27 protein-coding genes are annotated in these 47,203 nt (G+C 60.1%); 14 read left to right on the plus strand and 13 right to left on the minus strand.

Going from position 1 to position 47,203, the window contains the following annotated elements; translation table 11 throughout:
- The 3 genes from JNN07_15410 to JNN07_15420 form a co-directional block, all read right to left on the minus strand.
- On the minus strand, positions 1-267 hold a 267-nt coding region (locus JNN07_15410; GenBank protein MBL9169127.1), incomplete at its 3' end, for a hypothetical protein.
- A 212-nt stretch (positions 268-479) separates the two neighbouring features.
- Complete coding sequence (locus JNN07_15415; GenBank protein ID MBL9169128.1) at positions 480-4,070, minus strand: CotH kinase family protein; 3,591 nt, start codon at positions 4,068-4,070, stop codon at positions 480-482.
- Positions 4,057-5,265: a phosphodiester glycosidase family protein gene (locus JNN07_15420; protein ID MBL9169129.1), complete on the minus strand. Its 1,209-nt coding sequence runs from the start codon at positions 5,263-5,265 to the stop codon at positions 4,057-4,059. The genes JNN07_15415 and JNN07_15420 overlap by 14 nt, the downstream gene beginning before the upstream one ends.
- A 413-nt stretch (positions 5,266-5,678) precedes the next feature.
- On the opposite strand from JNN07_15420, the gene JNN07_15425 reads away from it, so the two are divergent.
- On the plus strand, positions 5,679-6,527 hold the full coding sequence (locus JNN07_15425; GenBank protein ID MBL9169130.1) for a tetratricopeptide repeat protein: 849 nt from the start codon (positions 5,679-5,681) through the stop codon (positions 6,525-6,527).
- A gap of 116 nt (positions 6,528-6,643) precedes the next feature.
- Here the strand turns inward: JNN07_15425 and JNN07_15430 are convergent, their stop codons facing one another.
- Complete coding sequence (locus tag JNN07_15430) at positions 6,644-6,952, minus strand: hypothetical protein (GenBank protein ID MBL9169131.1); 309 nt, start codon at positions 6,950-6,952, stop codon at positions 6,644-6,646.
- Positions 6,953-7,236: 284 nt separating this feature from the next.
- On the opposite strand from JNN07_15430, the gene JNN07_15435 reads away from it, so the two are divergent.
- Entirely contained in the window at positions 7,237-8,571 is a 1,335-nt protein-coding gene (locus tag JNN07_15435) for a hypothetical protein (GenBank protein ID MBL9169132.1), read from the plus strand.
- A gap of 623 nt (positions 8,572-9,194) precedes the next feature.
- Here JNN07_15435 and JNN07_15440 read toward each other — a convergent pair.
- The 3 genes from JNN07_15440 to JNN07_15450 all read right to left on the minus strand — a co-directional run bounded on the left by JNN07_15440 (position 9,195) and on the right by JNN07_15450 (position 14,979).
- Positions 9,195-10,874: an SUMF1/EgtB/PvdO family nonheme iron enzyme gene (locus JNN07_15440; GenBank protein MBL9169133.1), complete on the minus strand. Its 1,680-nt coding sequence runs from the start codon at positions 10,872-10,874 to the stop codon at positions 9,195-9,197.
- A 147-nt stretch (positions 10,875-11,021) separates the two neighbouring features.
- Positions 11,022-13,910, minus strand: coding sequence for a family 78 glycoside hydrolase catalytic domain (locus JNN07_15445; GenBank protein MBL9169134.1), 2,889 nt, complete (start codon positions 13,908-13,910; stop codon positions 11,022-11,024).
- 58 nt (positions 13,911-13,968) lie between these two features.
- Positions 13,969-14,979: a substrate-binding domain-containing protein gene (locus JNN07_15450; protein MBL9169135.1), complete on the minus strand. Its 1,011-nt coding sequence runs from the start codon at positions 14,977-14,979 to the stop codon at positions 13,969-13,971.
- 530 nt (positions 14,980-15,509) lie between these two features.
- On the opposite strand from JNN07_15450, the gene JNN07_15455 reads away from it, so the two are divergent.
- Genes JNN07_15455 through JNN07_15465 form a run of 3 tightly spaced genes read left to right on the plus strand, consistent with a single transcriptional unit; the run spans position 15,510 to position 21,702 of the window.
- Positions 15,510-20,405, plus strand: coding sequence for a hypothetical protein (locus tag JNN07_15455; GenBank protein ID MBL9169136.1), 4,896 nt, complete (start codon positions 15,510-15,512; stop codon positions 20,403-20,405).
- Between the two features lie 51 nt (positions 20,406-20,456).
- A complete protein-coding gene (locus JNN07_15460; GenBank protein MBL9169137.1) occupies positions 20,457-21,401 on the plus strand; it encodes a prolyl oligopeptidase family serine peptidase in 945 nt (314 codons plus the stop codon).
- Between the two features lies 1 nt (position 21,402).
- A complete protein-coding gene (locus tag JNN07_15465; GenBank protein MBL9169138.1) occupies positions 21,403-21,702 on the plus strand; it encodes a YhbY family RNA-binding protein in 300 nt (99 codons plus the stop codon).
- A gap of 294 nt (positions 21,703-21,996) precedes the next feature.
- On the opposite strand, the gene JNN07_15470 is transcribed toward JNN07_15465, so the two are convergent.
- The 4 genes from JNN07_15470 to ccsA all read right to left on the minus strand — a co-directional run bounded on the left by JNN07_15470 (position 21,997) and on the right by ccsA (position 26,202).
- Positions 21,997-22,830 carry a methyltransferase domain-containing protein gene (locus tag JNN07_15470; protein ID MBL9169139.1) on the minus strand — a complete coding sequence of 278 codons (834 nt, stop codon included), beginning with the start codon at positions 22,828-22,830 and terminating at the stop codon, positions 21,997-21,999.
- Positions 22,831-23,263: 433 nt separating this feature from the next.
- A complete protein-coding gene (hemC, locus tag JNN07_15475) occupies positions 23,264-24,250 on the minus strand; it encodes a hydroxymethylbilane synthase (GenBank protein ID MBL9169140.1) in 987 nt (328 codons plus the stop codon).
- Between the two features lie 34 nt (positions 24,251-24,284).
- Positions 24,285-25,343, minus strand: coding sequence for a glutamyl-tRNA reductase (locus JNN07_15480; GenBank protein ID MBL9169141.1), 1,059 nt, complete (start codon positions 25,341-25,343; stop codon positions 24,285-24,287).
- Positions 25,344-25,350: 7 nt separating this feature from the next.
- Entirely contained in the window at positions 25,351-26,202 is an 852-nt protein-coding gene (gene ccsA, locus JNN07_15485) for a cytochrome c biogenesis protein CcsA (protein ID MBL9169142.1), read from the minus strand.
- A 223-nt stretch (positions 26,203-26,425) separates the two neighbouring features.
- On the opposite strand from ccsA, the gene JNN07_15490 reads away from it, so the two are divergent.
- The 6 genes from JNN07_15490 to JNN07_15515 all read left to right on the plus strand — a co-directional run bounded on the left by JNN07_15490 (position 26,426) and on the right by JNN07_15515 (position 36,109).
- The gene (locus JNN07_15490; GenBank protein MBL9169143.1) at positions 26,426-27,826 is read left to right on the plus strand and encodes an ROK family protein; all 1,401 of its coding nucleotides are present in this window, start codon (positions 26,426-26,428) and stop codon (positions 27,824-27,826) included.
- 3 nt (positions 27,827-27,829) lie between these two features.
- Positions 27,830-28,684, plus strand: coding sequence for a PIG-L family deacetylase (locus JNN07_15495; GenBank protein MBL9169144.1), 855 nt, complete (start codon positions 27,830-27,832; stop codon positions 28,682-28,684).
- Between the two features lie 584 nt (positions 28,685-29,268).
- A complete protein-coding gene (locus JNN07_15500; protein ID MBL9169145.1) occupies positions 29,269-32,364 on the plus strand; it encodes a vitamin B12-dependent ribonucleotide reductase in 3,096 nt (1,031 codons plus the stop codon).
- A 150-nt stretch (positions 32,365-32,514) separates the two neighbouring features.
- Positions 32,515-33,423 (plus strand): hypothetical protein, encoded by a 909-nt coding sequence (locus JNN07_15505; GenBank protein MBL9169146.1) that lies wholly within the window; start codon positions 32,515-32,517, stop codon positions 33,421-33,423.
- A 14-nt stretch (positions 33,424-33,437) separates the two neighbouring features.
- On the plus strand, positions 33,438-34,460 hold the full coding sequence (locus JNN07_15510) for a ligase-associated DNA damage response exonuclease (protein MBL9169147.1): 1,023 nt from the start codon (positions 33,438-33,440) through the stop codon (positions 34,458-34,460).
- Entirely contained in the window at positions 34,457-36,109 is a 1,653-nt protein-coding gene (locus tag JNN07_15515; protein ID MBL9169148.1) for a hypothetical protein, read from the plus strand. The genes JNN07_15510 and JNN07_15515 overlap by 4 nt, the downstream gene beginning before the upstream one ends.
- Here the strand turns inward: JNN07_15515 and JNN07_15520 are convergent.
- On the minus strand, positions 36,106-37,020 hold the full coding sequence (locus tag JNN07_15520; GenBank protein ID MBL9169149.1) for a LysR family transcriptional regulator: 915 nt from the start codon (positions 37,018-37,020) through the stop codon (positions 36,106-36,108). The genes JNN07_15515 and JNN07_15520 overlap by 4 nt on opposite strands.
- A gap of 133 nt (positions 37,021-37,153) precedes the next feature.
- Between JNN07_15520 and JNN07_15525 the strand changes: the two genes are divergently transcribed.
- The 3 genes from JNN07_15525 to JNN07_15535 are packed head-to-tail and all read left to right on the plus strand — an operon-like array spanning position 37,154 to position 38,759.
- Complete coding sequence (locus tag JNN07_15525) at positions 37,154-37,849, plus strand: pirin family protein (GenBank protein ID MBL9169150.1); 696 nt, start codon at positions 37,154-37,156, stop codon at positions 37,847-37,849.
- A 14-nt stretch (positions 37,850-37,863) separates the two neighbouring features.
- A complete protein-coding gene (locus tag JNN07_15530; protein MBL9169151.1) occupies positions 37,864-38,121 on the plus strand; it encodes a hypothetical protein in 258 nt (85 codons plus the stop codon).
- Positions 38,122-38,144: 23 nt separating this feature from the next.
- Positions 38,145-38,759, plus strand: coding sequence for a YceI family protein (locus JNN07_15535; GenBank protein ID MBL9169152.1), 615 nt, complete (start codon positions 38,145-38,147; stop codon positions 38,757-38,759).
- A 279-nt stretch (positions 38,760-39,038) separates the two neighbouring features.
- On the opposite strand, the gene JNN07_15540 is transcribed toward JNN07_15535, so the two are convergent.
- Entirely contained in the window at positions 39,039-46,412 is a 7,374-nt protein-coding gene (locus JNN07_15540) for a lamin tail domain-containing protein (GenBank protein MBL9169153.1), read from the minus strand.
- Positions 46,413-47,203 lie beyond the last annotated feature (791 nt).

Below are 47,203 nucleotides of genomic sequence, written 5' to 3' on the forward strand. Positions count from 1 at the left end.
TGGGTTGAGAGGGTCAATGGGACCTGGGTCCACGAAAATGTCTCGTCCATCGGGATCGATTTTGGTGTTTGGTCCGTTCTCAACAAACGAATAATAGTTCAGCCCTCCTTTGTCGCCAATCGGATCCCTGGATAGCCACCTTCCGATCCGATCCTCGGGACGCCGCAACCTGCGGCAGCGGGTCAGAAGCGGTGAGCAGGCCGGATTGGAAAGCCCTGCCCTACTCGTATTCCGCCGCGCGTTCTTCGTAATTACGCCGCAAATCATGCACTTCTAAGCGCGACCGTAAGCATATCCAGCCCAACAATCGAGCTCGGTTTGCCGCCGCTCCCGCTGAGACCCGTGATGTGCACTTCACACCACCACACCACCCTTCCCCACCAACCGGCCACGAGGGCAGCCGGACGGCGATTCCGGGGCTATCAGGTTCTTAATCCGGGTCATCCGTGAAATCCACGGTTAAAGTGCCCCGATCCTGCTCACTTTTCCCAAACCGCCAAAGGTCCCCACATGACATCTTCAGTCCGCACTCGAACCAACAACTTCGCGGTGCCACCCAGTCGGATGGGCGCTTCGTAGGGCTTGGCGCTCGGCGAAGGTTCGCCGCCCGGCTGCCGAGGGTCGGAACCATCCAACGTATAGAAGATTTTTCCACCCCTCCCCTTCACGGTGGCCCGGGTCTCCCCATTCTCCGCCTTGACCTGAATGGACGGCGGAGCGGGCATCTGCCGGTCGATCCAGGCAATGCGATCCTTCACCCATTCCTTCATGTAGTTGATCTCCTCCTGATAGGTCTCACCCACAAACGCGTTGGGATGCACGTGACGCCCTAGAATTGACCAGCGCCGGAAGTTGCGGGCTTGTGCCTCCTGCAGCAGCGCAGCCATTTCATCAATGCGACGATGGATGGATTCGGGTTGGAAAACAGTCCGACGCAACTCCCACCAACGGTCCAACTGCTTTTGATTATACTCCGGATCCGCCACCAACCGCCGCGCCCAGGAGATCTCGGTGTCCCGCAGCTGCTCAGTATACCATCCCGAGGGACTCTCCCCATCCAGGTAGTTGGCGTTCCCGAAGCTCAGGTTCCAGTCCCACACCGGTGCCGACTTGACCTTGCCACCGCGATCTTTGCTGAAGTAAACGCTGTAACGGAAGCCATCGATGTTCTTGGACATCTCGATGAGCCAATGCTGGTCGATGAAGGAGGGCACGTCCAAGTAGTGCTGATAGCCCTTCCGGGGATCGAGGAACTGATTGCCAAAAATCGATCGCTCCAACGCTCGCCAATGACGCTCGATCCATTCTCGCTGCTGAGGAGAAATGTCCTCGGCGTCCGGCTCAACCATAAAGAACTCTCCGCCACGCGACGTGAAGGTAGGTGACTCCTTGTTCGAATGATCTCGTTTAAAAATATACCCACCGGAAATCTCGGAATCACCATTGTCGCTGGGACCCAGCTCTTGAATATCCACCCGATTCTTGCCGCGTTTGATCTTCTCAACCAAGACATACACGCCGACGTAGTCGCGGAACGACAGGCTGTCGCCCGTCTGGTTCAGGAAAACCTCCACGAACCGTGTGCGGGTGGCGTAGTGACCCATCGCTCGGCTCAGATCGTAAGCCAGCACATCGCGCATGAGCGTCTTGTCAGGATAAGGCGCCAACAGCACCCAGTCTGAATCCTTAGGCATGCCGAGCAGCCCTACTTTGGCTTTCTCCCCATACTCGTCCCGAAGCCGGAAAGTGAATGACTTTTTGGGGTAACGAGTCGAGCTGAACCCTCGGACATTCACATCCCCACGAATCTCCAACGACGCCGCCCCTTTGAGCTGAGCACGCCCCTGCCCTGGCTCGATGAACCGGGCCACCACCGGCGTTTTCTGCGTCTCCGAGTTGGGACGTCGGGAAGAAGTCAGCACCAGAATGGGCAGATTGGAACTGAATTCTTCGACATCCTTCTCGAGTTGAGTGTAGGTCTCCAGGACGGCTTCGCTCGACAGATAGCCCGGCGCAAAGACGGAGGCCTTTAACACCGCCCCCGAACCAATCTCCAACGGCGCTGAGTAAACCTCAGAGGATTCGGTCGGCTCACGACCGTCCAAAGTGTAGCGGATCACGCCCCCGGGCAAAGAGGATGCCAGCTTCACCGACTGATTGCCGCGGATGGCACCGCCACGCGGGGAGACGGTTGGGGTAGGTGCCACGGCCCCGAAACCCGGATCGCTGTTCGCCGACAAGGGCGACGCCGGTGAAAAATAACGCGGCGAATCCAAGCGCAGCTGGGTGCTGAACGCATACAGCTCCGGGAGGATCAGGAAGTCCGAATCCTCAGCAGCCCGGTTCAACCCCAGCACACAGAGCACATTCGTTCCCGGCCGGAGAGCGCTCCGCCAGGCAGTGAGGTCGAAGTCCTCACTCAGAGCATCCGCCGAAGGTGTCCAGCGGGCCTGCAAATTCTCCAGATCCATCGTCACGAGGCTGGCACGGCTATGCCCGATGATCTGAAGTCGGGAAGGAACCGGCTTGAGCCCAGGCATCGGAACGCGATTCGCAATGACGGCCTCGCGACCCGAACCGCCCCGGACGTCGGTCAGCACCTTCAACGTCACCGCGGCACCCTGCGCCGTGTAATCCATCTTCAGGGAGGCACGGTGATAGAAGCGCCAGCCCAGGCTGGGCTCCCGCACGGGGACATCGATTTTCTCCCCTCCCGGAGAATACAGATACACACGAGAGTTCTGGCCGCTCGGATCGATCTCCAACTGCACCAGCGTCGCACCTTGCGGCTCGGGATCGGAGCCGGTGGCGAACGCCTTCAAAGGCAGCCCGGGGCCGCTCGCTCCGAAGTCCTTCACCGGAATTAACGCCAGCGTGAGACGATTGGGATTGCCGCCCCCGCCCTTGATCCGAAAGTCGAAGTCCAGCTGGACTGCCGCCGGGGCTCCCGTAAGGGTCTGCGGAAAGGCCACTCCGTTCAGCTGCTCAGGCAACCGGCCATTGATCAAACGAAGGAATCGGTTGGTGTCCGGAGTCGAGGTGCTCACTCGCGCTTTCCCCGCCGGGTCCCCGTTCATGAGCACGTACTGAGGCTCCCCCTCGAAACCCTCGCTCCAATCCACGCTGCTGGCGGTGTCTCGCGAACGAGACGCGGCCAGGTTGCCCGTCAGCGATTCAGGCGCATTGCGGCGGGCGACTTCGCGACCATTGATCCAGGCCACGAATCCGTCATCATAAAACATGCGCAGGGCGAGACGGCTGAAATCCGTCTGACTCAGGCTGAACGGAACGCGCACCAGAACCGCGGCACTCTTTCCCTTCATCAAAGTCCCCACATCGGCACCTAACCAAGGCAGCAAATTGGTGGTCGAATCGAACCCGACGCCCCCTTTGCCCGTGCTCCAACCGGAAGCGTCAAAGGCTGGCTCCAACCACTGGGTCCCAACTTCTCCCGTCGGCACCCGGACCCATTTCACGGCATCCGACTGAACCAGGCGATGCACCTCCTCGCGCAACGGAATGCCATACGAGACATCAGGACGCAGCGCGGGAAGCTTGGGCTTGAACTGGGTGGAGATCGTCCTTCCGTCGGACTGAACCAAGGCCAGATAATCGCCATCCGTATCCAGTTTGAAATTGGTGTGCAGCTCACGTCCAGGCTGCCGCCGATCCTTGCCCGAGGCGAACACCAGAAGATAATCCCCTATGCCCAAAGGAGACTCGGGAAAAACCCACTTGTTCAACTGCTTCGGATCGTCCGTAAGCGACCATCCCTTCAAGTCCACCACCTCATCCCCCGCGTTGAAAAGCTCGATCCAATCCGACAGCTGCCGGTCCTCATCCAACACGGTTCGCCGGTTCGAGGCCATCACCTCCGAAATGATCACCCGGGGCGCCGCAACCGCGACCGCAGGGACCAGGACGCAGCCCAGGACCCCAGCCAGGCAACTCCCGGCAAACCATCGAGGACACCACCCTGGACTCACCGGTCCTCGAGCGAAGCGGAAGATCTGGAAAAGAAATAGAAAACCGGCTCGGGTGCGACCAAGAATGTCGTTAGTCAGGATCACGACGGGGCGAATCTTTCTTCAATATCACCAGTCCATTGGCGGTGTTTCGTTCACGCCCGTGACTCGGGCTGTTCACCACCTGTCCGAACAACCATACGGTGGCAGAAGCTCCGCCATCAAGGTTCAAGGCGTTCTTGACTCCGATTTTTTGCAGATACTCGGAGAGTTCAGGAATGGTCATCCCCACCGAAAGCTGGCTCTGTCGACCGTCCACCTCCACTAAATACCAATAGGCATCATCCCAACCGAAGGCGGTCCGAGGGTGCCGATCGTTCCTGCCCCGATAGGTGGCCGGCTTGCCATCGCGCAATAACAAAGGCCCGCCCCCCAACGCGATCTCGCATCCCGTGGTGTCGGGAATGGTGCGCGGCGAGAGTTTGACCAGATCCCCCACCGCCATCTTTCCCGCCCGCGCAACCACCGCGGAATCGAGCGACACCACCACCACGTCCGGGGATAACTTGGTGTTTCCCTGATCGCGAATCTCCCGAATCTTGCCGCGCAGCAGTTTTCCGGACTTAAGCGGCAGCCAATCCGCCTCATCGGCCCGCTCCAGGACGATCTCCTTGCCGCCGGATGTCTGGGTCGATGCCCCCAGCCGCGGCGTGTAAACGCGAACGGTCTCTTTCAAACGCTCCTCGTTCAGCTCAAATGGCAGCGTCGCTCCGCTCGGAAAGGTCACTTCGAATCGGTCCTCCATGACCCCCAAATGCGGCGTGCCCCCCGCGTCGATCCAGAAGCACGGCTGGTTCGTGCGCGCTCCGCTCACCAACTCTCCCTGCATGACCTGGAAGCCCAGGGGATCGCCGGCGTAGGGCTCGCGATCGGTGCGATAAAAGTCTCCGTTGATGGCCACCTGAGGTCGCATGCCCGCCGTCTGCATCGCTTTGACCTGGTCGCTGAGCGTGCCCAACTCCAGCACCGTGCCCTTGGCGAGAGTGGTCGCTAGCACCAGGTCGGGGCGCGAACGATCGACCTTCACCACATGAATGGAAAGCGGCTCGGATGGGCTGAAGGAAATCTTGTCGTTCTTATACTGAATTCCGGTGCCAGCCGAGGATGGCCGAGCAGCGGCGGTGGCTCCGGACGACGGTTCCTCAGCGCGCAGTTCAGGCCAGGCAGCTAAGACCACCCCGACTAGCAGCATCGTCGTCGCTAGAGCTTTCCTTCCCGACCCGGGTAGCGAGGCTTGCATGGCGGGAGAGCTTACGCACCTCCTTAACGAACTGACAACGGAAGAACGAGAACCATTTTTGGGCGGCAGTAGATCCATAATCCAAATCAGCTCACTCTGTTGAACGACGCCAACGCGTTTTGGGTCACACCCAGATTACCCGGGGTTCCTCTTAAAAGACCCGGGAACACGAATTAAGACAGCCGAAGGGCAAATAAAGTTTCGAGAAAGTTGCGCGCCAGATAAACCCAAACTGCGCCACAATGGCACAACCCCCGATTAAACATTGCCCGGCATTGGACTCCGAGACACTCTCGGCTGGTTAGCGTCGCGGCATCCAGCTCACGGCTGGGGATGCTGCTGGCGAAGCGGTTGGCGCGGTCCCGGCCTGACGGGAAGCTCACCACCGCTCCTGGGAATCGAAGAAAACACGTATGAAAGGCTTTCTCAGTTCGTCCGTCGCGCTGGCATTCTGGATCGGGAGCGCGGGGGGTCTGCTTCCCACCCGCGCGGCGGCTCACGGGGACACTCATGAAATGGTCCGGGTTCTCAATGAAGAGATCCGTCAGAATCCCCGCGACGCCGATGCCTACTTTCGCCGGGGGGAATTGAACCGTCGTCACGGAGAGTTTGATCTCGCTCTCCACGACTACGAACTGGCGCAGCGCTACTCGACCAACACACCCATGTTGGATTTGGCGAGGGGGCTGCTCTACGTGGAAGCCAAGTGGCCCAACAGCGCCAAGCTCTACCTGGATCGTTTCTTGTCCCGCGAGACGAACCATGTGATCGGGCTGAGCGCTCGCGCGAAGGCTTTTCTCCAGCTGACCAACCGGGCGGCGGCGGTCGCAGACTACACCGCGGCCATCCGCTCGTCCGCCGAACCCCGCCCCGAACTTTACCTCGAGCGGGCTCAAATCTTGATTACCGAGGATGGAAAGCATCTGGATGAGGCGATCGCGGGGCTGGATGAAGGGGCCGAACGATTGGGTTCCGTGATCACTCTTCGACTGCATGCCATCGAACTGGAGCTGCGCAGGCGCCAAACCAATGCGGCCATCGCTCGGCTCGATCAGCTGATCGCGCGATCCCCGCGCAAAGAGACTTGGTATGCCCGGAAGGGAGAAATTCTGCAGCAGGCCGGCCGGTTTGGGGAGGCGAAGACCGCCTACAGCCAGGCCTTGGACCACCTCAAATCACTCCCTCCTTCTCGCCGAAATGTCCCGGCCATCCAGGAGTTCGAAAAGCGAATCCGCGAGGCCTTGGAGGCCGTGCAGAAATAGGTGCTACTAGTTTGTTCCGTCGTCCAAGGCCGGTTGACTGATGGCCCTGGGAGGCCTGAAGGCTAACACCGGCCAGAGCCGCGGAACCGAAGGATCTGGCCGGAACACTCGGCCGTCTACTTGCTCAAAGGCAGCTCAATCGGATAGCTTAAATCCACCCTCCGAGACAGGTCCACCGCAGGCAAGACATCGACCAGCCTGGGGCCATCCTTCAGCCGGTCGCTCGTGGCGGTGCTGAGGCTGGTAACCGGAGCGTCCGAACGCACTTCCCGGAGCTCTGAAGCTCGAACCTCCACCGGGGCTTCCGATTTGACCATGAGCATGACGAGACCGCCCACCAGCATTCCCCAGGCGAGCCGAGTGGTGAGCATCGGAAGCCCGGAGGACTTCCGCTTAATTTCCGTATGAAGCGATTTGGATTTCATAACTGCCTTTTCTGAGCCATTCCAAAGCTGAACTCAGTCCAGAGATGGAACCATCTCCTCTAGGGAAATAATCGACAGGCGCCCAGATCCCTTAAGTGTCCACCACCCGATCAAGTTTATCTTGGAAAGGCCCCGTTTTCGGGCTACGGAAAGCAGGTCAACGCATGAACCCCTGCATCCGCTCCATGATAAAATCGATTTACCGTCTCCTCCCCGTCCGCCTGCTCCTGCTCGTGCTCCTGTTGACTGCTGCGGTTTCTGTTCGGGCTCAGGACCCAACCTCGCTGTGGGTGGAGGGCTACACGGGTCAAGTGAGCTATCAGCCAGGCGACGACCTCTCGCTTCATCTCTCGAGCACCGCGTCGGTGGTCGGCATTGAGATCGCGCGCCTGGGTGTCCAGCGGGAAACCGTCACGAATTTCATGCGTGTTCCGGTGAAAGCCTATCCGGTCCCCGACGACGCCTCGGCCAACGGATGCGGCTGGCCGGTCGGACATCAGTTCAAGATCCCGTCCCACTGGCGCAGCGGCTACTATCTGGTGACACTGCGAGTCTCGGATGGAGGCGGCTCCTACTCGCGCCGCGGACGCCGCACCGCCGAGGCAGATTGCTTCTTTATTCTCCGGCCGTCCGAGCCCGGAAAGAATACCTCGATCCTCCTTCAGCTCAGTTCCAACACCTACAACGCGTACAACAACTACGGAGGACTCAGCCTCTACAGCTACAACGCCCGCGGAGGCGCCCAAGGGCATCGCGTGTCGTTCCTGCGTCCACCCGCCAGCCAGTTCAACAATTGGGAACGCCCATTTGTGGAGTGGGCTGAAGCTCAAGGCTACACCCTGGACTACTGTGCCAACCAGGATTTGGAAGCACGTCCTGAGCTGCTGGCCAAGTACCGTCTCGTCCTGAGTGTGGGGCACGACGAATATTGGTCTTCCAAGATGCGGGACCACCTGGAGGAGTACATCGGCAAAGGTGGCAACGTCGCCTTCTTCAGCGGGAACACGTGCTGCTGGCAGGTCCGAAGCGAGGACAACGGCAACGCGCTCACCTGCTGGAAGCAAGCCTTCCAGTTCGATCCCGTGTATTCCGCGGGGGACCACCGCCTGCTGAGCACCCTATGGAGCCATCACTTGGTGGGACGCCCGGAAAACCAACTGACCGGGGTCGGCTTCCTGTGGGGAGGTTACCACCTGAGCCACGGCCAATTCATGGACGGCAAAGGCGCATACACCGTCCATCAACCCGATCACTGGATCTTCCAAGGAACTCAGCTGAAGCGGGGAGATACGTTCGGGGGCAAGGATACCATTGTGGGTTACGAGTGCGACGGCTGCGAGATTCGGATGGAAAATGGCCTCCCCGTGCCGACGGGCAACGACGGAACGCCCAAAACTTTCTCAATCTTGGGAACCTGCGAAGCGAAGTGGCATCCGGATGACGCCTACTGGTACGAGCGCTTCGCCAAGGGCCGCGTCGGGGCGGCCGTGCTGGGAACGTACACTCGGGGCGGGACGGTGGTGACGTCGGGAGCCACGGATTGGGCTCACGGGCTGCGAGGCAAGGATCCGATTGTGGAACGAATCACGCGAAACATCCTCGATCGACTCTCCCGCTAACGGCGGGGTCGCCGCCGAGACCTGCCCTCTCAACCCCATGGGCCGACACGGCTCACGCTACGACTGTAGCGTCGTCCATGCTGGATTATTGGGAAATTCGGTCTGACTGCTTAGAATCGGTCTGTTTTGCCTCAATTGAGTCCGCTCGGAGACACGTCTCCTATTGTAAACGCCACCGTTGGAGGGACTAGAACCCGCAGGGTTCAAAGAAATTAGCCGGGGCGTGGAGCGCAGCGACACCCCCGGTCTGTCACCCCCCCCATTCAACAGCACCGTGAAAGGTGTGCCACCCGTTGGCGAACGGACTGACGAACCGATGAGGTTCCTTGAGTCGGGTGACACAAGTCTCAGAAGCCGGTGGCATCGCTGCGCGATGCTCCGTACTTTTAACGGTTCCGGGGGTGCGAGCACCCCCGGCTAGATCTCTTTGAACCCTGCTGGGTTCGGGACCTGCCGCCAACGTGTGAAACGCTGGCGTTGCCCCGCTCGCTCCCCTGCCACCAGGTTCATGACCTCGATTCACGTCCGTTTTTCGGAGGTGTCCCCTTCCCATGAAGCACAACAGGGCTCCACAGCCGGACTCACGTCCGCTGGGGACAAGTCCGACAGGCTGCTCGTGGGACTTATTCCTTTTCTACCCCGTTGTTCCAATACTTCTGCATCTCTTCAGCGCTCGGCACTTGCAAGGGGCGCACAATGCGGAAGCCAAGGAACTGGGCATCCGTCAAATACCAGATGCTCTTCGGAAGCTGAGGATCCTGCATCTTCCAACTCTTATCGGAAGCGCGGCGGACCGCAGATCGGAGGCTCTTCGGCTCATCATCCCAGGATCCACCCTTCGCGACGTGCGGATAGGGAGTCTTCGAGGGAACATAGGGGTTGAGCTCCCCTAAAGCTTTCAGGGCCTCAAAGGAAGGCTGATACTGATCCAAGCACCACTCGGCCACGTTGCCGTGCATATCATACAAACCCCAAGCGTTGGGCTTTTTCTTACCCACCTTCTGATACTTGAAATCGCTATTCTTCTCATACCAGGCATATTCGCCAATCTTGCTGGCATCGTCGCCAAACGAATAAGCGGTCGTCGATCCGGCGCGACACGCATACTCCCATTCGGCTTCCGTAGGCAGACGGTAGAAATGTCCGGTCTTGGCGCTGAGCCACTGACAAAACTTGTTGGCCGCGTGATGGGTCATACTGATCGCCGGGAACCCGTCCTTGCCCATTCCAAAACTCATCTCCACGTACGGCTTGGTCGGACGGGTCACCACATCAGAAACCTTGTCGACCTCGGGATCCGTGCTGATCTCGGATTTGAACTTATGTTCTTCGTCCGGATACATGAACAGTTCGAACTCGTTCCAGGTCACTTCATATTGCCCCATCCAGAACGGAGGGATCTGAATCTTCACACGAGGTCCCTCATCGTCCTGGCGCTTGGCCTCGGTCTCCGGACTGCCCATCAGAACCTCTCCCCCCGGAATCGCCACCATGGCATACCGAATCTTGGTGCCAGGAATGAGGTTGGTGTAGCGCTCCATGGCGGCGGCTGACGCCACCTTGGATTTCTCCACGATCATCTTATGAATGTTTTTGACCAACTCTCCCTCGTTGGCCCCCGGTGCGCTTTCCGCCTTCTTGGCTTCCAGCTTCACCCCATCAGGCCAAGGAGCACCCTGCTCAATCCAGGCCTGCAGCAACTCCACCTTCTCCTTGGGCATCGGTCCACCCTTTTTGGCCGGAGGCATCACACCATCATCATCCGCCGTCAAGGTCGTGGTCACGAAAACCCGGCTCTTTTTCGGATCGAATGGGACGATGCCAGAACCGCTCTCGCCCCCACGGAACGCCGCTTCCTTCTCATCAAGCCGGAGCTCACCTTTGATGTAATCCGCCCGATGGCAGGACACGCAGTTCTGCTCCAAAATGGGTTTGATATCCTTGGTAAATTCAGCGCGACGGATCTTCTTTAAGGTCACATCCGCAGGCCAGTTGGCACCTTGCTCAATCCACTGCTTGAGCACCGACACCTGCTCCTTGGTCAGCACATCCCCTTTGGGCGGCATGATATCATCGTGATCGGCCGGGAGGATAATGCTCTTGTAGATCGAGCTTTCCTCGGGCTTGCCGGGCACCAAACCCGCTCCTTTGTTCTCGCCGCCGCTCTTGGTCGCGGCCGCCGTATCCATGCGGAGCTTCCCCTTCGGATGTTCAGCGTCGTGGCAGCTCAGGCAGGTCGATTCCAGAATCGGCCGAACATGTGTTTGAAAATCAATGGGTTCAGCAGCAAAGCCCGACACCATGGTCGCTCCCATGACGGCGGATACCCACATCGTTCGAGAAAAATCAGTCGCAAACATTGAGAGAAGAGTTTCTTACCAGAACCCAAGGTTATCAAGAGTCAAGTTGAGGACGAAGGACACCCCCTCAGGTATTCAACTGAGAATCGATCAGCGGCTTTGAAACTGATACTCGCCCGACCCGACAGTCATCACCACTCGATCCCCTTCGCGACGCAGAACTCGGACGCCTTCGGATTGGTCCACGGGATGCCCACCCTCGGAAATACTGGCCTCATCCCGCGCGGGGAAATAGACCGTGGCCGTGGCATTCGCCGGCACCGTCAGGTTCAGCGAAAACACGGATCCATCCCGGTGCCACGAACTTCGAATGGGACCCCGGATCGAGTTGTAAGTGGCATCAACCCTATCAATGGGCGCACTCTTCGCCTGGGGATCGAGGTCGCCTTTTCCGGGTCCAGGCCGAATCACGATCTGCTTATAGGCCGGTCCATCCGTGTCGATGCCCGCCAGCGAGCGAAACGCCCACTCGCAGACCGCTCCAAACGAATAGTGGCTGAAGGAGTTCATCGCGGCGTTGTGGCGTCCAAAGCCCTCCTCCTTGGTATAGCTATCCCAGCGCTCCCAGACCGTCGTCGCGCCGTTGATCACCTCGTAGCCCCAGGAGGGAAAGTCCCGGCTTTGAAAGAGTCGCAACGCCAGATCGTGATGCCCGTGGGCGGTCAGAACCGGCAGCAGCCACTTCGTCCCCAGAAATCCGGTAGCCATTCGATGGCCGTTCTTGGCGATTTTCTCGGCCAGCCGATCCGCAGCTGCCTTGCGCTGATCCTCCGGCAACAGCTCAAAGGCCAGCGCCAGCACGTAGGCGGTCTGCGTATCCACCTTCAACCCGCCTCGGGGCAGCCCATAGTGTTTGAGGAAGGCGGCCCGCACCTCGCCAAACCACCGCCGATAGTTGGACGCCTCCACGTCGCGACCCGTTGCTTCGGCCAGCTCCGCCATGAGCGCCGAGGTATGCGCGGCATAGCAGGTATCGATAAACTCAATCGGCGTTTCTTCGCCGAGGTTCAGCCAATCGCCCCAGGTGTTGCCAATGGATAAACCCAGATGTTTGGAACTCGCGGCCATGCGGAACTCCATGAACCGGGACATCGATTTCCACTGACGATCCACGAGACGCTTGTCCCCATAGACCTTCCACATGGTCCATGGACAGATGATCCCCGCATCCATCCAGGCCGTGCCAAACGACTTTCGGGGTTCTCCATGCGACATCGGATAGGGGGCATAGTCGGGATAAGCTCCGAACGAGCGTTGCGCCTCGGCCACATCGTCGAGCCATTTGGTGAAAAAAGCGGCCACATCCGCGTTAAAGGAGGCCGTCCGGGCATAGATCTGCGCATCGCCCATCCAGCCCAGACGCTCGTCCCGCTGAGGGCAATCCGTAGGCACCTCCACGAAATTGGCGCGTTGAGTCCACAGCGCGTTGGTCCAAAACTTGGAGAGAACCGGGTCGCTGCAGGAGAAGGTGGCCGCCAGAGGCGTGTCGTTGTGCATCACCAACCCGACCGCATCTTGAAGCTCAGGACGCACCGGCACTCCGGAAATCTCAACATACTGAAAGCCGTGATACGTAAACCTGGGAGTCCAAACTTCGCCGGCCGGGTCCCCTTTCAAAATATAATAGTCGGTAGCCCGGGCCTTCCGCAGGTTCTCCGTCATGAGCCGGCCATCCGGGTGCAATAGTTCGCCGTAGCGGATTTGCACCTTGGTCCCGCGGACCCCGCGCAGCTTGAGCCGAGCCACGCCGGCGAAGTTCTGGCCGAAATCGAAAATATAGACGCCCGGATTGGGCTTCATCAGCTGAATGGCGGGCAACTCCTGGGTCACCCGGATCGCGGGAGCTGGATACGATTGCAAAACAGGCGGTGCCCGAAAGCCGAGATCGACCTCGCGATCCCCCATGGTGTCCGAAAAGATCGCCCTCACACTGCCGTTCCCCTCCGCCCGAATACAGGGCGCCCACTGTCGATCGTCAAAGCCCGCCTCAGCCCAGCCCGTCAGTTCGGCCCGCGAATCAAAGGTTTCTCCCATGATCAGGTCAGCCTCGCGGATGGGACCCTGGTCGGTCACCTTCCAGGTGGCATCCGTCCCTACCCAGGAACGTGTTCCATCCTCAAACTCAACCTCCAGCTGAGCGCACAACGCGGGCGTCTTCCCGTAGATCGACCGGCCTGTACGGTACGGCCCGTAACCGACCAGCAGCCCATAGCCAACATAGCCGGCATACCATCCATCGGCCACAATTCCCCCGATCGCGTTGGTCCCTGCCCTCACCAATCCGGTCACATCGTGGGTGCGATAATACACCCGCTTGGCGTAGTCGCTCCACCCAGGCTCGAGCAGGGCATCGCCAACTCGCCGACCGTTGAGGTACAGCTCATGGAGTCCGAGGGACGAAGCGTAAATGGTCGCACGCCGAACCGCCTTCGGAAGGCCAAACTCTTTGCGGTAGTGCCGAGCGGGAGGGAGGTGGAGCTGATCGCGATCCCGATGCAAGGGCGTCTTGTCGCGAACACTGATCCACACTGCTTTCCAGTCACGAGGATCGAGCAATCCCATGGACCAGCTGGCCGTCTCGCTCCATTCGGATTCTTGCCCCGCCTGATCCCAAACCTTCACCTTCCAGAAACAGAGCTGGCCTGAACCGAGCGGTTTCCCTTCATAGGCCCGGCCGATGGTCTCGTCCGACGCCACTTTGCCGGTATCCCATAAGTCGCCCGAGTTTGCTTCGAGGGCTTGCTTGGAGCTGGCGACCAGCACGCGATAACCAGTCTGTCGCTGGGCGCGCAAACTGGATTCCAGCTTCCAGCTGAGGCGCGGAGAAGGGCTATCAATGCCCAGCGGATTCTGAAGCCACTCGGTTCGCAACGCGACCGGGCTCAACCCCTCGGCCGACAGGGATACCGGCCAGGGCCCGATCAGAAGACCGGCAACCAGCAACGCCCACGACCCCGGCATCAGACAGCGATTCAACATAACAGTGGCATAGGACCGTGAGACATCTGCAACGTGAGGAACCCAGCCCGACCCAGACTCAAAAATCGAACTGATCAATGTTCTCTTTGTTAAAGATAAACGGTTTCCCCAAGAGGATCTGATCCCCCTGGATCTCCAGATTACCGAGCCGACCCGCGGCATAGGAGGTCGCCCCGGGCTTTAATGTTCCGGCGGCCAACCCATTCGCGGCATGAACCGTCAGGTAGCCCAGATCGACTGTCTTCCAAAGAATGACGCTCTGGGTGACGTCCTCCTTCACATACCTTCGATTCTCGCTGGGCAGTCCCAGGCCGATGACTTTGACGGTGCCCGCCTTGCCAGCCTGCTTCACCGCCTCCGCCGCTCCCGGCACCGCCGGAGAACAGATCGCCATGATGAGCTTAAGATTCGGATAAGCGCTGAGCAGCGAGGTCGCTTCGGTCTGGGCTTTGTCCTTCAGATCATCACAGGGCTTGGTGGCCACGAGTTTCATTTTGGGATATTTCTCGGCCAACCGGGCTTCGATGTGTTTACGCCATTCGTTCATGTTGGCCGCGGTCAGGGATGCCGTGATAATGGCGAATTCCCCCTCCCCGCCCAGCAGGCGGCCGGCTTCGTCCATCAAGGTATGGCCGATGCCCTCCGGGGTGGCTTGGTTGACGAAGAAGTCGCGGGCATCCGTGGCGGCATCCGAGTCATAGGTCAACACCTTCACCCCCTTTTGCTTCGCCTTGCGGAGGGCGGTGGAGATGCCTTCCTTGTTTTCGCAGGCCACGGCGATCACGTCCACGCCCAAGGTGATCCAGTTCTCGATGATCTCATTCTGCTTGGCGGGGTCCGGATCCGTCGGGCCGTCGAACAAGAGATCCGCCTTCAATTCCCCGGCGGCCTGATCGGCACCCTGCTTGCAAGAGATGAAGTAAGCGTTGCCTTTGCTTTTGGGCATCAGCGCGATGGTCCGCTTGGCTGAGGCGGTCCCCCCCGAGTTCGAACCTGTTTCGGCCGGTTTATTGCATCCAACGGTCCCCAGCATCGCCAGTGATGCCAGCAGCGTGATAAGCTTTTGCATAGGTCAAGTAAGTGGTAGAGGGGATCATGAGGCGAGATCTGCAACGGTTGCAACCTCGGAACCGGCCAGATGCAAGCGGCAGGGTGTGATTAAACCCGGGCGAGAATGGTGGTGAATTCGCGACGGACTCGGCGGCCTTATGCCGGGCTTTCAGCCCTTGATGCAAGGGGGGATGGCCACCTGGGGTTGTCACCCCAGGCTGGGATGGGACGCACCGTTGGCGCTCAAGGGCAACGATTCACTGGACCGATGCAACCCAGCTTAGACGAGTGAGCCCAGATACGTAGGGGCTCCACCAGTGGCGTTAGACTCCACGGGCCAAAGGCCCAGCACCATACCAGCCTGGGGTGACAACCCCAGGTGGCCATCCCCCACGCACGCCGAGGGCTGAAAGCCCGCACCATCGCGGGAGCCTACACGCGGAATTCAATCTAAATCTCACCCACTTCTAATCACACCCCAAGCGGCAGGAGGTCGCACCCGCGCCTTGACCCCGGGCAAACCAACATTACTATAACATCTGTATTTATATGCATTTCGCCAAGGTGTGTCTGACCTCGTGGTTGCTTCCTCTCTTGATCGCGTTCTCGTGTTCGGTGAGCACTCGAATATTCGCCCAAGCGGACAATGATCATTTCGAGAATGCGACCCAACTGATCGGCGATCGCGGGACCCTGGAGGCCTTTGTCCTGAACGCAACCCGGCAACCTGGAGAGCCGGAGGCCCCGGAGCTGAAGGCTGGCAGCGTCTGGTTCAGATGGGTAAGCCCCACCAATGGAACCTTGGAACTCTCACGGCAAAGTGTCGGGTTTCCCGATGGCCTCCAGACCGTGGCCCTCTTTACCGGTCAATCGCTCAGCTCGCTCGTCAAGGCCGTCTCCACCCTGAATAGCGACTTCCCCTTCTCCCGTCTGCGAACCTCGGTCGCAAAGGGCCAAGTCCTGTGGATCGCCGTGGGCGGGGAAGGCCCCTCCGTATCAAGTTCCCCGGATCGGTTAACCCTCGCCTATCGAGTTGATCCGCTTCCACAAAACGACATCTCGACGCGTGCGTTCGTGCTGACCGGTGACGACATCGAATGGGACGTGCGAGCGTCCGGAGGCACGAGCGATGCGCTGGAGCAAAGCGTGGATTTTCCACCGAACACGTCGGTGGTTTGGTATCGATGGACCTCCCCGAGCCGAGCGGTCTGCACGCTGCGGCTGAATGGGGAGTTCATTCCTGCGAACGCCCAGATCTTCCGTCGAAACTCCAATCAGACCCTGCAGAAAATCCAGATCGACGCGCCCTTCACGTTCACCACCGCCGCGGGCACGACCTACTGGATAGCCATTGAGGAAACGAGCTGGCGGCCCATGAGGTTCCGACTCATGGCCACCTACCTGTTATCTATGGAGGGGTTTGTTAACAACGCCAAGGAACTGCCCAAACCCCAGGACTTCGTTTTCCGGTCCTCAGGCTACCTTCCCCAAGATCAGATCAGCTCCTACATGCTGGCGCTCTCCCATCCACTTAACGTGGTCTTGCAGACCAACCGGGTGGCGGACTACGTCATTCCCTCCATCGCCCCTGGCCAATACACTGTCTTTATCCAAGCGACCACGACCTCCGGACGAAACTATGGGCTCGCCCCGACGCTCCTGACAGTGCGGCTCCCCAATGATCGCTTTGAGCAGCGAACGGAGCTACAAGGGATCGACCTTTTGTTCGACGCAGACCTCCGTGGTGCGACCGCGGATGCGATCGACCCGGTCGGCATGCCCAGCGCGTGGTGGAGGTGGAGGGCCCCGTTCTCCGGCCGTCTGGTGCTCGAACCGAGTTTCCAAAGTCCGGTGATCGATGCCCGGATATTCCGCTGGAGTTCCGAGAGCGGATTGTCGCTCGTGAACCGGGACGAGATCCAGGAGGGCCAGGAATATGCCATCGCGTTCTACGATGCGCAGGCGGGGAATCGGTTCAACGTTCGACTGGCGCTCGTTCACAATGAGTATCCGCACGATCAATTTGACCAACGAAAACTGATTGCCAGCACCCCATTCGTCGAGCGGCTCCGGAGCGACCGTCTTTCGGCCGAGACCGGTGAACCCGCCGGGTATTACGGCAACGCAGCCAGCCGAACCGCCTGGTACACCTTCTCCTCGATCGAAGAGGGAAATCTGACGGTGGGAACCGTCGCCAATGCGGAGCAGATCTTCAACTACGACTCCAGTTTCGCCGGAGAGGTGTATCGTGGAACCGAACTCACCAACCTGACCCTCGTCTCCTCCCTGTCGCGCCCCAACAGCTTTCGTGTCTTGCCGGGCGAAACGTACCAGATCCGCGCCGTGTGCCCCCCTTATGACACGTGGCAACAACCTCTATTCTACTGCGCGTTCCATGCCAGCCCCACCAACGATTGGTTCGCCACCGCACAGACGCTCACTGGAACCCATCTTTCGGTCCGGACCACTCTGGACGGAACCTCCACCGAAACGAACGAACCGCCCCTGCAACCCGTCAGCGGTCTCGCTGCGAGGAGAAGCATCTGGTTTCGTTGGAAGGCTCCACGGGAGGGCAATGTCGCGGTTTTTGTGCAGCGGAACGCGCCGACGAACGCGATCGTCGCCGCGCCGGTGATTCAAATGTATCGTGCGGAAGGATCAGACTTCTCCGGGCTGATCCCGCTAGCCCCTGCTCCACTGCCAGAGATCGGCAGCAGTTTCACCGTAGCCGCCGGCCAGACATACGCCATCCGGGTGGCGGACCATCCCGCCAAACCAAGCACTAACTCAAGCTTGGTCCTCGAGCTCCACCTCGCAGAGGTTGAGGCGGCGTTCGAAGGAAGCAACGGAGTCGTCTCACTGGCAAATCCGAAAGAGTTGGTAGTGACGAATGCAGGGATCCGACCGGAGGGCTTGACGCACTACCTCAAGCTCTATTCTCCCGATCCGACCCTGGTTGAAGGCGCTACACAGGGCTGGGGCAGATTCCCCCTGCACACGATCCAGGAGTCGGGAGCCTTTTCCTTCACCACCTGGAACCCCGGGCGCTACTGGCTCGCCATCGTGGCCTCGAATCAATGGGGCGAACTGGCCTACTCACGCCCGCTGGCTCTCGTGCTGCAGCCTGGAAATGATGATTTCTCGAATAGCTTTGCGATGCTCGGAAGCGCCACCAACGCGTGGGTGGCCACCGCCACCGTGGAGTCGGGAGAGCCGCTCCTGGGACAGACTTACACGAACGGAACGATCTGGTTCCACTGGACAGCCCCGGCTGACGGCGTGGCCACCGTGCAAACCACATCCAGCGCGTCGGTGGTCGTTTATGAAGGGGATACCCTGGGGCAGTTAACGCAAGTCGCACCCGTCCAGGGCAGCGGTTCGAGGATTTCCTTTTACGCGGTCACGGGCCATCGCTACCAAGTGCAGGTCGCGACGTCCGCCATGCCGAATCCATCCCAGAACCGACAGATCACGCTCACCCTCGGATTGGTAAGGCCTACACTCACCTGGAGCCCTCAGCCTTTACCCTGGGTGATCTCTGCGGGGACCTCGGTCGAACTGTCGTTTGATTTGGCCGGTCGCGCCGAGAATGTTGCGGATGTCTGGGTTCAGGTCGGCGACCAACGGTTGCCGGCCCCGACCGTGCCTCCGTTCCAGGTTTCGTTCCAATCCAATGTCCCGGGAGGATTTTCAGCACAGGCGTTCATGCGCCTGGGCTCCGGATTCATCCTCAGCAGCCCCGAGATCACCCTCTGGTGTTCGGTGACCAACGGAACGGCTGCCGCGGCGGTGCCGCTCGCGGGCTCGAAGGGTCTGATGCGGATAGAACCTCCGTTGGGGGCCGGAAGCACGGCGGACTTCGTGTCGGAGCAATGGTTCTCTTGGCATTCGCCGGCCACCGGTGCCTGGTTCGTTGAAGGTGCCCAAGTCCAGCCGCTGCCTCGGCCCATTGAACTCTATCGAGTCGACCCGGAGGGAAACCCTGTCCTGATTCCCTACCAATCGGGCTACGAACCCAACCCTTGGATGGCCTATCCAGTGGAAGCGGGAGTGACGTATTCAATCCGGGTCCACTCGTACCCCACCGAGCCCTCCTTTGTGCTCCCCTACTCTTTCGAGACGAATCCACCCAATGACACTTTCGCGAACGCGAATCCGTTGGTAGGAAGCCAGTTCTCAGCGGATGCGTTCGCTCTGCTCGCGACCACAGAATTGGGAGAGGATCTACTCGGCCATACACCTACTCGCACACTCTGGTGGAGTTGGGCAGCGCCCCAGGATGGATTGCTCAAACTGAGCGTAAGCCGTCCCCACCGATTCTATCTCGGCGACCGCTTGAACGGCCTTACCCTGCAACGCAATACTGTCGGGAACCCTGGCTTGGGGGTTTATCGAGTTCAAGCCGGCCGCAACTACCGCATCATGGTAGAGAACGAAGATCTCCCGGCGACCCGCGTGCACTTGGAAGGAAGGCTGGTCAGCACGCCCCTCAACGACGCCTTTGCCAAGGCGATAGTGCTCAGCGGCCGGCGGAACCATTTCGAGGGATCCCTGGCGGGCGCGACCGCAGAACCGGGTGAACCCTCCCTGACCTCTCCGACGGCGCCAACGGTGTGGTGGACCTGGACAGCACCCCACACGGGCGAAGCCCGCTTCAGCCTGGCTGGATACAAAGACTACTATTCGCTGAGTGCATTCGAAGGAACGAAGCTGCTGGAATTGACGCAGCTCGCCAGCGGAATCAACGAAGTCCGCTTCACTGCGATCCAAGGGAAGCCGTACTACCTGAGATTCGCCTCCTCCGTTCCGGAAGGAGCTGACTTTTCCCTTCGCCTAGTCCAGGCGACTCCACCGCCGAACGACTCGTTCGCATCACCTGAGCGACTGGCAGGTTCCACTGCTGAGGCATCCAGCTGGACCTATGGCGCTACCCGCGAATTTCAGGAGCCGTGGCATGGGGGAGTTTACGGAGGCCGATCGAGTTGGTTTGCATGGAATCCGCCTTCAGGCGGCCAGGCCAGGCTGCGCATCGAGGGAGCCTTCTTCGGACTCGTTGGGATCTATCGGGGCACCGAGCTGCACGATCTGGCGGAGGTCGCGAGCGTCAGCGGCCAGCTTCCGTTGGAGTTAGCCTTCGACGTGGACGCCGGAGGTGCTGTCCTCATCGCGGTGGACTCCGCGAACGGTGAATCGGGGGATTATCGGCTCTCGCTAGGGGTCGCGCCCCCCGTCCAGCTCCACATCGTTGCGGCATCGGATCAGACTCTCCGCCTGAGAGGGTCAGGCCTACCCCAAAAACCGGTCGCCGTCGAGCACTCCGAGGACCTCCTCGAATGGGTCGTCTGGCAGACCATCACTCCCGCGGAGGGGACATCGGAAGCCTCTATCCAGCTCCCGCCTGCGAGTGAAGGCCGTCGATTCTTTCGGCTCCGGGAGGTTCGGTAGCAGGATTCCGTGGGGTTCTCCCGGATCGGCCCTCTCCTGTTTTGGCTCGCCATGACAGCCGAAATCTGGCGATATCTGCCGTTCAGAATGATCTACCGTCGCCTTTTACTTCTTGGGGCAGCTTGCTTGCTTCACTCCGCGATCCTGAACGGATTCGCCGCGGAACCCAATTCTCCCTTTCAACAGAAACAGGATGTGGTGTACGGCGAAGTCCACGGAACGGGGCTGCTCATGGATGTCTTCACCCCTACCGGGAAAGCCAACGGACTGGCGATCATCGATGTCGTCAGCGGTGCCTGGCACTCGGATCGCAACAAGCTCCGCGATCACATGCTCACCCAGATGTTCCACATCTACTGCGGACGCGGCTATACCGTGTTCGCGATCCGGCCCGGCTCCAAAACGCGATACACCGCCAGCGAGATGGAACGTCATGTCAAGGTCGGCATCCGCCACGTCAAAGAACATGCCGCCGAATATGGGATCGATCCTAACCGACTCGGATTGACAGGAGCTTCGGCCGGCGGTCACCTTGCCACGCTCGCCGCCCTGACGCCGGAGCCCGGCCGGCCGGAATCCAAAAGACCAGCCCAACGATTCGACACCACCGTCCAAGCCGTCGGCGTCTTCTTCCCCCCCACCGACCTAGTCGATTGGGAGGAAGGCAAGCCTGCCGACCCCAAAATCCTGCAGCCGTTGCTCTCGGTGGGAGAAAGCGCGCCGCTCGACGATGAGGAGGTCATGAAGCGAGCGCGGGCGGTCTCTCCGCTCCACCGGATTACCAAGCCCGGTCCGACATTCCTGCTGATTCACGGAAACGCCGACCTCGTCGTGCCCCTCTCCCATTCCGAAAGGCTCGTCAAGGCGATCAAGGAGGCGGGCGGCTCGGCGGAACTCATCGTCAAGCAAGGTGGCGGCCACCCCTGGCTCACTCTTCCCGAGGAAGTCAAAGTGATGGCCGACTGGTTCGACAAACAGCTGATCAAGAAAAACTAGCATGTCCGATAAGCTTACAACCCAACAGATCTGCGCGCTCCGTGGTAAAGCGCAAACCATGGATGCGGTCATCAAGGTCGGAAAACAGGGGCTCACTCCGGGGTTCCTCAAAAGCGTCGACGAGGCGCTCAATCAGCACGAACTGATCAAGGTGAAGTTCGCCGATCTGAAGGATCAGAAGCGTGTTCTGTCCCCTCAGCTGGCCGAGCAAACCCAGAGCACGCTGATCACTCTGATCGGCAATGTGCTGGTCCTTTACCGCCAGCAAACAGACCCCGCCAAACGCAAAGTCGCCCTCTGAGCCGGAGCGGAGCGCAGACGGATGGGGATGGATCCGCAAATCCCCGATCGTGTCTCACGTAAACCCTCCGCTTTGTGTACTACGCCCTGCTGGTGTAGATTTCAGGCGTCGAGATACTGCTTAGGTTCACGTCCTCCTGTGTGGGAAGGACGTTTGTTGTGAGCGTTCCAGAAATGGAAACGGGGTATCCTGGTTGTGAGTCCAGGATACTTCTTACGAGTGGGTAATAAGCACTTCTTGACCAGGAGCCCGCAGCTTGCTGCGGGCTCTTTGCCTTTGGGGCGAGAGACTGAGCTACCTCGGCTTGGGAGAGGCAGCCACCATCATGAGCCTCCGGCCGAAAGGATACACGACGTCCTTCTGGTGCAGCACCTCCAAACCGGCCTGCCAGGCGAGCAGAGGGTAGTTGTGTGAAAAGGTCAGCTCCTGGCCGGCGGGACGAGAATGCAATTCCTTGGCTAGGCTAAAGTCTTCATCCAAGGGTTCCACAATGGCGACCGCTGATGGTGCCGCCGTCGAGCCGATGAGCTCGAACAGCCGTTTCACACGGGGCTCGGTAAAGTATTCCAAGACACCGCCGTGCGTGCTCACCATAAACCCGGGCTTGGCATGAGCCTCCAGCCAGTTCAAACCGTCGTCCGCCACAAAGTGCAGGCGCGAATCGCGATACTGTTCCTGGGTCCGGGCCGTTTGACGGATGGAAACATCGATGCCGGTGAAGGTTTCAACCTCCGGAAAGGCCTGTGAAAGATAGTTCAATACCCTTCCGTTGCCCGAGCCGATCTCGCAGAGCTGTCGAAACGTGTTGGGGCGATCCGCCATCAACTCGCGCATCCAATCGATGATTTCTGAGTGGTGACTCTGGAGATGTTCCAGACCTCGCCCCCGAATCTGGTCGAAAAAGCGATCGGCTTCCTGGCTAGACCAATAACGGCGATGCAAATCCTCCAGCTCAGATTGGTTGGTCGAAAGGACCGCGCGGCGGTAGACCGCGGCCTTGATGAGACGCTGCCAAATGGTCTCGGAGGCAAAGATCTGCTCAGATTGCTGGATCGCCTTGGGACGCAGCCAAATCACTGCTTCCCCGAGCAGGGCTCCGACGGTCTTGCGAAAACTGAGATGGTTCACACGATTGGATGCGACGTTGCAAAGAAACAACCATCACCCGAGGCAGAGGCGAAAACATTAGGCGGCGCTGCCAGGATGACTCATTCATGTTGGATCGAGCCGAAATCCTCACTCGAGAATCATCGGGTTACGTCTAACCGACAGCCAAACTAGGCCACTCCAGAACTTCGAAGTAATTGCAATATGGCGCAAAGGTTGGGCTTGTCAAACGAAGCTGCCGCGAGTCGGGGAGAAGCGGCAAAAAGTGCCCAAACGAGATGCCGCAGAGGTAGCGCCAGGGTCGGCTCCAGCTTCGCTTTCTCTGATCCACGCAGCATGAACCTCCGAAAGCCAAGCACCCTCTTGATGATTCAAACACCGCCTCCACCGCTGCAGCCCAGAGATGAGGCTCAAAGCCGGACTCGCCTCGGGTGGGGACAAGTCGGACAGGTTGCTAGCTTGAGACTTCGGCGGCTAGCCGGCGTCCCAAGGCAGCAGGATCTTCCTTCGAGCCCATGCCCCGAGCCCGACGAGGTTGACCGTTCAGGTAGGAGACCACTCGCATTTCGAGACCTCCGGCGCCGATCTCCGCCAAGGCCGCGACGGCGGCCTGACAGCCACCGCCCATGGCGTTCAAAAAAGCTCGCTCCGCCGTCACGCACACTTCGGTATCCACATGCGTCAGGGCAGCGCAGACCGGATCGAGCAAAGCATCCCCCTCACGCACCTCGATGCCAATCGCCGCTTGGCCGACGCATGGGATCATTTCATCGACCGCCAGATAGCTCGCTCGAACTTGCCCCGCTGGCACCGGTTCCTTGTCGGCGGGCCCACCGCTCAGACAATCCGACGCATCCTGGGTGAACCCGAGCCGACGCAGCCCTGCCGCTGCAAGCAGGGTGGCATCGACGTCCTCCTGCTCGAGGAGCTTGCGCAATCGGGTGCCCACGTTACCTCGAATGGGAACCACCTGAAGATCGGGCCGCAGCTCTTGTAACTGAGCCGCGCGGCGGGTGCTGCTCGTGGCCACCGTCGCTCCCTTAGGCAACCCGGCCACCGTGAGACCAGGAGGAAACCCGCGGTGAAGAGTTCCTTGGCCAGAACGATAGAGAAGCACGTCGCGCGCATCCTCCCGACGTCCCGCGGCGCCGAGCTTCAGTCCTTCTGGCAACGACGTCGGCAGGTCCTTGAGGCTATGCACCGCAAGATCCGCCTCCCCGTTCAGCAAGGCCACCTCCAGCTCTTTCGTGAACAGACCCTTGGGCAGCTCGGTGTTGGCGAGGGACGCTGTTTGGAGCTTATCGCCGGTCGTCTTGAAAATCCGGATCTCAAAGGATCGATCCGGAAAGGCGGCACGGCACTGCGCCAGCACGGCGTTCGCTTGAACCAAAGCCAACGCGCTGCCTCGGGTGGCGATGATCAAGGGTTTGGAAACAGTCATAGGTTCAAGGTCAAACGAAGCATCTCGCCGCGAATCACTCAGGACTCAAGGCCGGCTGTGTCCCCGGGGCGGGATGCGCCGGACGGGCTCCGGTCAACAGCGCGTTGGCTTTCTCGCGTATGATCTTCAGACAGGCCCCAATCTCCTCCTGGCGCTGCTTCAGGTAGCCATCGGCGATGCTCTGCAGGTCATCCACGTTGTACAGATACACGTTGTCGAGGTAGTTGACCTCCGGATCGATGTCGCGCGGCACCGCAATATCCACTAACAGAAGCGGCCGCTGCTCCCGCAGCCTCATCAGCGGCTCCAGCTTGGATCGATCCAGAATATAGTGGGGAGCGGAGGTGCTGCTAATGACGATGTCGATGTTGTGGAACTCGGCGTCCCACCGTTCGAAGTGAATGGCTCGCCCGCCCAACTCCTTGGCCATCGCTTCTGCGCGATCGAACGAGCGGTTCGAGACGAGCACGCTGCGCGCGCCGCGCGAGAGCAGTGCTCGGGCCACCTTCTCGCTGGTATCCCCTGCCCCGATCACCATGACCTGACGATCTGAAAGCGACTCAAAAATCTTCTCGGAGAGTTCTACGGCAGCCGAGGCCACCGAGATGCTCCCGCGCTGAATCTGAGTTTCGGTGCGCACCTGCTTGGCAACATTGAACGCTCGCTGGAATGCCTTGTTGAGCTGACTGCCGGTGTAGCGATGCTGCAAGGCGAGATCGTAGGCCTTCTTCAACTGGCCCAGAATCTCGGTCTCACCCAGAACCATGGAGTCAAGACCGCAGGCGACCTTGAACAGATGCTCCACGCTCTGAGGCGCTCCAAGTCCGTAAAGCTCGTCGTTCAACGAGGAGGAAACCTGCCGCTCCGCCAGGAGAAAGCGCCGCAGCTCCGGAATCGCCTGCCTCGCTTCCAAGGAACTCGCGACATACAGCTCCATCCGGTTGCAGGTCGAAAGGATCACCGCCTCGTCGGCCAAACCCTGCGTGCGGAGTCGAGCAAGCACTTCCGGGATCACCACCTCCGCAAAGGCCATCTTCTCCCGCACCTCCACGGGAGCGGTGTGATGACTCAGTCCTATGACGTAAATGCCCATGGGATGCTTAAGAGGGTGCCACCGGGTTGCCGGGCCCTGGTTGGTGCAGTCCAGATAGAAGGTAAAAACCCCAGAAGGTGAGAATCACGAAAGCGAACCCCCCCACAGCACCCAAGGCAAAGCGACGGCCGCGATAGCCAAATCGATGGGTCATCACCGTCAGAATGCCATACATGAGCCAAACGCCTCCCGACCAGATGATGGTCGTATCCGGCTTGAAGTAGACCCCATGTCGCTCCTTGAGCCAGAGCGCGCCAGAAACCAAACCAGCGGTCAGAAGACCCAGCCCGACCTGCATCAAGCGACGCGTGATCTGCTCCATCCGTTGGATGGGAGGCAGACGGTTCATCATCGCCCGCAGCTTGTTTCGCTTAAGGTCTCGATCCTGCATCAAGTACATCCACGCCGCCACCGAGCTTAAACCGAAGGCTCCCGAAGCCAGGAGGATCAGAGCCGCATGCAGACTGTGCATGCCCCCGGAGAAATTGGGATGCTGCGGCTGATACGGAGGATCCAACGAAGGCATCAGGGCAAAAACACCGATGCCCAGAAGAATCGGGGAGGCAAACGCCCCTAGAAAACGCACGCGCGACCAGGCACCAATGACCAGATAGGTCGTCACGATCGTCCAGGCGATAAAGATGGTCGCTTCGTAAAGATTATTGATCGGACAGCGCTGCAGCGAGAACCCGCGACTCGCCATGGAAAACGTGTGTGCAACCCAGCCCATCAGGAGCAGGAGGTAGTTCACCCGGTTGTCCTGGCGGAAACCTCCTCGCAATAAAAAGATCGAGTACAAGGTGCTGACGCCGTAGACCGCTACGGCAATCCAGAACCAACCTCGATCGGTGATCGGCATAGGGTAAAGCTAAGGGCTTGGCCAAGAGGTGCAAGCGTGCATTTGAGGTGACAGGCACCCTTTTTTGCTGAAAGCGCGTGGGAATTTGTACACCCGCAGGTAGGGGGGAAGGTGGACGCGATGTGCCCAGAGTGGACAAATCGACTCAATCGTCAGCATTCGAATCCAGAACGCTCTTCCTTATTGCTTCCTCAGCAGGAGTTTGGACATTCTTCCGCCGACTATGGTCGGCCATTCGATTCTCTTTCAGAAACCCGCGGTCTTAGCACCGATTCCCATTCCGTTCTTTCCCATGTCCTTGGGAAACCGGGCCTATCAGCAGGCGGTGGCCCGCACCAGCCAGCGCGCCACTGTCGAGGTGGCTTTGGAACGCAACCAAGGCTATGTCAGCCGGCATCAGACAGAGATCCTCCTGAGCGGCCCGACCGCTGACACGTTGCTGTATCTGGATCGGTGGCTAAAATCCCTCCTGTGGCAAATCGGCGGCTGGCGAATCTGGCTCAGCGCCCCGGACGAGATTGGAGCCGAGTTGCAGCGACGCTACTCCGCCACCGGTGAGCGTGCTTTCGACACGCAGCTGATGGAGCAATCCTACGACCAAAAATTTCGTTTCGAGCGGGTATCAGCCGCCCAACTGCCGCCCGCTAAGGAGTGCTCCACCATCCTCGGGGGGCATCTCGACGGATGCCGTATCGGCTTCGATCTCGGAGCCAGCGACTACAAACTTTCAGCGGTTCAAGATGGAAAGGTCCTCTTCACCACCGAAATTCCGTGGGATCCCCGAGTGCAACCCGATCCCGAGTGGCATTACCAGAAAATCCAGGAAGGCTTGAAGCTCGCCGCCAGCCACCTGCCCCGCGTGGATGCGATCGGCGGAAGCTCCGCTGGCATCATCCTCGACAACGAGGTGCGCGTGGCGTCCCTCTTCCGCAGCGTCCCGCTCGCGCTGTTCCGAGCCAAGGCCCGGACGCTATTCAAGCGACTGCAGCGCGAATGGAATGTTCCGCTGGAAGTCGCCAACGATGGAGATGTCACCGCTCTGGCCGGTGGCATGTCGCTCGGACTGAAAGGCATTCTGGGAGTCGCAATGGGCTCCAGCCTTGCCGCTGGATGGCTGGACGGCAGCGGCCGAATCCTGGGTTGGCTCAACGAACTCGCGTTCGCTCCCGTGGACTACCATCCGGACGCCCCGATCGATGAGTGGTCCAAGGACCGGGGATGCGGCGTTCAATTCTTCTCTCAACAAGCGGTGATCCGCCTCGCCAACGTGATCGGAATCACCCTTCCGCCGGGCCACCCCGCCGAGCAGCTCAAACATGTCCAGGAGCTTCTCCAGAAAGGCGACGCCCGCGCGGCACAGATCTTCGAGTCCGTTGGCGTCTACTACGGATACGCCGTAGCCCAGTATGCTGATTTCTACGGACTGGAGCACGTGCTCACGCTCGGACGCGTGACTTCCGGAGCGGGAGGCGACCTTCTTTTGGATCAGGCTCGGAGAGTTCTGAAGACCGAGTTTCCCGAACTCGCCGCCCGCATCTCACTGCACATTCCCGACGAGAAAAGCAAGCGCCACGGCCAGGCAGTCGCCGCCGCCAGCTTGCCCCTCCTGAACTCAAAATCTTGATCCATGAAGCTTAGCCAGCCCACCGCCGATGTCTTCGTTCCCGACCAGGTACCCCTCGACCAGGCCCTGGCCCGAACCACTCATCTCGCGATCGGAGCTCACCAGGATGATCTCGAGTTCATGGCCCTCCACGGCATTTTGGAATGCTACCAACGAACGGACCGCTGGTTCACCGGTGTCACGGTAACCGATGGGCGGGGCAGCTCACGGATTCAGGAATACGCCAGCTATTCGGATGATCAGATCCAAGCCGTGCGACGCCACGAGCAGCGCAAGGCGGCGTTTGTCGGTGAGTACGCCGCCGCCATCCAGCTCGACTTTCCCAGCTCCGCCGTGAAAACCCCGGATTCGGGACGGGTGGTGGCCGACCTTCGCGAAATTCTGTCGCGGGTCCACCCCCAAGTGATTTACACCCACAACCTCGCCGACAAGCACGACACGCATATCGGAGTCGTGATGGCGGTCATCGAAGCCCTCCGGACGCTTCCTCCCACTCAGCACCCGCAAAAGCTCTATGGCTGCGAGGTCTGGCGCGACCTGGACTGGATGGTCGATGAGGACAAGGTCCTGCTCAATTGCAGTCCTCGTGAGAATTTGTCCGCTGCGTTGATGGGAATTTTCGATTCACAGATCAGCGGAGGCAAACGCTACGACCTCGCCACTCTGGGACGGAAGCGGGCGAATGCCACCTATCTGGCCTCTCATCACAGCGACAATGCCAAGATGTTGGAATACGTGATGGATCTGACTCCCCTGATTCAAGATCCCCAAGCGGATCCAGTCGCATTCATTCAGAAACATCTCGACCGATTCTCCAAGGATGTGACGACGAGAATCCGCCGTCGATTGCCCGCCTAGCAGCAAAGGACCAAAAGGACGCCACGTCTGAAGGGACGCAGAGAAGAGCAGTTCCAGAGAAACCCAAGACGGAAGTTTCAACCACGGATCTCTCGGTTGCTGTTCTGCTGAATTCCCTCCGACTCCGTGTGTTCTGTGTGTTCCGTGGGCAAAACTCTTCCTTGGAGCGACCTGTCTCCGCCGTCCCGAGCGCCTAGGTCTGCCACGTGAGGTTACCGACGGTTTTGCGAAGCGAGAGGGCGATGGGAACAACTCAGAAAAACGCCTGATCTTGAAGGCGTTTCGGGTCCATAAACCGGCGAATAACTGACCAATAACTTTTCCTTCAAAATCCTCTTGCCCCCCACAAAATATTGGGCATACATTCACCACCCGCCCCCACTAATTGGGGTTACCCTGCGGTTAGCGAGTTGTTTACGCATTCTGTAGGGTGGGAATTTTTTGCCGTACCGCCCGTAATTCAGCTTAGTTCTCAGCTCAGTTTTGTCCGTGGAAGTACCTGGATTTGAAATGAATGCCTGCATCCGCTCTGCCCGGATGTAGAGCAAAGGATAACCGTTAATAGTTTGAAAAAGAATCTCGCCATGATCGATGCCCGTGAAGATGTACTCGCCTCCGCCCCCTCTCGACGTAAAACTGGCCGCGTGAGTGTCCCCCGCTCCAGTTCTAAGAAATCGGCCCGTAAGACGCTCCGCGTGGAACGGGTGTTCAGCAACCCCAAAGTTCAACCGTTCGATGAGATCGAATGGGATCGCCGCACGGCCGAGATTACGGACGATGCGGGCAAGGTCATCTTCAGTCAGTCCAACGTGGAGGTGCCCAAGTCCTGGTCACAGCTCGCAACCAAGGTGGTTGTTTCCAAATATTTCTACGGGGAGCAAAACACTCCCGAGCGAGAGGTCTCGGTCAAGCAACTGATTCACCGCGTCACCCGCACCATCGCCGATTGGGGCATCGCTGACGGTTACTTCACCAAGCAGGATGGCGAGCTGTTCTACCAAGAGTTGACCTGGCTGTGTGTGAACCAATACGGCGCCTTCAACTCCCCCGTCTGGTTCAACGTCGGGCTGCATCATCAATACGGCATCGGCAAGCGTTCCGACAAAGGCAACTGGTTCTTCAACCGCAAGTCGCTCAAGTCCGAACGCGCCCCCACCCAGTACGAGTATCCCCAATGCAGCGCCTGCTTCATCCAATCGGTGGATGACAACATGGAGTCCATCATGAACCTCGCTTACAGCGAGGCCATGCTGTTCAAGTTCGGGTCCGGCACCGGCACTGACCTGACCCCCATCCGCTCCAGCAAGGAGAAGCTGAGCGGCGGCGGTCGCCCGAGCGGTCCGCTGTCCTTCCTGAAAGTCTACGACCAGGTGGCCAACGTCGTGAAGTCGGGTGGCAAGACCCGCCGCGCCGCCAAGATGAACACTCTCCGGGACTGGCACGGAGATATTGAAGAATTCATCGACGCGAAGCAGAAGGAAGAGAAAAAAGCCTGGGCTCTGATCGAGCAGGGCTATGACGGCTCTTTCAACGGCGAGGCGTACGGCAGCGTCATGTACCAGAACGAAAACCTCTCCGTCCGGGTCAGCGACGAGTTCATGAGCGCGTCGACCGAAGGGCGGGAATGGTGGACACGCACCGTCACGGGCAATAAGCAGCTGCAGAAGAAGGACGCCTCCCGACTGCTCGACAAGATCGCCGAGGGCACTTGGATCTGCGGGGACCCTGGTCTCCAGTATGACGGCGCCATCAACAAGTGGCACACCTGCAAGGGCACCGAACCCATCCACTCCACCAACCCCTGCAGCGAGTACGTGTTCCTCAACAACACCGCTTGCAACCTCGCATCGCTGAACCTCATGAAGTTCAAGCGCGAGAACGGAACCTTCGATGTGGCTCGGTTCAAAACGGCCGTGCGCCTGTTCATCACGGCTCAGGAAATCCTGGTCGACAACGCCTGCTACCCCACCGCTGCGATCGCCGAGAATTCGCATATCTTCCGCACGCTGGGACTCGGCTATGCCAACCTGGGCTCGCTGATCATGAGCTACGGACTGGCCTACGACTCCGATGAGGGGCGCGCGCTGGCCGGGGCCATCACTGCCATCATGACCGGTCACGCCTATCAACAATCGGCTGAACTGGCCAGCATCATGGGAGCGTTCCGCGGTTATGAGGATGCCCGCTGCGCTGGCGTCAGCAAGCCGGCCAAAAAGAACAACATCGACTCGATGCTTGAGGTCATCGCACTGCACCGGGCAGCGGCCGACAGCATCCAACCCAGCCGTGAGTTCAACTATCTGAAGGACGAAGCCAAAGCGGCGTGGGACGGCGCCTTGGCCCGCGGCAAGGAAGTGGGTTATCGCAACGCGCAGGTTACGGTCTTGGCCCCCACCGGCACCATCGCCTTCCTCATGGATTGCGACACGACCGGAGTCGAACCCGACATCGCCTTGGTCAAATACAAGCTGCTGGCCGGCGGCGGCATGCTGAAGATCGTCAACCGCACCGTGCCCGAGGCCCTCGAGCGCCTCGGCTACTCCGCCAATCAAGCCGCCTCCATCGTCGCTCACATCGAGAAATACGATACCATCGAGGACGTCACCGGGGACGACGGTGCGATTATCACCAGCGGCCTCAAGTCTCAGCATCTCTCGGTCTTCGATTGCGCCTTCAAGGCTCATCGTGGGGTCCGCAGCATCCACTATCAGGCCCACTTGAAGATGATGGGCGCGGCTCAGCCCTTCATCAGCGGCGCGATCTCCAAGACAGTCAATCTGCCCTCGGAGGCCACGGTTCAAGACATCCGCTCCGCCTACATCGAAGCGTGGAGGATGGGACTCAAGTGCGTGGCGATCTACCGGGATGGCTCCAAACGCTCCCAGCCGCTCAACACCAAAAAGACCACTGAGGGTGGGGAGAAAGTCTCAGCCGCCGCGACCAATGCGTCCCTGGAAACGCGCATCCTGGAACTCGAGACTGAAGTCAGCCAGTTGCGCCAGGAAGTCGGCCAACCGCTCCGCCGTCGCCTGCCGGAAACCCGCATGGCGGTGAACCACAAATTCGAGATCGCCGGGCATGAAGGTTACCTCACCGTGGGCCTGTTTGAGGACAACCAACCAGGCGAACTCTTCGTCACCATGGCGAAGGAAGGTTCGACCATCGGCGGCTTGATGGATACCATCGGCGCCCTGACCAGCATGTCGCTGCAATACGGCGTGCCCCTGGAATCCTTGGTCAAGAAATTCGCTCACCAGCGCTTCGAGCCGAGCGGTTTCACCCGCAACCCGGACATCCGCAACGCCTCGAGCATCATCGACTATGTGTTCCGCTGGATGGCCTGCCAGTTCATCCCGGGATATCGCGAGCAAAACGCTCCCAAGATCCAGCCGGAGCTGCCCATCCCGGGCCTGGAGGACGCTGAAAAAAAAACGGTTAATCGGCCGGTAGCCGAGCTGCCCCTGGCGGAAGACAACGACGTGATCTCCGTAAGCTCATCGCGGTCCACCCCGACGGCCATCAAGCCGTCCCGACCGGGCAATGGACACGCCCTGACGCTGAGCAGCACCTTCGTCAACCAGCACGACGCGCCGTCCTGCCCGAACTGTGGTCACATCGCCGTGCGTAACGGCGCTTGCTACAAGTGCATGAACTGCGGCGAGAGCCTCGGTTGCTCCTAAGCACGCGGCTCAGCCAACCCAGCCCTGACCGAGGGCATCGAACTCAAGACCAACGGCCGGAAGCGCTCGCTTCCGGCCGTTCGCTTTCCCCGCCCCGCCCCGCCCGCTTTTGATTGTCCAATTCCGTCCCGAGGTGCTAAGTGATTCTCCATGCAACTCACGTGCTCCGGACCAAACGCTGCCAGAATCCTCACGGCGCTGGTGCTGATCGGCTCCCTACTCCCCATGAACCTTCAGGCGCACTCCGAGATCTCCCTGACGCTTCGCTCCCGCGTCCGCTCCAAATCCAAAGCGGCGGATGGCCCAGCCTTCCAGCAGCGCGAAAAGAAGGCCCGATGGAAGGCGAACGAAACCGCCATCATCATTTGCGACATGTGGGATGACCACTGGTGCCGTTCCGCGGCTCGCCGTGTCGTCGAGTTGGCGGGCCCCATGAATGACGTCGTCAAAACCGCGCGAAGCCAGGGAATCTTCATCATCCACGCCCCCAGCAGCGTGGTCTCCTTCTATCAGAAAACGCCGCAGCGCCAACTGGCGTTGAAGGCTCCCTTTGCCAAGACCCCCAAACCTCTGTCGGCTACCGATCGCTGGGGGACCGCCTGGTGCTGGCCCGACCCCGACCATGAGGGAGCACTGCCGATCGATGATAGCGATATGGGTTGCGACTGCCCTCAAAAATGCACGATCCGCGAAGCGTGGACCCGCCAGATCGCCAGCCTGGAGATGGGTCCCGACGACGCCATCACGGACAACGGCCAAGAGACCTACAACTTGCTCCAAGCGCGCGGGATCAAGAATGTGATCCTGATGGGCGTGCATCTGAACATGTGTGTGTTGGGCAGGCCCTTTGCCATTCGTCAGATGGTGAGGATGGGTAAGAACGTGGTGCTCATGAGAGATATGACCGATACCATGTACGATCCCCGTCAGTATCCCTACGTAAGCCATTTCCGAGGCACCGAACTGATGGTGGAACACGTGGAAAAGTACTGGTGCCCAACCATAACCAGCACCGCGCTGACGGGCAAGGACCCGTTCCGATTTCGTGAGGCTCCCTGAGTCGCGGGATCGCTATGGTCTCCGTGACCGACCGAGGACTATACTGCGCTGCGGGGGATTTCTATATCGATCCGACCCGAGGCGTGCCGCGAGCGATCATCACCCATGCCCACAGTGATCATGCTCGCCCGGGCTCCGCGAGTTACCTCACCGCGGCGGAAGGTGTCGGCGTATTGCGGCAACGACTCGGCCGAAACCCCAGCATCACCGGAATCCCCTACGGACAGAAGATTCACTTCCACGGAGTCACAGTCTCGTTTCACCCGGCGGGCCACGTGTTGGGATCCGCCCAGGTCCGGCTCGAACGCGGCGGCGAAATCTGGGTCATCAGCGGCGACTACAAGATCGAGCCAGACCCCACCTGCACGCCCTTCGAACCGGTTCCCTGCCACACCTTCATCACTGAATCCACCTTTGCACTCCCCATCTATCAATGGGCTCCCTCAGCCGAGATATTCGCCGAGATCGGCGAATGGTGCCAACGGAACCAGGCGCGGAACCGGATGAGTCTCCTGTTGGGATACTCGCTCGGCAAAGCGCCGCGTTTGCTGGCCAGCCTGCCGAGCGGATGTGGGCCCCTCCTGGTGCACCCCTCGGTGGAAACCTTTCTACCCCATTACCAAGCGGCCGGGGTAAGGTTTCCAAGCTATCAGAGGGCAACCCGTGCCGCAATGAGGGCAGCTCGAGGCAGCGGTGTGCTCATCGCCCCTCCCCAGTTCGTAGGCTCCGAGGATTTTCAAGAGTGCGGCGACACGGAAATCGGAATGGCTTCGGGCTGGATGCTGCCACGGGGAAAACTACGTAGGTCTTCCGGATTTGCCGTCTCTGATCATGCCGATTGGCCGGGACTTATCTCGGCTATCCGCGCCACCGGAGCCGGGCAGGTCTGGGCCACCCACGGATACACCGCCCCGCTCGTCCGCTGGCTGCGGGAGAACGGCTATGCGGCGGAAGAGATCGCACCGGTGAAACGTCGAGCCGCCCCCCCAACGGACCTAGATGAGACCGCGAGGGAGGATCGCGAGCGACCATCGTGAAGCGCTTCACAACACTCATCGATCGCCTGGAGACTTCCCCCTCCGAGGAAGGCCGCCTGAGCACCTTGCTCGACTACCTGCTCGCCGTTCCGGCTGACGAGCTGAACTGCGCCATTTCCTTTCTGCTCAACGCGGCCGCGATCCCGCGTGTGCTCAATCAAAAGCAACTGCTCAACGCGGCCGCCCAAGCGGCCGGCCTTCCCGAGTGGCTGTCGACGGCTTGCCGCGACGAAGTCGGCGACATCGCTGAGTTGACGGCCTTGCTGGTGCCTCGGGCCATCCGACCGCAGTCCGCTACCCTCACCACGCTGCTCCCCAAGTTTTACCTGCCGCTCCGCGGGCTCGATCACCCAGCGCAACAGGCTTTTCTCCATTCCGCATGGCAGGAACTGGACCTGGCGACCCGACGGCTCTGGCATCGGCTGCTCCTCGGCGGCCTCCACGTCCGGCTCAGCCGGAAACAACTCGCCACTGCGCTCTCGCACCGATACGGGATTATTGTCCCGCTGGCTCTCCAAAGGTTCGAGACAGCGCCATCTTTCCCCACGATCCCCGATTGGCTGGCGCGGCTGACGGCTCCCGCCTCCAGCGAGGAAGCACTCGGCTGGCCAGTGCCGTGGGCACAACCCGGCGAATGGTCAGGACTAAACGATTCCGGGCGGTCGGAGCGAGACTGGCAATGTGAGTGGGTGCCCTACGGACGACGCGTGCAATTGGTCCGCCGAAGCACTGTCACGTGGGCGTGGTCGGCCGATGGCGATTTGCTCAACCACTCACTCCCGAAACTAATCGATGCCGCCCACTCGCTGGAGACCGGTTTGGTTCTGGAAGGCGTTTGGGTGGAGCATGCGCCCGAGCTACTGTCGGGCCGATCCACCGAGGCTCTTGCCGGACAATTCTGGGTCCAGGATGTCCTGGAGTATCGCGGATCGGATCAACGTGATCGGCCGCTGAGTCAACGGAGTGAATGCCTAACCCACCTCCTAAGCCACGCGGCCAAACAGGCCCCGATGCCGCCGCAACGACGCGGGAATACATCCGGGGAGGAACGGGAGGAGCAACCCGAACTTTTCAGCGGCGCAACGCCATCCCAGTCCGAGCCCGAGCCAGCACTCTTCCGCCGCATCCCAGCCCTGCCATTGGGGGGCTGGGACCGAATCGCATCCGCGAGAGCGGAGGCACAAGCGCGTGGCTATGCCGGAATTCTGCTCCGGTCCGAGCAATCGCTTCATCCTGGCAGCCAACGCTGGCATCCACAGGATGGCCTATGGCTGCCGAACAAGCGCAGACACTGCACCGCCGTGCTCCTGTCGGTCCAGGTTGGGGACGCGGGATCAGATTACTCCCTGGGGATCCGCCACGAGGGAGGATGGCTGCCCATCGCGCGGATTCGCGAAGGGATCCCGGAGGGCGAGCGCGCGCAGGTCCTGCGTTTCATCCAGGAGCATACCACTCAGAAATTCGGGTCCTCGCGATTGCTCCGTCCAGCGCTCCCGGTCCGACTCAGCTATGACTACTCGATGCCCTCGCGCCGCCACAAAGCAGGTTTGAAGCTAGTGGGGGCACGCTGGGAGCACCTGCTTCCCGAGACAAGCTTAACGGCATGCTCCAGGCTGGAGGAGGTTGAGGGGCCGTGCAGGGTCCCTTAGCCGATGGCTCGCGGGGCGGCTTTGGCGGTGGGCAATGATCGCACGAGTTTTACCAAGCGCTGGCAGGCAGGGGAAAGCTCGCGATGCCGATAGGCCATGCCTACCACCAACGGTGGAGGTGCCGGCCGCAGGGGAAGAACCTTGAGCCGCGCGCCAGCGAGGCAGGACAGCGACGAGGGCACGATCGCTACGCCGCGTCGGGCCTCCACCGCTGCGATCAGACTGGTTGCACTGTCATGCGACTCCCCAATCGTGGGCCTCTTTCCCACCGACTGGAACAGTTCGGCCAGCATCTGATGATACTCCGGATACTCCTCGACGCCGTACACCACCAGCCGCTCGTGAGCCACCTCCTCGAGCGGGGCCCATTTGCCCGCGGCGAGTCGATGCTCCCGCGGCATAGCCACGCAGGTCGGATAGCGACACAGTTCCTCGAACACCAGGCTCTTGGGAAGCCGCTCCGCCAGCTGAACCATCAAGGCGACCTGCAGCCGCCCTTCCATCAATTCGCGAAGCATCTCCCCCGTGGATAAGTCATGCAGGATAACACGAACTCCCGGGGCCTCGTTCTGATAGGCGTGCAGAATCCGCGGCAGCAGCTCCACGGTGAGGGACGGGGCATAGCCCAGATGAACCTCGCCACGCTCCCCGGTTGCGAACGCGCGGACCACCCGCTCAGCCTCCTCCAGACGCAGGAGGACGGCACGCGCCTCCGCCAGAAATGCCTCGCCTGCAACGGTGAGGCTGGCGCCCCGCGGGCTGCGCTCCAGCAGCTTCACGCCCAGCGCTTCTTCCAGGTCGTTCACCTGGCGACCCAAGGCAGGCTGAGCCACCCGCAGCCGCTGAGAGGCCTTGGTGAAGTTCTTCGCCTCCGCAACAGCGATAAAGTAGCGAAGATGTCGCAGTTCCATCGCGCCACTATGCCCAAAAGGCATGACCATGCGAAGATCAAAGTATTGGCGGTCTCAGGTAGCCTGCGATACATGAGAGGGGTGACCATGCCCGGTGGCACCAAGCCCCGGGCGATCGAGAAAGACGAACACTATGATGACTCTTCGAAAATCGGAAGACCGGGGCCATGCCAACCATGGCTGGCTTGATTCGCGGTTCAGCTTCTCGTTCGCGGACTACCACGATCCGCGGCACATGGGATTTCGCAGCTTACGGGTGATCAACGATGACAAGGTGAACCCCGGCGGCGGCTTTGACATGCATCCTCACCGGGACATGGAGATCATCACCGTCGTGCTGGATGGAGCTTTGGAACATCGGGATTCGATGGGAAACGGCCGAACCATCCGTCCGGGTGAAGTCCAATACATGGCAGCTGGAACCGGGGTGATGCACAGCGAGTTCAACCCGTCGTCGTCCGATCCCGTTCATCTGCTGCAGATCTGGATCCTACCGGACAGGAAAGGGGCGAAGCCCACTTATGCGGAGCGTTCCTTCCGGGAGGCTCCGGCAGGCCAGCTCAACTTGGTGGCCTCGAAATCGGGACGAGACGGATCGCTGAGCATCAACCAGGATGCCGATCTTTTCGTCGGGCGCTTCCAGGGCGGGGAAACCGTGGCTCATGTCCTTCGAGCCGGACGCCATGCCTGGCTGCAGGTTGCGACCGGCGAGTTCAACGCGAACGGCAACAAGCTCTCCACGGGAGACGGCCTGGCGCTCAGCGATGAATCGGAGCTGAAACTCACCGCCCAGACGCCGGGGCAGGTGCTGCTCTTCGATCTGAACTAAACAGGAAACTCAACATGCGCCGCATCCTACAGACCACAGGCCTGATCCTCGCCCTGGCAACACTGACCGGGTGGATCGCCACCGGGTCCAACCGAGGCTGGACCAAAACCAGCGTGGAGAGACGGATCCTGGATGAGGTGACCGGGCAGGAAGAAATTCGCTACGAGAAGGCCTTTCTGCCCGGACTCGATGTCCTGGCGCCGGCGCTCCTCCTCTCCGCCGCTCTCGCCGGACTCTCTTTTCTATTTCCAAAACGCAAATCAACTCACTAAATCTAACCCAGCACTATCAAATCATGAAAACACTCGTACTCACCGCGCTGTCCCTGACCACCCTCTCCGCCAGCCTCCTCGCCGCGCCGCAAACCTTCGACTTTAAAGACCCCAAGGGCGTCAACAACGTCGTCTTCAAACTCGATGCCCCGCTGGAGGCGATCAACGGCAGCGCCAACGGAATCACCGGAACCATCTCCTTTGATCCAGCCGATCCGGCCAGCGCCAAAGGTCGCATCGTCGTGGCCACCGCTTCCCTGCACGTGCCCAATCCCGTGATGAAGGAACACATGCTCGGCGAGCAGTGGCTGGACGCGAACAAGAACAAGGAAATCTCCTTCGAGGCAAAATCCATCACCGACGCCAAAACCACCGGAGATGTGACCACCGCGAATGCCACGGGGACCTTAACCATCAAGGGCGTTTCCAAGGAGGTTACCGTCCCAGTGAAGTTCACGTATCTCAAGGACAAGCTGGCCGCCCGAACCAATGGTCAAATGAAGGGAGATCTCCTCGTGCTCCGCGCCAACTTTAGCGTGAAGCGCACGGACTTCGGCATCAATCCGAAGGCCCCGGAGGACAAGGTGTCGGACACGATCGACCTGACCCTCAGCATCGCGGGTTCATCTCCACGCTGATACTCCTCGCCGATGTGCAGGGCGAACGGCGGTGAACCGAACAACAGCCCTGGCGGGCACCCTGCAGAACGACATTCGAACCCCGACGACCTCCCCGGAGTCAGAGGTGATTCAGCAGAACAGTAACTTCAGTCGGCTCGGCCACTCGCCCCGCACCCGCGGTGGGGGTTGCGGTCTCCCCTCAGATCCGTGTGGTCCGCGTGGTCCGTGGGCAAAATGTCCCCGTTCCCAAGGCTTCCACACCTGCCAACCGCCGTGCCATCGCGACGGCGGTGATTGCTAGAGCGCTCGAACTCGGAAGAACTCATGAGGCTCGCTAACCGGAACGGTGCGCTCGACGACACGAGCCACCGTTCCGGGTTCAAGCTGAATGCGAGCACGCCAAACGCCGCTCGCCACGTCGGAGGTCGATTCGATTACGTAGCCGCGACCTGAGGCCACCAGGAATCGAAGCGTCAGGCTCGCGCCATCCGCCGAAAGGCGGACGGGTTCGAACCGCATTCCGCTGGCAGGATCGCGCGGCAGACTTCCCAGCTCGTACTCCTCACGATTGGTTAGCCCGTCGTTATCCGCATCCAGCAGCGCATCCAAAGCATCGTTGGGATCCAGCTGGTTCTCCACCTCCCACACATCGGGCATGCCGTCGCCATCCGAATCCGTACCCGGGAATCGGTCCCCCGGTGTTGGCGCAGCGGCGAACCAGGACAGCGGGTCGTTCGCAAATGCGACAGGACTTCCTCGTTGAAGGGAAAACCCGCTCCCCGAAGCCCCCGAAGGCCAGGGAAGGCCGTTGAGATACTCAACTCGCTCGACCAAAACGTCGTTCCAGGTCCCGTCGCTGGTCCGGTCCGGCCGCCAGAGGGTCACCGTATCACCCGTGTTGTTAAGCTTGCCTGAAAACGGCCCGAGCACTTTCACCACCGAGGGAACAGAATAGCGTTGGCGGAACTCGGCCAAGAGGCTCGGATCCTGAAGCGGATCGAAGGCCACGATGATCAGCGATTCGCCCACCTCCAGACGCGAGCCCAGCGGAAACTCAAAATCAATCCCACCTCCCACGCGCCATCGATCGTCCACCTGGAGGCTGTCTCTCAAGCTGACGGAACTTCGACTGACATTCCGCAACTCCACGAACTCGCCAATCAGGTCGCTCCCACCGCTCGGCGGGGCTGGATGAAACAGGATTTCGCTCACCATGACCGGCCCCAGGCTTGGCGGACCGTTGGTTGCCCCCGTCCCGGCACGAAACTCCTCAACCGTCCCAGGATTGTCTCTCCCAAAGGTCCTCTCGGCCTGCGCGACAAATTCCACGCGCCCACTGCGGGCCAGATACCGACCGAAGGAAACATTCTGACGCTGTGCGCCGAACTCCGCAAAGGCTCGGTAGCCAGTCAGCTTTCCATCCACCGAGGCCGACAACAGCACCTCATCCCCTCCCGAACTCAACCCCATCGCGATGGCGGCCAACTCCGGGTTGCCAAAGGTGTCCTCGTAGAGCACGGCGAATCCTCGGGGTCGAATCTTCATCGGTGACGGCACACGATACTTTTCCAAGAAACTTCGATCATCACTCAACCACCAGCCGCCAATATCGATTTCATCATCCGTTAAGTTAACCACCTCCACCGCGTCTTCGAAGGGAAGCGCGGTGTGGGTCAGCACCTCGTTGATCGCGACCAACGGCGATTCCCGCCAGTTTGACTCTCCAGGAGAGGCGGTACCGGCGAACCGGGTCCGGGTCTCCGCCCCGTCGGGAAAGCGCCCCTCGCTAATGCCCTGGGCCTGAACTGCGAAGGTGATGCCGTCGATGAGCGCGCCAGCGGGGGTCGAAATGCCAATGGCCTCGCCCGCTCCGCGCAGGGAAAATCCCAGATGATTCGCACCGGCCGAAACGTTTCCATCGGCCACCAACTTAATCCAAGCGTTCGTGCCGAATCCGAGGAACGACAGCGGCGGCAGGGTATGTTTGGTCAGATTTGCCAAATCATCACTTAAGCGCAGACCCGAGAGTGAAACCGGCAGCGCTCCCGGATTGTAGACCTCCAGCCAATCGTCCTCGCCCGGGACCGGATCCGCTAACCATTCGTTGATTCGAAGTGCCATCGAATCACCCAACGCCGGCAGCGGCGTATTCGGGCTCAGGGGAGTGGGCGTGCCAAGCTGCCAGTTGGTGCCTCCATCCGGCACCCGGCCGATCGAGAAATCGGCAGCCTGCAGTCCATAGGTGACCGCGTCCCGAAGCACCCCGCCTTGCTCCGGCTTATCGAAAAGGTAGATGGCCCCGCCGGAGGCACCCAAGTTGAAGCTCGCGACCGTCGCCGACGCTGCCAGGTCCGAGTCACAGAGGATCCGGAGATAACCTCCCGCTGAGATGAGGGTGCCAGGGTGGAACACGAAACGAAGCGGCTCGCGGGCATCGTCGCTCAGGCTGAAACCTTCCAAATCGATCTGGTTGGTCGTCCCGTTGTATAGCTCCACCCAGTCCGGGGTTTTCCCGTTCTCCACCAGACCCGCGTTGCTGGCCAACACTTCGTTGATCACCAAGGCTCCCCCTTCGGACGTTGGATTCGGAGCGGCTGGATTGGGACCGCCCGGGGTCGGATCCGAGAACCTGCGGATCAAACTGCCTCCGCTCGGGCTTCGGCCCTGAGACACGTTGGGAAGCTGGGGTTGGTAATAGGCCAAGTCAATCAGGACCAGGTTGGGATGGAACAACCCGATCTGCCCCCCCTCGCTGGACAACGAAAAGCTCAAGTGGTCCCCGCCGGAATTGGTCTGGCCATCGGCCAAAAACCGAGTGTGCGAGCCGCCCGCCAAAAAGCTCAGACGCGGGAACAGGTGTCGACGCACATCACCCACAATCTTGTCGCTAAGGAAGAGGTTTCCGAGTGCCACCGGAAACGGCTCCGGATTGTAAAGCTCCACAAAATCACCTTCAAAAGGAGCGGTTCCAAGCGCCAACCACTCGTTAATCCGAAGAGAGTCTACCGCGCCCAGGGTCGCGGCGCGATTCACTGAACCGAAAGTCGGCTGACAGAGCACCCATTCCCCGTCGCCATCGCGGCCCAGGGACAGGTCTTCAACCTGAAGGCCAAACTGGACCGAATCCAAGAGCTCCCTGCCCTTACCCAACGAATCGAAGAGATAGAGGGCATCTCCATCCTGAGCGAGGTTGAAACCTAGGTAGAGGCGATCGGGAGAGTTGCCGGTGCCGCCAGACAGCACCAGAAACTCGCCGGGATCAAGAGCCACCCCGTCGGGAAAGATAAACTTGGAAGGACTGGTGACCTCGTCGGACATCGACATCCCGCCCAGGTTCAGGCGAACGGTTCCGCCGTTCCTCAGCTCCACCAGGTCAGGCGTTTGGCCATCCGGCAACAACGTTCCTCGGTTGGCCGCCAAAACCTCGGAGATCTGAAGGGCGGAGCTTTTGGGATCCACCACCCAACTTCTGGAGATCGATACCGAGGCGTCCTTACCCAACAGCGCTTCATTCTGATCATACCCGCTATCCCGACGTCCGATCGCCTCAACCTGGTGGTTACCCTCGCTGAGATTCTCCAAAACGAGCGGCTGGTCGATCCCGATCAGTTCACTCCACGACCCACCGTCGAGACGCCACCGGTAATGAGTGAATCCCGAGCCGAGAGGGAATCCGGTTGCGGGTATGCCACTGCCCTGGCGGTTCGGTCCAAAGACCAGCCGTGCGCGGCGCTCAGGGGTTCGGCCCCAGGGCTCTCCTGAGATGGAAACGCCCGGGGAAATCACCGCGCCCTTGTCGCGTCCGTCCGGCCCGGTGCCCCTCGCAGGCGACCCAGGCATCAACGAAACCCAATCCCACAAAACTTGCGCTGCCGTCCAATTGGTCACAAAGGAGGTATCCAAGCCGACGATGGATCGTCGAAACTGAGGATCGCCACTCGTGTTGGCCCCGCCCGGACCCGACCAAGGTAGCGGCATCAGGTTATTGGTGAACGTCACCTGAGCGATCCCCTGCGTACGAACGAGCTTGGTGATGTCGGCGAGAATATTGCCTTCCAGGTAAATCCCGGCCCCCAGACCAGTGCCCGGGTCAGCGAGAACGATCACTCCGCTGTCGGTATCTTCCCCTCCGGCGGGCGTTTGTTGAATGATCGTGTTGTTCAGCAGGGTGTAGAAATTCCCCTGCTTCGCCAAGGCAGCATGGTCGACATCGTAGATCAGATTGCCGATCACGGTGATCTCAGAGGTCTGCCCGTTCCCTGATCCTCCGCTCACCGCGCTGGCGCTATCGGGAGAACCGTTGCGATGCGCGTGCAGGAAGATGTTGCCTTGCACCCACGCATCGGTTCCATCCAGGTCCAGGATATCATCGCCCGAGCCCGTGAAGACGTTATTGATGAACTCCACGATCGGACCGGGGCGGGATCCTCCGGTGAAATCCACGACATCATTGTAACCATTGGCTGCACCGAAAAAGTTACGTAAGAACAGCCCCCGCCCCCCAGCTCGTATTCCCCCGGATCCATGAACCGGTTCAAAGGGACGGGTCGCGGTCGGGAATACGCTGTCTTGCACCACGAAAGAGGATCGGTCCAGTGAGAGATATTGGCGATCCGTCGTGCGAAACTCGACATGATCCATGAAGAGATCGGCATCGATGGAATGCACTCCGATATCGGAATTTCCCTCCAGAACCAGGTACGCAAGCCGAGTCTGCGGAGAATCCGAGGCTCCCAAGATGCGGACCCCACCCCATTTATCGTGTCCGGGACTCCGGGTAAGATGGATCCAGGAGTCCGGCGTTCCTTCCGCCAGCAAGCGCCCACCAGGCTCCACCACCAGACTCGCGCCGGGCTCCCAGTACACTGTCGTGCCGGGCTCGATCCTCAACTCGGCCCCGGCATCAACCGTTACGGTGTTCGTCACCTGATAGGGCCCTGCGGCAGCGCTCCACACGGTCGATGCCTCCAGGCGCCCGCCTACCAGCGAAGATTCCAACCGATCATACCAAACCTCCAAATCAGTGCTCGCGAAAGCCACCTGGTTGGAGTTCAGAGACTCAATCCGGATCCGGTTCAGCCCCGGTTGAAGGGTGACCGTACGAAACCATCGGGCTTCCCAGGCGGAGCGTCTCGCCAGTTCACCCTGAACGCGAACGCTCCGGGTCTCGATGGCATGCGAAAGACCGCTGAGAGCCAACGTGGAGTTGGTCGTGTACGGGACCCCGTTGGACAGGGTCCGCAGCGAATGGGTGACCGAAAGGGCGAGCGGAATCTGCGCGAGCGCGGCCAGACGCCGCCGGGCCGCATGATCCTTGATGCGATCGAGAGTGGTTTGAGAGGGCCCGTTTGGCCACTCCTCGGTGAGCTGATCCACCAAGGAGTTGAGCCGGGACGGATGCATCACCGTATCGGCCACCCGCTTGACCTCACTAAAGAACAACGGGACGAACGTTTCGTTGGTCAGCAGCCGTTTCAGCAAGGGCACGTTCGACGCGTTTCGTCCGTTACTATTGGGCGGGTTCAACATGATGAAGAGCGAAGAGTTGGTCTGGGTGGGATAGGAGGTCGTGGTATCCCCCTGCCCCAGGACGGTATCATAGTCATGACCGATCAGAACGAACCGACGATCTTTCTCTCCCCGGTAGAGAGCATAGTCATCACCTCGTCCGTTGAAGAGCGAGGTCTCACCGAAGTTCAGCAACGTGCCCACCGCGAAATACCGCATCCACATCAGCACATCGATTTCCGTCGGAATGGCTGCGTTGAACTCAGCCTCCGTCGCCGTCTCGCTAAAAGTCTGAGTGAGGGCCATCAGATCAGACCAATCGTTCTCGGTTCCATTCGACGCCTTAAAATATCCCCGGGCGAGGTAACTGGACGCGTTGGTTCCCTGATAGCTCAAATCGGCGTTGTGCTGCCCCGTGGATGCCCGATAGACATTGCCACCGCCATCGTTGGGAAACAGATTTTCAGCCATGCCTCCCCCAACCGGCTCCACCAGGATGAACGCTCCGTAGCCGGCTCCACCGCGCGATCCCCCGGTGCCTGGCGCCGTGATGGGCGAAGGATTGACGCCATTCATCCGATACTGAACGAGGTAGGCGTCGGACCCAGGCAAGCCTGCCTCCCGGGCGATCGCACCGCCTATCAACTGCGAGTGCACGTATTGACTGTTCAGGTTGATCGCGTCGACCCCCTTCCAGCGCCGATCATTGGGGATGTTTAGTCGGTTGTTCGGCGGAGTCTGACTTCTCGATCCGGCGCCGCGCACCCGAACCCCACACAGGTAACGAACTTCGGTCTCATTGCCAAAGGAACTGATGAAGGTCGCGTTCATCTGAGCATCGCCATTGCGGTTGACCGGCGGAAACCCGGCACGTTCTGTGCCGGTCATGATCGCTCGAATCGTGGGCATGGAGGGGGTATCGGTCTCGTCCGACACCTGAAACAACGCGTTGGCCAAAGGTGCGCTCAGCCCATTGGTATCCCAGGCGGGTGCCGGCCAAATGCGAGTCAGACCGGCCAGGTCACTCGCCTCGATAAAGAACTCGATGATCGTGCCGTTGGTCATTGGCGGCAGAATCGCGCCATAACGCCCATCCAACGCTTGGCCGTCGCCGTGCTTACCATCGTCGGCCATCGGCAGACTCAGGAAGTCGCCCGGACTTCGCCCGGTGTGGTCCCGATAATGCACCGTCACGGCCGATTCCGCGTCGCCTTCCTCCCCCAACACCCGAGCCGAGATGGTCACCGGTTGATCAGGAAGCGGCAGGGCAGGAGCATGGGTGGCATCCAAGATCAGCGGAGCGACGTCCGACGTCAGAACGGAATTCGGCCGTCCAGGGGTGCCGCCGAGATCTCGGCTGGCTGCCCAGTTCTGACCGAATCCATTGCCCAGCCCTGGCTGGATCAGCTCCAACGAGGCCCCCAAGCCATCCGCCGCGCTGGCCCAGGACCAACCCGTTGCTCCGTTGTCCACCACCTGACGGCACCAGACCTGCCCCGTAACGGGGCTCGTCGGATTCCCGGGCACACTGATGCGGAAGGAGCTGGGTTGGATCCCGGTGGGGGTGAAGAATCCATTGTACTCCGGCTGATCTGCCCCCGTGATCAACAGTAGATCTCCCGTCGTATACCCATGTCCGAACAACTCCACGGTGGTCTGGTTACCAGAGCGGGTGATGTTCCCGACCCGCACGGGCCCGCCACCTCGCTCGCGTCGCGCCCAGTCTCCCTCGGTGGCATAATGCACCTGGTTTACAGTCGTTCCTCGTGCGTCCACCAATTCCAATGTTTCGTCCGTGTTCGCCAGGGTCCCCACCCATCCCCCCACCATATTGGTGACCCCAGGATGAATTTCACGGAAGCGTTCCGGATCCGCAGCCACCACCAAATACCCGCCCGGCGGCACCGCTACCGAAGGGAACTGAAAGGATACGCCTTTCGAAAGTTGAAACCCCGCCAATGATACGGCATTGGAGGAGACGTTGAGCAGTTCGATCCATTCCTCCAACCGATCCCCATTCAGCGGATTGAACTGAATCTCATTGATCAGAAGAGTCGACGCGATCGGGGCTCCGGCCGCCAAAACAGGCGGCGTCAACGAGGCCGACGGAAGGAATGAAAACGCGAGGATAAGCAAAGAAATCAATGCCGGCTGGAGGCTCATTTTCCGCATAAACGCAATAGATCGATCTTAGGCTACCATCACCAAGGACTTCTCATCTGGCAAATCGAAAGCCATTCCCTGAGAGAAGGATAAGGAAGGCGCTCAGCACGACCTGCAGATTCCGTACCACACATCCGCCAGAACTCAAATGAGTTCTGTAAAACCCGATGCCGGCCTGAAACCATGAAGGACCATGGCGCCAGACTCCATCTGGGGTCCGACCAGAGCCGCATCACCTGCAAGGAGTGCGCGTTCAAGGACCGCCGGCGTGCAGCTTTTGCGCAAGCGATCCACGCCGCCAAGGAGCGGCGAGACTGGGAAGCAGATCGTCGAGCCTCTCCCAACGGGATAGCGCCTACCTGGGTTGGTCCTTGGTTTCGGACCTCGTTCGGGCTCAAACCCGCAGGGTTCCTAGAGATGAGCCGGGGGTGCTGGAACCCCCGGAACTAATGAAATTACGGAGTATCGCGCAGCGATGCCTCGGGCGTCTGAAGCTTACGTCACCCTTACTCAAGAAACGAATCCGTTCGTGAGTCCAATCGTCTAGTCTGCATTTTTGGAGGTAAAGCTGACAGCCCTCTACCGCTAGGTCCCCACGCGTGTGATTAAAAGTGGGTGAGGTCAGGGGATCCCGGCTACGCCGGGGGACGAAAGCGGTAGAGGTCTCTGAGCATTACCCACAAGTTCGGAGGGCTTCCTCCCTATCCCAACGGGATTGCGCCTCAAAGCCCAGGGTTGGGAGGAACGAGCTACCCTGGGGAAAACGCCATAGAATCCACAACCCCATCGTG

It is taken from the genome of Verrucomicrobiales bacterium (assembly GCA_016793885.1).
Classification (GTDB): Bacteria; Verrucomicrobiota; Verrucomicrobiia; order Limisphaerales; family UBA11320; genus UBA11320.

Bases quoted from the DNA above. Each gene is read 5' to 3' on its own strand.
- JNN07_15420 (MBL9169129.1), bottom strand. From the start codon at position 5,265: ATGCAAGCCTCGCTACCCGGGTCGGGAAGGAAAGCTCTAGCGACGACG.
- JNN07_15425 (MBL9169130.1), top strand. From the start codon at position 5,679: ATGAAAGGCTTTCTCAGTTCGTCCGTCGCGCTGGCATTCTGGATCGGG.
- JNN07_15430 (MBL9169131.1), bottom strand. From the start codon at position 6,952: ATGAAATCCAAATCGCTTCATACGGAAATTAAGCGGAAGTCCTCCGGG.
- JNN07_15440 (MBL9169133.1), bottom strand. From the start codon at position 10,874: ATGGTGTCGGGCTTTGCTGCTGAACCCATTGATTTTCAAACACATGTT.
- JNN07_15445 (MBL9169134.1), bottom strand. From the start codon at position 13,910: ATGTTGAATCGCTGTCTGATGCCGGGGTCGTGGGCGTTGCTGGTTGCC.
- JNN07_15450 (MBL9169135.1), bottom strand. From the start codon at position 14,979: ATGCAAAAGCTTATCACGCTGCTGGCATCACTGGCGATGCTGGGGACC.
- JNN07_15455 (MBL9169136.1), top strand. From the start codon at position 15,510: ATGCATTTCGCCAAGGTGTGTCTGACCTCGTGGTTGCTTCCTCTCTTG.
- JNN07_15460 (MBL9169137.1), top strand. From the start codon at position 20,457: ATGACAGCCGAAATCTGGCGATATCTGCCGTTCAGAATGATCTACCGT.
- JNN07_15465 (MBL9169138.1), top strand. From the start codon at position 21,403: ATGTCCGATAAGCTTACAACCCAACAGATCTGCGCGCTCCGTGGTAAA.
- hemC (MBL9169140.1), bottom strand. From the start codon at position 24,250: ATGACTGTTTCCAAACCCTTGATCATCGCCACCCGAGGCAGCGCGTTG.
- JNN07_15480 (MBL9169141.1), bottom strand. From the start codon at position 25,343: ATGGGCATTTACGTCATAGGACTGAGTCATCACACCGCTCCCGTGGAG.
- ccsA (MBL9169142.1), bottom strand. From the start codon at position 26,202: ATGCCGATCACCGATCGAGGTTGGTTCTGGATTGCCGTAGCGGTCTAC.
- JNN07_15490 (MBL9169143.1), top strand. From the start codon at position 26,426: ATGGTCGGCCATTCGATTCTCTTTCAGAAACCCGCGGTCTTAGCACCG.
- JNN07_15495 (MBL9169144.1), top strand. From the start codon at position 27,830: ATGAAGCTTAGCCAGCCCACCGCCGATGTCTTCGTTCCCGACCAGGTA.
- JNN07_15500 (MBL9169145.1), top strand. From the start codon at position 29,269: ATGATCGATGCCCGTGAAGATGTACTCGCCTCCGCCCCCTCTCGACGT.
- JNN07_15505 (MBL9169146.1), top strand. From the start codon at position 32,515: ATGCAACTCACGTGCTCCGGACCAAACGCTGCCAGAATCCTCACGGCG.
- JNN07_15510 (MBL9169147.1), top strand. From the start codon at position 33,438: ATGGTCTCCGTGACCGACCGAGGACTATACTGCGCTGCGGGGGATTTC.
- JNN07_15520 (MBL9169149.1), bottom strand. From the start codon at position 37,020: ATGGAACTGCGACATCTTCGCTACTTTATCGCTGTTGCGGAGGCGAAG.
- JNN07_15525 (MBL9169150.1), top strand. From the start codon at position 37,154: ATGATGACTCTTCGAAAATCGGAAGACCGGGGCCATGCCAACCATGGC.
- JNN07_15530 (MBL9169151.1), top strand. From the start codon at position 37,864: ATGCGCCGCATCCTACAGACCACAGGCCTGATCCTCGCCCTGGCAACA.
- JNN07_15535 (MBL9169152.1), top strand. From the start codon at position 38,145: ATGAAAACACTCGTACTCACCGCGCTGTCCCTGACCACCCTCTCCGCC.
- JNN07_15540 (MBL9169153.1), bottom strand. From the start codon at position 46,412: ATGAGCCTCCAGCCGGCATTGATTTCTTTGCTTATCCTCGCGTTTTCA.